This is a genomic window from Bradyrhizobium arachidis (assembly GCF_015291705.1).
Classification (GTDB): Bacteria; Pseudomonadota; Alphaproteobacteria; order Rhizobiales; family Xanthobacteraceae; genus Bradyrhizobium; species Bradyrhizobium arachidis.
The window spans coordinates 2,330,032-2,387,702 of the sequence record NZ_CP030050.1 but is presented as its reverse complement, the minus strand read 5'-3'; the positions used below and the strand labels follow the sequence as shown (position 1 = coordinate 2,387,702).

At 57.7% G+C, this 57,671-nt stretch carries 44 protein-coding genes, 1 tRNA gene and 5 pseudogenes (1 of these 50 running past the window's edge); 23 read left to right on the top strand and 27 right to left on the bottom strand.

Translation table 11 applies throughout. From position 1 onward, the window contains the following. Window positions 1–532 carry the 5' portion of a TAXI family TRAP transporter solute-binding subunit gene (locus tag WN72_RS10995; RefSeq protein ID WP_092217522.1) on the bottom strand. The gene continues 431 nt to the left of window position 1, outside the view, so only the first 532 of its 963 coding nucleotides appear in the window; it begins with the start codon at window positions 530–532; its stop codon lies off the left edge, out of view. 106 nt (window positions 533–638) lie between these two features. Here WN72_RS10995 and WN72_RS10990 point away from each other — a divergent pair, with 106 nt between their 5' ends. Both WN72_RS10990 and WN72_RS10985 read left to right on the top strand, forming a co-directional pair. Beyond that, entirely contained in the window at window positions 639–1,613 is a 975-nt protein-coding gene (locus WN72_RS10990) for a Bug family tripartite tricarboxylate transporter substrate binding protein (RefSeq protein ID WP_167380969.1), read from the top strand. A 329-nt stretch (window positions 1,614–1,942) separates the two neighbouring features. Beyond that, window positions 1,943–2,018: transfer RNA gene (locus WN72_RS10985), tRNA-Ile, on the top strand. Between the two features lie 1,171 nt (window positions 2,019–3,189). Here WN72_RS10985 and WN72_RS46870 read toward each other — a convergent pair. Then, window positions 3,190–3,648, bottom strand: a complete 459-nt coding sequence (locus WN72_RS46870; RefSeq protein ID WP_092217519.1) for a hypothetical protein — start codon at window positions 3,646–3,648, stop codon at window positions 3,190–3,192. Between the two features lie 7 nt (window positions 3,649–3,655). Continuing rightward, on the bottom strand, window positions 3,656–3,877 hold the full coding sequence (locus tag WN72_RS10980; protein WP_092217518.1) for a hypothetical protein: 222 nt from the start codon (window positions 3,875–3,877) through the stop codon (window positions 3,656–3,658). Window positions 3,878–5,367: 1,490 nt separating this feature from the next. Between WN72_RS10980 and WN72_RS10975 the strand changes: the two genes are divergently transcribed. From WN72_RS10975 to WN72_RS10960, 4 genes are all read left to right on the top strand, one after another. After that, the gene (locus WN72_RS10975; RefSeq protein WP_092217517.1) at window positions 5,368–5,580 is read left to right on the top strand and encodes a hypothetical protein; all 213 of its coding nucleotides are present in this window, start codon (window positions 5,368–5,370) and stop codon (window positions 5,578–5,580) included. 3,061 nt (window positions 5,581–8,641) lie between these two features. Beyond that, the gene (locus tag WN72_RS10970; RefSeq protein WP_194389417.1) at window positions 8,642–8,830 is read left to right on the top strand and encodes a hypothetical protein; all 189 of its coding nucleotides are present in this window, start codon (window positions 8,642–8,644) and stop codon (window positions 8,828–8,830) included. Between the two features lie 722 nt (window positions 8,831–9,552). After that, window positions 9,553–9,867: a recombinase family protein gene (locus WN72_RS10965; RefSeq protein ID WP_092217515.1), complete on the top strand. Its 315-nt coding sequence runs from the start codon at window positions 9,553–9,555 to the stop codon at window positions 9,865–9,867. Window positions 9,868–10,305: 438 nt separating this feature from the next. Then, window positions 10,306–10,548 carry a hypothetical protein gene (locus WN72_RS10960; RefSeq protein ID WP_092217514.1) on the top strand — a complete coding sequence of 81 codons (243 nt, stop codon included), beginning with the start codon at window positions 10,306–10,308 and terminating at the stop codon, window positions 10,546–10,548. Between the two features lie 705 nt (window positions 10,549–11,253). On the opposite strand, the gene WN72_RS10955 is transcribed toward WN72_RS10960, so the two are convergent. From WN72_RS10955 to WN72_RS10935, 5 genes are all read right to left on the bottom strand, one after another. Further along, on the bottom strand, window positions 11,254–12,492 hold the full coding sequence (locus tag WN72_RS10955) for a tyrosine-type recombinase/integrase (RefSeq protein WP_167380968.1): 1,239 nt from the start codon (window positions 12,490–12,492) through the stop codon (window positions 11,254–11,256). A 588-nt stretch (window positions 12,493–13,080) separates the two neighbouring features. Then, entirely contained in the window at window positions 13,081–13,719 is a 639-nt protein-coding gene (locus WN72_RS10950) for a hypothetical protein (protein ID WP_167380967.1), read from the bottom strand. Window positions 13,720–14,508: 789 nt separating this feature from the next. After that, window positions 14,509–14,754, bottom strand: a complete 246-nt coding sequence (locus WN72_RS10945) for a hypothetical protein (RefSeq protein WP_143130672.1) — start codon at window positions 14,752–14,754, stop codon at window positions 14,509–14,511. A 165-nt stretch (window positions 14,755–14,919) separates the two neighbouring features. Continuing rightward, complete coding sequence (locus tag WN72_RS10940; RefSeq protein WP_092217510.1) at window positions 14,920–16,200, bottom strand: type II toxin-antitoxin system HipA family toxin; 1,281 nt, start codon at window positions 16,198–16,200, stop codon at window positions 14,920–14,922. Next, window positions 16,190–16,528, bottom strand: coding sequence for a helix-turn-helix transcriptional regulator (locus WN72_RS10935; protein ID WP_027562245.1), 339 nt, complete (start codon window positions 16,526–16,528; stop codon window positions 16,190–16,192). The genes WN72_RS10940 and WN72_RS10935 overlap by 11 nt, the downstream gene beginning before the upstream one ends. Before the next feature lie 674 nt (window positions 16,529–17,202). Here WN72_RS10935 and WN72_RS10930 point away from each other — a divergent pair. Continuing rightward, entirely contained in the window at window positions 17,203–17,571 is a 369-nt protein-coding gene (locus tag WN72_RS10930; RefSeq protein WP_143130671.1) for a hypothetical protein, read from the top strand. A gap of 57 nt (window positions 17,572–17,628) precedes the next feature. On the opposite strand, the pseudogene WN72_RS47825 reads toward WN72_RS10930, so the two are convergent. Continuing rightward, a pseudogene (locus WN72_RS47825) lies at window positions 17,629–17,700 on the bottom strand (hypothetical protein); the annotation flags it as partial. A 340-nt stretch (window positions 17,701–18,040) separates the two neighbouring features. Between WN72_RS47825 and WN72_RS47820 the strand changes: the two are divergent. Together WN72_RS47820 and WN72_RS46865 are read left to right on the top strand one after the other, a co-directional pair. Next, window positions 18,041–18,349, top strand: a pseudogene (locus WN72_RS47820) (hypothetical protein); the annotation flags it as partial. A gap of 113 nt (window positions 18,350–18,462) precedes the next feature. Then, window positions 18,463–18,726: a hypothetical protein gene (locus WN72_RS46865; protein ID WP_244553831.1), complete on the top strand. Its 264-nt coding sequence runs from the start codon at window positions 18,463–18,465 to the stop codon at window positions 18,724–18,726. An 87-nt stretch (window positions 18,727–18,813) separates the two neighbouring features. Here WN72_RS46865 and WN72_RS10915 read toward each other — a convergent pair whose 3' ends face one another. Then, entirely contained in the window at window positions 18,814–19,851 is a 1,038-nt protein-coding gene (locus tag WN72_RS10915; RefSeq protein WP_143130669.1) for a hypothetical protein, read from the bottom strand. Window positions 19,852–20,309: 458 nt separating this feature from the next. On the opposite strand from WN72_RS10915, the gene WN72_RS10910 reads away from it, so the two are divergent. Further along, window positions 20,310–20,807: a molybdopterin-dependent oxidoreductase gene (locus WN72_RS10910; protein ID WP_167380966.1), complete on the top strand. Its 498-nt coding sequence runs from the start codon at window positions 20,310–20,312 to the stop codon at window positions 20,805–20,807. 46 nt (window positions 20,808–20,853) lie between these two features. Here WN72_RS10910 and WN72_RS10905 read toward each other — a convergent pair whose 3' ends face one another. Genes WN72_RS10905 through WN72_RS10880 form a run of 6 tightly spaced genes read right to left on the bottom strand, consistent with a single transcriptional unit; the run spans window position 20,854 to window position 26,637 of the window. Beyond that, window positions 20,854–21,618 carry a class I SAM-dependent methyltransferase gene (locus WN72_RS10905; protein ID WP_143130668.1) on the bottom strand — a complete coding sequence of 255 codons (765 nt, stop codon included), beginning with the start codon at window positions 21,616–21,618 and terminating at the stop codon, window positions 20,854–20,856. 32 nt (window positions 21,619–21,650) lie between these two features. Continuing rightward, window positions 21,651–22,502: a class I SAM-dependent methyltransferase gene (locus WN72_RS10900; protein ID WP_167380965.1), complete on the bottom strand. Its 852-nt coding sequence runs from the start codon at window positions 22,500–22,502 to the stop codon at window positions 21,651–21,653. After that, complete coding sequence (locus WN72_RS10895; RefSeq protein ID WP_167380964.1) at window positions 22,492–24,054, bottom strand: radical SAM protein; 1,563 nt, start codon at window positions 24,052–24,054, stop codon at window positions 22,492–22,494. The genes WN72_RS10900 and WN72_RS10895 overlap by 11 nt, the downstream gene beginning before the upstream one ends. A 17-nt stretch (window positions 24,055–24,071) precedes the next feature. Beyond that, on the bottom strand, window positions 24,072–25,178 hold the full coding sequence (locus WN72_RS10890; RefSeq protein WP_092217504.1) for an NAD(P)-dependent oxidoreductase: 1,107 nt from the start codon (window positions 25,176–25,178) through the stop codon (window positions 24,072–24,074). Then, window positions 25,171–26,409 (bottom strand): radical SAM/SPASM domain-containing protein, encoded by a 1,239-nt coding sequence (locus WN72_RS10885; protein ID WP_092217503.1) that lies wholly within the window; start codon window positions 26,407–26,409, stop codon window positions 25,171–25,173. Before WN72_RS10885 ends, WN72_RS10890 begins: the two co-directional genes overlap by 8 nt. A 45-nt stretch (window positions 26,410–26,454) precedes the next feature. Next, window positions 26,455–26,637: a hypothetical protein gene (locus WN72_RS10880; protein WP_092217502.1), complete on the bottom strand. Its 183-nt coding sequence runs from the start codon at window positions 26,635–26,637 to the stop codon at window positions 26,455–26,457. A 187-nt stretch (window positions 26,638–26,824) separates the two neighbouring features. Between WN72_RS10880 and speD the strand changes: the two genes are divergently transcribed. After that, a complete protein-coding gene (speD, locus tag WN72_RS10875; RefSeq protein ID WP_092217501.1) occupies window positions 26,825–27,265 on the top strand; it encodes an adenosylmethionine decarboxylase in 441 nt (146 codons plus the stop codon). 298 nt (window positions 27,266–27,563) lie between these two features. Here the strand turns inward: speD and WN72_RS10870 are convergent, their stop codons facing one another. Next, window positions 27,564–27,782, bottom strand: coding sequence for a hypothetical protein (locus tag WN72_RS10870; protein ID WP_092217500.1), 219 nt, complete (start codon window positions 27,780–27,782; stop codon window positions 27,564–27,566). A 751-nt stretch (window positions 27,783–28,533) separates the two neighbouring features. Here WN72_RS10870 and WN72_RS10865 point away from each other — a divergent pair. Next, on the top strand, window positions 28,534–29,364 hold the full coding sequence (locus tag WN72_RS10865; RefSeq protein WP_092217499.1) for a polysaccharide deacetylase family protein: 831 nt from the start codon (window positions 28,534–28,536) through the stop codon (window positions 29,362–29,364). A gap of 124 nt (window positions 29,365–29,488) precedes the next feature. Here the strand turns inward: WN72_RS10865 and WN72_RS10860 are convergent, their stop codons facing one another. After that, window positions 29,489–31,960 (bottom strand): putative bifunctional diguanylate cyclase/phosphodiesterase, encoded by a 2,472-nt coding sequence (locus tag WN72_RS10860; protein WP_092217498.1) that lies wholly within the window; start codon window positions 31,958–31,960, stop codon window positions 29,489–29,491. A 453-nt stretch (window positions 31,961–32,413) separates the two neighbouring features. Between WN72_RS10860 and WN72_RS10855 the strand changes: the two genes are divergently transcribed. Then, a complete protein-coding gene (locus WN72_RS10855) occupies window positions 32,414–32,608 on the top strand; it encodes a hypothetical protein (RefSeq protein WP_092217497.1) in 195 nt (64 codons plus the stop codon). Window positions 32,609–32,689: 81 nt separating this feature from the next. Here WN72_RS10855 and WN72_RS10850 read toward each other — a convergent pair whose 3' ends face one another. After that, window positions 32,690–33,070 carry a hypothetical protein gene (locus WN72_RS10850; RefSeq protein WP_143130667.1) on the bottom strand — a complete coding sequence of 127 codons (381 nt, stop codon included), beginning with the start codon at window positions 33,068–33,070 and terminating at the stop codon, window positions 32,690–32,692. Window positions 33,071–33,453: 383 nt separating this feature from the next. Here WN72_RS10850 and WN72_RS10845 point away from each other — a divergent pair. After that, window positions 33,454–33,837, top strand: a pseudogene (locus tag WN72_RS10845) (DDE-type integrase/transposase/recombinase); the annotation flags it as partial. Between the two features lie 103 nt (window positions 33,838–33,940). On the opposite strand, the gene WN72_RS10840 reads toward WN72_RS10845, so the two are convergent. Beyond that, window positions 33,941–35,019 (bottom strand): IS3 family transposase gene (locus WN72_RS10840; RefSeq protein ID WP_430644632.1). Its coding sequence is split into 2 segments (ribosomal slippage): window positions 33,941–34,782 and window positions 34,782–35,019, totalling 1,080 coding nucleotides; the frame shifts between segments, so codons are not numbered across the junction. A gap of 1,216 nt (window positions 35,020–36,235) precedes the next feature. Here WN72_RS10840 and WN72_RS10835 point away from each other — a divergent pair. The 5 genes from WN72_RS10835 to WN72_RS10815 all read left to right on the top strand — a co-directional run bounded on the left by WN72_RS10835 (window position 36,236) and on the right by WN72_RS10815 (window position 43,393). Beyond that, on the top strand, window positions 36,236–36,409 hold the full coding sequence (locus WN72_RS10835; protein ID WP_167381167.1) for a hypothetical protein: 174 nt from the start codon (window positions 36,236–36,238) through the stop codon (window positions 36,407–36,409). Between the two features lie 450 nt (window positions 36,410–36,859). Further along, a complete protein-coding gene (locus WN72_RS10830) occupies window positions 36,860–39,319 on the top strand; it encodes a hypothetical protein (RefSeq protein ID WP_092220222.1) in 2,460 nt (819 codons plus the stop codon). After that, entirely contained in the window at window positions 39,303–40,361 is a 1,059-nt protein-coding gene (locus WN72_RS10825; RefSeq protein WP_051378082.1) for an NAD(P)/FAD-dependent oxidoreductase, read from the top strand. Before WN72_RS10830 ends, WN72_RS10825 begins: the two co-directional genes overlap by 17 nt. A 2-nt stretch (window positions 40,362–40,363) precedes the next feature. Continuing rightward, a complete protein-coding gene (locus tag WN72_RS10820; RefSeq protein WP_143130837.1) occupies window positions 40,364–41,506 on the top strand; it encodes a cupredoxin domain-containing protein in 1,143 nt (380 codons plus the stop codon). Window positions 41,507–41,638: 132 nt separating this feature from the next. Then, window positions 41,639–43,393 carry a tyrosinase family protein gene (locus tag WN72_RS10815; RefSeq protein ID WP_167381166.1) on the top strand — a complete coding sequence of 585 codons (1,755 nt, stop codon included), beginning with the start codon at window positions 41,639–41,641 and terminating at the stop codon, window positions 43,391–43,393. Here WN72_RS10815 and WN72_RS10810 read toward each other — a convergent pair. Beyond that, window positions 43,349–44,074 carry a hypothetical protein gene (locus WN72_RS10810; RefSeq protein ID WP_092220215.1) on the bottom strand — a complete coding sequence of 242 codons (726 nt, stop codon included), beginning with the start codon at window positions 44,072–44,074 and terminating at the stop codon, window positions 43,349–43,351. The two genes, WN72_RS10815 and WN72_RS10810, sit on opposite strands and share 45 nt — an antisense overlap. Window positions 44,075–44,661: 587 nt before the next feature. Here WN72_RS10810 and WN72_RS10805 point away from each other — a divergent pair. Beyond that, the gene (locus WN72_RS10805; protein ID WP_092220213.1) at window positions 44,662–46,119 is read left to right on the top strand and encodes a nucleotidyltransferase family protein; all 1,458 of its coding nucleotides are present in this window, start codon (window positions 44,662–44,664) and stop codon (window positions 46,117–46,119) included. 565 nt (window positions 46,120–46,684) lie between these two features. On the opposite strand, the gene WN72_RS10800 is transcribed toward WN72_RS10805, so the two are convergent. From WN72_RS10800 to WN72_RS10790, 3 genes and pseudogenes are all read right to left on the bottom strand, one after another. Continuing rightward, entirely contained in the window at window positions 46,685–48,130 is a 1,446-nt protein-coding gene (locus tag WN72_RS10800; protein ID WP_244553997.1) for an NEL-type E3 ubiquitin ligase domain-containing protein, read from the bottom strand. Window positions 48,131–49,442: 1,312 nt separating this feature from the next. After that, window positions 49,443–51,335: a methyl-accepting chemotaxis protein gene (locus WN72_RS10795; protein ID WP_167381165.1), complete on the bottom strand. Its 1,893-nt coding sequence runs from the start codon at window positions 51,333–51,335 to the stop codon at window positions 49,443–49,445. Between the two features lie 584 nt (window positions 51,336–51,919). Continuing rightward, window positions 51,920–52,107, bottom strand: a pseudogene (locus WN72_RS10790) (IS481 family transposase); the annotation flags it as partial. 1,208 nt (window positions 52,108–53,315) lie between these two features. Between WN72_RS10790 and WN72_RS10785 the strand changes: the two are divergent. The 3 genes and pseudogenes from WN72_RS10785 to WN72_RS10775 form a co-directional block, all read left to right on the top strand. After that, on the top strand, window positions 53,316–53,702 hold the full coding sequence (locus WN72_RS10785) for a hypothetical protein (protein ID WP_092220207.1): 387 nt from the start codon (window positions 53,316–53,318) through the stop codon (window positions 53,700–53,702). Window positions 53,703–53,717: 15 nt separating this feature from the next. Further along, window positions 53,718–53,978, top strand: coding sequence for a hypothetical protein (locus WN72_RS10780; RefSeq protein ID WP_143130836.1), 261 nt, complete (start codon window positions 53,718–53,720; stop codon window positions 53,976–53,978). Window positions 53,979–54,560: 582 nt separating this feature from the next. After that, a pseudogene (locus WN72_RS10775) lies at window positions 54,561–54,715 on the top strand (transposase); the annotation flags it as partial. 140 nt (window positions 54,716–54,855) lie between these two features. On the opposite strand, the gene WN72_RS10770 reads toward WN72_RS10775, so the two are convergent. The 3 genes from WN72_RS10770 to WN72_RS10760 all read right to left on the bottom strand — a co-directional run bounded on the left by WN72_RS10770 (window position 54,856) and on the right by WN72_RS10760 (window position 56,695). Next, window positions 54,856–55,278 (bottom strand): tyrosine-type recombinase/integrase, encoded by a 423-nt coding sequence (locus WN72_RS10770; RefSeq protein WP_143130835.1) that lies wholly within the window; start codon window positions 55,276–55,278, stop codon window positions 54,856–54,858. Next, the gene (locus tag WN72_RS10765) at window positions 55,268–55,906 is read right to left on the bottom strand and encodes a hypothetical protein (RefSeq protein WP_143130834.1); all 639 of its coding nucleotides are present in this window, start codon (window positions 55,904–55,906) and stop codon (window positions 55,268–55,270) included. The genes WN72_RS10770 and WN72_RS10765 overlap by 11 nt, the downstream gene beginning before the upstream one ends. Before the next feature lie 87 nt (window positions 55,907–55,993). After that, on the bottom strand, window positions 55,994–56,695 hold the full coding sequence (locus tag WN72_RS10760) for a hypothetical protein (RefSeq protein ID WP_092220201.1): 702 nt from the start codon (window positions 56,693–56,695) through the stop codon (window positions 55,994–55,996). Window positions 56,696–57,671: the final 976 nt, after the last annotated feature.

Genomic DNA, 57,671 nt, shown 5'->3' with positions numbered 1-57,671 from the left:
GGCCGTCACCGGCGCGGTCGAGATAGATGGCCTTGAAGTCCTCGTCCTGCTTGAGGCCAAGGCCATCGAGCACATAGCGCGCCAGGATCGGCAGGCCCGAGCCCTTGGCGCCGAACGCGACCGGCTGTCCGACGAGATCGGCAATCGTCTTGTAGGGACTGTCCGCCCGCACCACGAACATGCCGGGGTTGGAATAGATCGCCGTCAAGATCTTCAGCCGCACGGGCGCGCGGCCGATGCCGGCAAAGGCCTCATAGGCCGGCTCGCCCGCGACCAAGGCGAGATCGAGCTCGCCCTTCTCCAGCAGCGGAATGTTCTCGTTGCTGCCCTTGGTGTTGCGCGGCGCGATGGTGATTTGCGGATCAGCCGCGTTCATCACCTCGGCAAAGGCATTGCCATAAAGCGGGAAGCCGCCGCCCGGCGTCGCGGTGCCGAGGCTGAGTGTCGTGCTCGAAATGGCCTTGCCTCCGGTTTGAGCAACGGCGGGGCCGAGGGGCAGCACCGCTGCGAGAAGGAGAATTGCGAATCTCATGGTCAGTCCCGGCGGCCTGCGTCAACACCGACTTGCGGCGATGTAGGCAGCGGCCCGTTTTTGTGAAAGCATGCCCCACAACGACAATAGAACAATGGGAGACGTCATGTTGCGAATTTTGCGTAACGGTTTTTTCGGGCTCACACTTCTCTTAGGTCTTTTCAGCGTCTCCCCTCCCGCCTCCGCCGCCTACCCCGACCGCCCCGTGCACTGGATGATCGGCTTTGCCGCCGGCGGCCCGGTCGACATCGTGGCGCGAATTATGGCGCAGGCGCTGTCTGATCGCCTCGGCCAGCAGTTCATCGTCGAGAACCGCGCCGGCTCCGGCGGCAATATCGCGGCCGCGGCTGCGATCAACGCAGCCCCCGATGGCTACACGCTGCTGTTCGTCGCGCCCAACAACGCGATCTCGACCTCGCTGTACAAGAAGCTGCCGTTCGACTTCCTGCGCGACACCGTGCCGGTGGCGAGCATCATGCAGCTCACCAACATGCTGGTCGTCTCCAACGCGTTTCCGGCCAAGACGGTCCAGGAGTTCATCGACTATTGCAAGGCCAATCCCGGCAAGATCTCCTATGCCTCATCCGGCAACGGCACCTCGGTGCACATGTCGGCCGAGCTGTTCAAGGCGATGACCAAGTGCGACATGATCCACGTGCCCTATCGCGGCTCGGCGATCGCCTTCCCCGACATCATCTCCAACAAGGTGCAGCTGATCTTCGACAATTTGCCCTCCGCGCTCGAGCAGTCGCGCGGCGGCAATGTCCGCGCCCTTGGTGTGACCTCGCCGCAGCGCTGGCCGACCGTGCCTGATGTGCCGGCGATCGCCGAGACCGTGCCCGGCTTCGAATCGGTCGGCTTCTACGGCATCTCCGCGCCCAAGGGCACGCCGAGCGAGGTGATCGAGATCCTCAACAAGGCTGTCGGCGAAGCGCTGAAGGACCCGAAGGTGATCGCGCGGCTGACCGAGAATGGCGGCATCCCCAAGCCCATGGCGCCCGCAGAGTTCGGCAAGCTGGTCGCCGACGAGACCGAGAAGTGGCGCAAAGTGGTGGAGTTCGCCGGGGTCTCGGTCGACTAGGCGGGCCTGGCGGCTCGCAAGCAAGCCATCGGAGGGGCCGCAAGGCCCCTTCACTCAAAAAACGAAAACAACCCCATGCACAGTAGAAAACCAACGCAATTGCAATGGGTTACAAAATCGAACGCGCCTGGCCGCGAAAACCCATTTGATCGTCGGGCAAAACAGGAGCATAAGGGCATCATCGCCGATTTCGGGAATTTAGAAATAACTGACCCAGCCATGCCGGCGTTCCCATCCACGGGTGCCAGCATTGCACCCCCGCCTCCATCCCTGTAAACGAACCGCGCACCGTTGCCGGCCGCGCATTCGCGAAGGGCCGTCCCGCGGCGGGGCCTGTAGCTCAATGGTTAGAGCCGGCCGCTCATAACGGTCTGGTTGCAGGTTCGAGTCCTGCCGGGCCCACCAATGAAATCAGTGACTTATCAAGGCCGGTTTCGTTTCATCGGAAGCACCGCACCAGATATCGCACCAGATACGTGCGCTTTTCGTTCGCTGACTGGGTAGCACTTAGCGATTCTGTCGACGGCATCGGACAAATCGTCGGGATTGTGATGGCCATACGTGTTGACAGCACCTCAAGCTACATCCCGAGATACCCCGCTGCCTGCCACGAATCCGCGCCTCGCTGCATGAGCCAAGTCGCTGCGATCTGTCGCAGCGTAGCACCGATGGATGCTCGTAACTGGACGCCGCGGTAATCGCTCCCTTCTCGAGGAGCGCTCGTCCAACGACAACGCAGGCATAAGGGAGGGACTGGGTCCCCCAACATGCCAACTCGAGCACGGATACCTCGGTCCGGTAGCTTTGGCCGACGCGACCCACGTTTCTGGTTTCAGCCTCCTCAAGGTTAGGAAGTCAATGCCATCGTTTGTCGTCCATGCGCGTTCTCAATCTTAGTCTCAACGTCGTGAGGTTGTGGTCGTTCAGCAGGTCGGTCTGACACAGGCCGAGAAGGCGGCCGCTGTCGACCCCGCGGAGCCGTCGTCATAGGCGCGGAAAAACTCGCCGCGGGCATCGCGTCGTTCGACATCGAAGGAGCGCCGAAGTCAGTTACAAGTGACGAACGTCGTTTTGATGGAAAGCAGACGCTGTCGTTTGATAAGTTAATGAGGAGACTTGTTGGGAAGGCAGAGGCTCGAGGGATTGGGATCTTTGGTATTGTGACGACGTTTGACTGCGATCAAACTTTCATCCTATTCGGGATCTAAAGCTGATCAATAGAGAGCAGGTTGTTGATTGGAAGATTGAACCACGCAAGAGCTTCAAAGGCGACTCATGGCTCGGTCCAAGCGGAAGAGTTTCGACTAACTTGGAGCAATGAAGAAAAGCCCGGCCTCGTGAGAGCCAGCGGCATCGGACAGCGCCAGTGAACCAAACTGGCCCCGCAGTAGGCACGCAGGCGGCCGGATCTCGTGCGGGAGCATCCGTGCTTAGGTGAGCCGACAACGAATGGCGCACGCGAACTTTTCATTGTGAAACACAATGCCGATTAAGCTCGATGCTGCGACGGCGTTGAGCCGCACTTCCCCAACCTGCGGGCGATGTCTGGAGGTTTATTGATTGTCCCGACCGGCTCTTAGCTGGAATAAAAACGTGCGCCCAAACTCCTCCCCTCTGATGGACGATATCTGGGTAGGCGCCATCGGATCGGTCCCGGGAAGCTGTTGGCAACGCTCAAAGCGCGCTCCTCGTCCGTCTCAAGAGCTATTTTTTGGGCGAGCATGACGTCGCCCTCGACCAAGCCACCCAGCGGGACGAAACACCAGCCCCTGTCGAGCCGCCCGTACTCGTCGATCTCGTTGACGTTCCCGGATGTTCCCCGCCGGATGCGATACCGCTTCCCACTGTCGCATCCTACCACATCGAAGTACCCCCTGGTATCGAACGCTGCCCTTTGCTCGGACGAAAGCCAAGAACGCAGCAGTCGTAGCGCACGCCCCTGAATCGTCTTCTCGGCCTTAGCTGCTTGATAAAGCCTGCTAACCGCGACGCTTCGATGGGGCCAAAAGCCGATGCGACGAAGCCTTCTCGTCACCTCGTGATCACCCGCCCACGAGCCGGGGGAAGAACAACGTTTCTTCCGCGATCGGATCGAACGCGGTGATCCTGCTCACCTCACCGGGCCCTTTCCGCACCGCCGCGGTATATCCTTTGAGAGCAAATTGCAGAAAACGCTTCTCCGCCTCTGCCAATGCTTCTGAATTTGAGTTGTCGAAGAAGTGTCGGCTATCGCCGCTATGATCCATCACGATTTGAATTGCCATGCTAAGGCTCCCGATTGCACTTCAGAAGGAATGTGAAAGCCGAGCTCTCGTTCCTAAGCTCGCAATTAACAGCTGTGGGACTTTCCACATTGCAGGTAATACGTTGCACTGGGTGCCGCTCGCTGGCCGGAAAAAAGGCCCCAGCACAACCCGCCGGAGCCGTTGGAGGCCTCGACAGTAATGGGGAGCCGCCGAGGCATGCTAATGTCTAGGAAGATTCGGCAATCGGGTATGTATAACCGGTGTCTCGATCGCTCTCTCTGAGTGAGCGACAGGCTTTGCTTTTCCACACCCACAAGAGGCTGTAGCTCGCGCGGGTTCGAGGCCACCATCGATCTATATTTTGCGAGGTACTTACGATGCCGCTTGAATGGGGGCATGCCTCGCCCAGTCCGACGCCCCAAGCCCACGCATGCTGACGGTCGACAGTTCAAGACCACCTTCGGCGGAGATGCGTGAGACGGGCTTGCGCGGCGTCCTAGTCTACTGCCATTGCGGACACCACGTTGAACTGAGCGCTGATCGCTAGGCTGATGACGTCCGGCTGTCAGATCTCGAGCCGCGGTTTGTCCGTCAGGGGTGCGGCTCTCGGGGAGCCGACGTTCGGCCCCGACTTCGAGCGCGGCGATGCACGACTTGCAATCGTAGACCATCCGGGCAGTGATCAATTCAGATCGAAGTCACAGGTGCAAACCGATAATAAACCGGATGACGAAGAATGAGCCAACGGCGACAACAGCCGTCGCACTGATCGCAAACAGGACTCTCCAAGTCTCGTCCAATCGACGCCTCGTACAGAAACGGTGCCCGTGGTGGCCCCAGCATCGGGCCGGGGGGCATGATGATGCTGGGGCCCCCGGACAGGCTCTTGCCTCCTGGGACAGAGGCCGTCACCCGCGAGACACAAGCACATTTCCGATCAGCTGTTTGTGCGCTTGCCGATTATTCCCGGATGTGTATCCAAATTCCCACAGCTATGCTGACAAAAGGGAAGGGCCGCAGGCGCCGCTCCTGGTAGACTCCTGCGGCCGGCGCCGCGACGTTCCGCAGGATCGGCGCGGGACTCTTGAGGGCTCTAAGATGTCGCTCGGATCGGATCAAGCCGCCTGGCGGTCCTGCGGGCGAACATACCGTTGCCAAATCAATGTCATTCGAAGGATTGCACCTTAGGACCGAACATGGCACGGCTTATTTTCTAGCCCCAGTGCTCCCGGCTGCCGATCCAATTGCGGGTCGGAGCGTAGCGGGCGAATGGCCCGAAAAGTTCCAAATTCGGAATTGGCGAAATGATTCGCGACTGGCGGCATACATGTGTTAGGGAGCTTGCGCATATTCGACTTGTTCTACTTAGATCCTCTTTTACCCCGCAATGTTTTGACAAGTGGCCGCAGCAGGACGACTGCTGCGGCCTTTTGCTGACAGTCGCTCCGGCCGAGCGTTTTCCGTTCAATTGACAACTTTGTGGTTCGTTGCCATTGGAGACAATACCTATGCCTGAAGACAATTGCCTGATTGTCCGTGCTGCCGGGAGGCAACTGGACCTTTTGCGCGACGAAGCCTTCCGTATCGCGAAAGATGCAAATGTTGGCTGGTGGACAGACCGCGCGCAGGTCGGCACTAAGTTCTGCTTTGAAGACGCCAAGGCAAAAGCGTCATTTGCGGCGGCCTGCAACAATCTCGGTATTCCATACAGAGAAAACTAGTCAACGAAAAACCCGCCGGCCTCGACAGCCAGCGGGTTCTCAATGCCCATGCGTACCGCGGTACTCGTCACCAATCCGCGATGATCTATCGTAAGCCGGTATCGGTTCATGCCTGGTTACCGCTCGACGTCGGTGGGCCATGAGGCGCTGCCAGTCTCGTTTTTTGGGTCCTCCGCCGCGGCAACGCGACACTTTGCCGGTCGACCCCGCGGTGAGGGTCTCTGCCACAGTGATTCTGGAGAGACATGCATGTGCGGCGCGTGATGGCCTGAGGATTGAAGCGGTAGCTGGCGAAAGAGCAATGCGAAGCGGTAAGGTTCAAACAATGGGCAACTGCGGGAAGAATTTCCCGCTTGTTCTGCTCGCTTGCCACCGCTGCCTCTGAAAGCGCTGGAGGCGAGCGTAAACCGACTGACGCGTCCGACCTAGCCGTACTCCAATTTCGTCGGCAATGGCTCCGTCGCCAAGAAGGGAGATTAATTGCCCCTCCTCTTCCGGTGACCAAGATCGGCGCAAGTTGCGGCTTTTCGTCAACGTGGCCTCGTCCGAGCTTATGGGCGCGGAGGCGCGGGCTGACGCGATTTGTCGAGAACTCGATTGGGTTGTTCAACCCGCGTCGGGTGCGGCGATCGACTCGGCTCAGATGCGCGGTTGAACCGCACCATCCAAGCGGCTAGACGGGCATAGCTCTGTCGAAGAGCGGTGCCAAACCCTGCAGGTACATCATCGTCGTCCATGCCACAAGAATAGCTCAGGACAGTTTAGAAGTCGTTGCCGAAGGTCCGACGGTAGAGACATCATGAACATGCCACATCGCTGCATTCCGGCCGACAATTTGTGCTGACCGTTCAATCCTTTTGAGATCTGAATCCTATGATCTGCGTGTTTATGCACCTCGCTTTCGAGCATGTTGCTCAAGCTGCTGTTTCAGCAATTGCTGCAGTGGGCTCCAACAGATTTCGCATAGATCGCAGACTTCGTCCGGCATGACCTGCTGATCCCGATCGGCCCAATTGACATTGATATGAGCCCAACCAACATGATTATCCGCTTTCCGTAGGCAACAATCGCAGACGAACGTCGTCTCGGTGCTCATCACCCAACCTCCGGTTCGCTTAGCCGAACAACACAGGCCGGTAGCCTAGGTTCCCGCAGAGGCAAATGGGTTAATGCTCGCATCAGCGGTGCCGCAGACCGCCATGCACATTTGGAGCGCGGGGCTTCGTGCTTCCCGACCGCCGCTTCGACCTCCCCGCCATGGCAGACGGCTATGTCGTGGAAACCAAGCGCTGGACCTAAAGCGCGATGAGATCAGGATGAATCGTCATCGCGCTTTAGGTTATTGTTTGAGCATGATCTTTTCGAAAAACCGCTGCGCACTTTTCCGGATCATCCTCTAAAACGGCGGTCAAGTGGCCGATTAGCGGATCCGGAGTGTCTCGCAGCAACTCCGATCGAAACCATCTCATGGGATCCGGCAATTCTTAAAGTCCGGGACTTCGAGATGCGCCAGTGGCCGCCAGGCCTCAGACGAGCAACATTGTTCAGCATTAAACCGCCAGACAGCCCCGGCCGGGGAGGCGTTTGCGGGTGTAGGCCGGGCCGCTGTGGGGTCCGGGTTGCGCCAAGCAGACGCGAGCCTACCCACATGGCGAAAAGCACCCCTGTTCACTTTCGCACAGTTCCGTCGCCTATTTTTGCCGCTCGTACATTCGCCGGTGTTACACTCATAATGGCGTCGCGGTAGCCGGCGACTAAGAGCGTGTTTTGAGCAGGTCAACGTAGCGCGCGTGCAATGTTACAAAGCGCTTGGCTCCGTCGAGGAGCACTTTGACCTGAGTCGCCGTTGCCCCTTGGCCAACGATAATACCGATCCGACCACTCAGGCGCGGCCCGGCCGAAGCAGCAACAACAATCCTGCGCCCAGTCATCAGCTCTTCTTTGATAACAAATAGGTCTGCGGACTTCGGCAAGTTACGGTTTGTGCTCCGGGGCATGGCTTGTTCACCACCATCTATCGACGTTGAACCCGCGATTGACGGTGCACGCCTCGGTCGCGACCGCAAAGAGGCCGACAGGAGCGATCCCCAACATTAGGCGGTCCGCTACAGTTGTCCACCGCCCTAGTCGCGGGTAATCGGCGCGTATTGAATATGGGTGTCTTGACGACCCCGGTGCTACCAAGCCGCCCTCGGCATAATCCATGTTATTGATGCCGAACTCGCGATCTGATCCCACTTAAAAGAGAGGCGAATCACATGGGCGAGCAACAAGCCCCCTTTGAGATGAGTTATTGGCTGACGTCCCAGCTGCGAAGATTCGCACCAAGAGCTGCTAGCCGTCGTGCTTGATTTCGTAGACCCAATCCGGCTCTACCGGTGCGGTCTTGGCGACCGTGGCGATGCAGGGTTCAATGAAACTGGGAGCGGGGCGTACGCTGAAACTGGATCGCCATCGGTTGAGGCAAGTTCTATTTTTCCAGTCGCGGGAGCCGACCTTCCGGGGCTCCCGCTTCCGTTGTGTCCGGGTTGGCGACGATCCGGACGGCGTTGCCTTCCGAGACAGATGCATTCTATAGTCATTCTCATTCATGGAACTAAGCCGAAGGTTGAACGTTTTGATCGTTTTTATGGCCCTCGGAGGCAAGATGATTTCCGCCGCGCATTGCTTAGAGTTTGCACGTCAGTACAGAGCCCTCTCCCAGAACCCCAACACTTCCCCAGACCGCGCCTTCCTGACGAAGAACATAGCTCGGAGCCTTACCGGGTTGGCGGGTCAATTGGATCGGCTTGATGCGCTTACAAGGGAGGAGCAGCAAAGATGCCCCGCGCCGGGGGCTCCTTAGAAGTTAAAGCTGGAACTAAGGTCTTTGTGCGCTACCTACCGCACCATCACCGGCCAAGGCTCTGCCCGTAGGCGTCAGTGGCTGGATTCGGACAACATCGGCGCAGATTCGCAAGGCGCTTGATAGTTCAAAGGTCTAAGTCCGAAATAACTTATGTTCCTGCGATGATCTGCACGCGGACGTACAATCAATACCCATCAGCAGAAGGAACATGCGATGGGATTGAAGCGACGGCGATTCAAGCAGACGGATTCTCTGGAAATGCGACTCGAGCAATTTGCACAGGATATGCGTGAGCGGGCAGATGGAAAGCCTCCCGGCAACGAGCGCAATGCCTTGCTCAAGCGAGCACGCAATGCAGATCAAGCAATCGACATTGAGCGGCAACTTCGTCAGGACCACTAGGAACGCCCAAGAGAGAAGCGGTTTAGCCTGGCTCCTCCTTCGGAAAACTCTTGCCCTCCCTGCTCCCTGGCAAATCGCCGCTTGATTGCCGATCCGGCCATGTTGAGAATCCAGCCCTCCAAGCGCGCCGATGGCCGCACATCGTCACTGGTGGCCGGAAGCCGCGTTGTTTTTGCTAAGCTCAAAAAACGGGAAGTAGGCGACGATCAGGAAGAAAGCGAACGTTCGAAGCTCCTTAGCGCGCAGCTCGGGGTGCCTACAACTGCCTTTCGTCGACGCTTAACTGAGATGCTGCGCAACGCGCGTAGGCCACCGCTTATATCCATTGCCTTTATGCACCATCGCGCTCGCGGGTGAGTCCTTCCAGGCGAGTCGGCATTGGTAACCAGAGACCTGGCGCCCATCTCGAGCGTCGCAAATGATCGATCTCAGGGCCATGACGATGTGGCAAAGCACGATGACCGCGCGCGGATGGGCCTGCAATGACTTCCTCCTTTCAGAAGCAAGCGTCGGAAAGCGCACCGCTTCGGCAACCGGCGCCGCAACAGACCATGTCATTCGGAGTCGCCCAACCCCAGGCCGTCAATCAGCGCTGACGAAGGGCGCGTGCAGATTCTTCTTTAGCTAGAAATTGTGTCCCGAAGTCTGTTCAAGCTGGACGCCTGCTGAGCCCTTTTCTCACTTGCAGCGGCTGATTCGCCTACGCTCATGGAGCCTGGGGGATGCTGCGAGCCGCCCAATACTTGCGCATGTCCTCCGATAACCAGCGCTACTCAACTGCAAATCAGCGGAATGCAATTGCCGAGTACGCGAGCCAGCACGGACACAAAATTGTGGCGTCATACATCGACGCCGGAAAAAGTGGACTGTCGCTAAGAGGCCGCGACGCACTCAAGAATCTGGTTAGCGATGCACTGGCGGTTCAGCGCAAATTCGAAGCGATCCTGGTTGTTGACGTCAAAGATGGGCCCGCTTTCAGAATCCCGACCAGGCCGCCCACTATGAGTTCCTTTGCAGGCAAGCTGGGGTACGCGTGATGCTACTGCGGCGAACCGTTCGGTGACGATGTGACTTCCATCACCACCATCATCAAACATCTGAAACGGGTGATGGCTGGAGAATATAGCCGCGAACTTTCCGAGAAAATGCCCCGTAAGCGCCAGCAGGCCCAATTAGATATCGACGGGCGGCACGTTGATCTACGGCTTCCGTCGTCTGTTGGTCGATGCTGAGCAGAGTGCTCGGCAGGTCCTGCAACGTGGAGAAAGGAAGGCGCTCACCACCGACAAGGTCATGGTCATCCCAGGACCACCGGAATAACTTGAGGTGATTAGGCGACTTTTTTTCGGATGTACGTGCGCCAGAAGCTCTCGATTGCCGTCCCGGCGCCGGAAACCATCCTCAGCTACTTCGGTTCGCTCCGAAGGGCGTATGAGGCCATTGGATAGACTCCGCCGCCGATACCTCCGTTCGGTATGAATGCGCTGCATTGGAGCAAGAAGGAGATATTGGCCGGCTTGCGGAAGCTCTATGCTGAGCACGGGCAGATCACCACCGGTCTCATTGATGGCGCGCCCGACCTGCCGTCCAATAATCTCATTCGCCGTTACTTCGGCTCAAGGACAGCAGCAATGAAACAGGCCGGCTTTCCTGTTTTATCCCGCAGCAAAATTCAGCAGCGTCTGTGGAAGGGCAGGAAAAGACGCCAAGTGCGATGAATTCTATCATGGCGTTCGTTGGACGGAGGTGAGCCTACTACAGGCCTTGCGCCAGCTTGAGGAGCAGAACGGCTACATATCGGCGACGCTGCTCGACCAGAACGGTGTTACTCCGAGCGCCTACCATTTTACGAAGCCCTTCGGTACGAATGCAAGGACCTTGGCGGACTTGCCACCCCGGACGGCCTCCGACGTCATGAAGGCCGTCTTGAAGCGGAAGGAGGAAGGCAGGGCGATCATTGGACGTCAGCCCCGACTTCAAGGGCAGCGCGCCCGTCTATGGTATCGCTCAGAAGACATCCTCGTTGGACTGAAGCGGCTAGCGGAACAAAAGGGCCGGGTTTCAGCCCGACTTATCGATGAGGACTCTGACCTGCCTTCGTGTGGCACAGTGGTTCGTCACTCCGGCTCACTCACGGCCGCCTACGAATTGATCAGCCTGGTGCGTCTTGCGGGAAAGCCAGTGCGGTTTGGCTTGCCGCCGAAGGCGAAGCAGTCGTGGCTGTGCCCTAGGCTTACACGACGAGCTGCGAAGCAGCCCTTTGCTGCGGTTAACCCGGACCTGTGGCTCAAAAAGTTGGTAACAGTGTCGCGAAAACCCCTGAACTCGCTTGAAGCGCGCAAGTTGCCCACTTCGTCGCACACCAAGGATAAATTGAGAGTCTGAGGGCCCTGCCGGGCTCACCAAAAAAGTCCGTAACTCATTCAGGCGCCATTTCGCCGGATCGGAATCACCGCACCAGATACGTGGGCTTTTCGTTCCCCAGCCGGATTTCGACTGGTGATTTTTTCCACGGCATCGGACAAAAAATCGGGGTGGTGATGACCATAGGTGTTGAGCAAGACCTCTAGCGACATGCCAAGATAGCCAGCTGCCTGCCAAGGGTCCGTACCTCTCTGCATGAGCCAAGTCGCAGCTGTGTGCCGCAAAGTGTGAGGGGAGATTCGCGGGCCGAGGCCTGCGAGCCTGACTGCACTCTTGAATGCAGTCTTGACTGACGTCACAGCCTTCCCATTGTACTCCACGAAATGCTTCGCCTCTGGACTAGCTCGGTGCCAGCGCCGCAGGTGCGCGAGCAAGCGCAAGGGGATCGGCACGGTGGGTTGCCGTTTGTTGGTTTTCGCGCTGCCCTGCTTCAGGCGGTAGTAGCGGCCGCGCTCTAAGTCGACGTAAGAGCGACCAATCGCGGGAATGGGAGATGCAGCTGCGATAGCTCCAGCACGAGTTCCGCTGTAGATCCCCAACAAAATGAACCGTGCAAGATGGCGTAGCGGACGCTTGCTTGTCGGGACCTTCAGGTCGTCGGTCGGCCGACGCGAGCCCTTCTGCATTTCACGATAGCGCCAGCACGTCCAAATCAGTTTGGCCGCATCGCTGCGCGTCAGCCACTGGTCTCGAGGCTGGCCTCTCTCTGGTAGTGAGATCTTCACGATTTCCCGGTGAAATCCTTCGGCTGCATGGTGGCCAATCGCAGCTCGTAGGTCTTCAAGGTCTCGCCGAGCGCCTCCCTTTTTGCCGCGCCACTTGGTGTAGGAGCGACATGCCTCCCCATTGACCTCGCCAAGCATTTTTGCTCCCCACCATTCGTTTAATCGTTCTATTCGTTTCTTGAACTTGCGGATATCGGGGATGGTGTCCTCATTTTCGCAATCAGCGTTGAAACGACAGCGAAGCTTGTCCAGTTGTGCATCCAAATAAATTGAGAGGACATCCGCGATTGCGATATCGTCTATGTGGCGGACGCGTCGCTTGGGGGTATGTTTGGAGCTTATGTAATCCCTTAGTTTTTCCTCCGCGGCCGCAATCTCATCTGCAGCGCAGCCTGTGCCGACATCCCGGCCGTTGTCTCTGATGATCCAGGTTGCTTGGTGGGTGATCTTTCCCCTCTTGTTTCGGCGGGCGGCCTTAAGCTGAAGTCTGGCGCCCTTGCTTCTTCGCGGCATAGCTCTCGCATCCGTCCGATATGAGCCAGCGTTGTAAATTCCTTGCCGGCAATCTTCTCAATAACCAATCGGTTACGATCGCGCTCGCGACGTAAGCCCGCGACCGTCATTCCTCCCAAAGGAAACGCGATCTTCACGGCATCAGCAAGGCGAAGAGGGGTATCGGGTGTAATTTCAGGTTGCGTTCGATTTGTCATCGACGCCTTATCGAATATTGTAGAGCGGAAGCTTACTCGTGCTGCAACATTCGTCGCGGAGACCTACTCCGTGGGCAAGCTCAGCCCCACCTCTATCGCGCACTCGAGCGTAAAATCGTACAAATAAGTAAAGACGACAACAGCGGTAGGGAATCAGTAAAGCTCACACTCGGGTCTCGGCACGATTCAAGAACGGGCCGTTCCGGATGAAGCGTAGGGTGCTATGGTCGAGGCAATTAGTTATGGATCCAAAGTTACTGTCGAGCCGATTCCCACGCAGACCTACCATCGCAGTTTAGGGACGTTTGGACCAAGGAACTCGTTGACGATATGGACGATCAAATGATCCCACCTCGCGGGATGTCAAAAGAGCAGCCGCGGCCTACGCCGGTTATGAAACGCTATCAGCTTTCAACGACTGGATTGGGCGGGGATTATGCCGGGACCCATTCCCGGAACACATCGGTGGGACAGGAAAGCTATAGATGCAGCATTTGACCGGCTCTCCGGGCTCAAGCCCACGGTTGAATCGCAGCGGTCGCCTTATGACGAATGGAAGGCCTTGCAAAATACGGATGCGCCTCGAGCGCATCAACACGTTAAACGAAAAGCTCGCCGATGAAACGGAAAGACGCACTGCTTCGCGCGGTTGGGAGGTCCATGGATCGGATGGCGCAGCACCCGTCCAACTGAAAGTTCTCTTCCAAGGAGCAGGTCGTAAGTGGTTGATTTGTAGGCTTGGCACATGGCGCCTCGAACCTGGGACCCGCTGATGCAGCTCCAGAAGATCGAGCGGCTTGCGCCATCGCTTAAAAATTCTCTTCTCGAAACCTGCGTCCGATTTTCTGGCGCGCGCAAGAAGCTGAGGCATCCTTCGCTTCAGATCCTTGCACATATCGCGCGCGACAGCTGGAATAAACTGCGACAGCAAGTTGGCCGAAGCCCCGGCGATATCCTGCTCAGTTAGATCAGGATGCGCTTCCAAGGCCCTTTCGATCAATTCTTCAAATATCTGTTCAAAAGTCTTCATGATTCAGGCCCCCGCAGGCCGGCATCCTAACCGATTTGCAGCTGATAGTGGGATTATCGGGACCGACGACAACGGTCCTCAATTTCGGCAATTCCCCGAACAGCCGACGACAGGATCACAGAACGACTCGGCTATAAGACGTGTCGCTGATGGCGCTCAAGAGAGTGATATTGTCATGTCCGAAATCCCGTCTCTGCCCCTGCCGACCTCCCTTCCGCGGGACGAGGCTATGCGATCGTGGGGACAAGCAGCCTCATCCTATGAGCCGGATGTTTGGGAGTTCGAATTACCGCGTCCATCCTATCTCGGTCGCATGCCGGAAGCCGAATTGCGAGCCCGTTACGACGGGATTGCCCGGAATCTCCAAACCATTGTCAGTGATGATCGCAACGTCATCCCAATCAATTCATTCCTGAGTTCTTGGTACTGGTATCGCAAGGAACATCAGACTCGCTAATGCACGTGCCGAGGCACAGCACCGCCGGCCCCGCGTCACGATGTCGGAGACTGGAAAAGCCATCACGCGCGCTGGGAATCATAGGCATTCAGCAAATCGAGCCCGAACTCATATTCAATGACGAGCTACAAGGCATGGTCCTCGTCCCCCCTCGACCTCCATTAACCTGCGGCGTAACCGTTCGCCGTCCGGTTTTTTGCGCGCTGCAATGCGCCAGGATCAAAAAGCGGAGCCAGCGCTGTTGGTCGAGCGGATGCGATGAGCCGGTGGATTTGTTCGCCAAATCCGAGAAAGCTTCGAGCGCCTTAGCCGCCTCAGGCGGGACCCACTCTTCAAGGGACTGCCGGGGAGAAGAGAGTTCTACGACGAAGCCGGTCGAAGGCTGCTGGTTTGGCGATCAGGCGTTCGAATTCTTGCAAGAGGCCATTGTATTGCGCGTAAGTAAGCCGGTCGAGCTCTCTTGGAACGATATTTGTAATCGTATACCCGCCTTCGCGGGACCAGAGCGTGAGCCTGGCCGCAGGCAGGCTCTTGTCGCTCTGCCGTTGAAAGACGAGGACATCGTCGCCGCGTGCCATGCGACTAAGGTCCTTCTCGGCGTCTATCCCACGCTCCCATGGCGTTGCTGTAGCGGCAATAAGCGCCTCCCGCAGCTCTGCACGCCTGGTTTCGGGACCAAGGATCGAGAGATCCTGGAAGACTTCGATCGTGTTTGTCGCTCATGTGTTTGGTCTCCGATCGAACTAGCTGATCAGGCTCGTTATGGCCTGCGGCGCGCCAATGAAGGCGTAAGGATTCAGGAACTGGCGGCGCCAAAACAAGTTTCGATCCACTTGTCCAAGCGCGGCTTCGTCACAAACAGCCGACCAGCGATCCTTGATGGTCTTGATTTGATGCACGACAATCGCGACGGCATCGGCCTCGTTGAGAAGAAACGATGGCGCGCCTTTCAGGCAGAGCGCAATCTGACTGTGTCGATCCTGGCCCAATATAAGCATCGCTTGCGTCGCCTCGCCGCCCGTGCGGCTTTGCGGGCAAATATCATAGGCAGGTGTGAGCGTCAGATTCGTGCCGTCCCAGAAGGCTGCGTGATTTCGGGCATGGTCATCCGTGTTGCCGCAGAGCACGTTGAAGACAATGCGCGAAAACAACTCCCGTAGCGTCTCCTTGGGTTCCGTAAAACGGTGGCGGATGGTCGTGGCCAGCTGTTCGTAGCTGGCGTAACGGGCCATCATTTCGTCCAGTTCAAGCAATGTTAGGGCGGATACCATGGCCTTGCGGTACCATCCGTCGGTAGCCTTCGCACGATCGAAGCGCTCGATGAGGAGGATGTCCTTGCCCGCCACGCGTTGAAGGTTCACAGGCGCGACGCGAAGCCCGGCCGCCGCGGCCAAGCGCATTGCGATGAATTCCGCCTTCACCACGCTATAGAGGTCGGTTTGCGAAGAAAACTTCGCGATGAATTTCTTATCGTTGGAGGTAATCGTCGCTTTCGGGCGCGCCCCGCCAATGGAGCTACCGTGGAAGAGAGCCCGGTTGAGCTCGGGCGTCAGCGGCGTTCCTTGTTCGACGAGCGCCGCCGCATTCAAGAGCTCATCGAGAGAGGCGCCCTCGCCTTCACGCGCGACATAGGCGGAGGGCGAGGCTTGAAAATCGAGCGCGCCGATGCGATCCGACCCTGACTCGAGGAGAAAGGTCAGCTCGGCAAGACTGCCCGCGTCAATCTCCTTCTCACGGGCACCGAACTTGCGATTGAGGATCACGCGCCGGCCCCAGGCGTCGGGAGCGGCGTCGCGAATACAATTCGGCATGTTCAGACCCGCAAGAAGCGGAAGGATTCCGCTCCGCAGCGGCAATTCGGGCTGGTAAAGCGCAATGGCGTCCTTGCGCTCGATATAGCTCCGTCCATAGTTGAACAGGAGCTGTTCGCCACGCGCCGACAGAAGTCCTGCAACAACCGGTTTCGTCTGGCCCGGTAGCCAAGTCCAGACATAGGCCTCAGTGAATTTGGGATCAGAAGTCATCCTTGACCTCTTCACCCCGCCGGGCACGAATGGATTTAGGCAAAAGCGTCATGACTTCGCGATTGCTTTCGATCGCCTGAGACATTGTCGCCTGCTCGACGTCGAACAGCCTGACGCCGACAATCGCGGCGACCTCAAAGACAGCGCCAATTGTGGATCGCGGGTCGCCTGCCTCTATGCGCCGCAGCAGCCCGCGCGAGATCCCTGCCCGCTCCGCGACATTGAGCGTGCTCATCTTCCGTTCGATGCGGGCCTTGCGCAGGAGCTGCCCAAGCAGCACCGCAGCATCGGCGGCATAGGCAGAAATGGGATGATGGATCTTAGCCATGGTTCATAAATAGATCGTCTCGCCGCTCGTGGATCATATATAGACCAAAACTGCAAAAGCCAACTGGGTGGTTCATAAAAAGCCCAAATGAGCCCCTTATGGTCCATTAATGGATCATCTAGGTTCCACAGAAAACGGGAAATTATCAAGGAGCTGCCGAGGACCGCCATTCAAGCACAGAGCTTGCCTCGTCCAAGCTTCCCACAGGAGATTTTTCGCATCTAAAGGCGCGACAGATTGCGGCATCGACCTCGCGAACATAGCATGAACGCAAACGATTGAAAAACGGCAGACAAATCCGGCGACTTTGAAATTGAGCCTGAGTTCGAATGGGGACCGAGCCGCATGTAGCTTGTCGAACTCGCCTTCTGGCGCCCTTCAACACTGCCCGACGATGAAATGGAATCCTGCTTTCCAGACCGAAATGGAAGATGGAGCAGCAGCCAAACCAAGGCTGCCGTTCTCAGACTCGGTGCGAAGGGTCTCGACCTCAATCAGAATTGGGCTCTTGTCGAACAGAATTGGTTCTGTCCCGTTTGCCGGCGCAGCAAAGTCGATACTCTTCCGCCTTTCCGGTCGCGGTATTCTGCTCGCCAATTTGGAAGAGCATCACGATCACCTGCGGGACTATTATGGGGCGTCGAGGTCGCACGTTGTTCGGGGACCGCTGGACCGTGGATCTTCCGTCAGGATGTGGAGAAATAGCCGATACCGTCGAACACTTGGTATCCAGCTTCCCTCGCGAGCTCGTCTGTTCGGAATGTAATGCCGCGGACGGCAAGGCAAAGCTCATGATGAAAGGCGCCATTCCGGCGTATTTCAGCTTTTCGCCGGCTGAAATTCGCACGTTTATCGAGCCGGTTGCAAACGCGGACCACCGGATCCTCGAGGGCCGCGTTGAGAAGGCCTGGCACGCCTGCGCGCCCTCGCTAAATGCTCGTATCGCTTTGATCGATCAAACGTTGAACATGATTCATTCTGGCGCGCTCTACGGGGAAAGAGGCACATCGTCCTTTCAAGCTCGCCATCAACGGTCACGATGAACTGCCGCTCCTCGTACTCCGTTCCGTTGCTGGACCAAGGCTTGACGGTGAGCTCTTCTATGATCGTCCTAGTTTCCAACCAGTCTCTTCTTCGATTTCTCGGTTCAGCGCAGCGAACACGTCTCCGCCTTCATCAACCTGACCGCCGACGAGCTCCCAGCAACCGGGAAGAGGCGACGGCTCATTGTGCGCTTCTACACGAAAATCCGTCCCAACGAGTCCGGGATTAGCGCGCGTGCGACAATTTGCTTTTTGGACGCCATGTTTCTAATCTAACGTGTAGTAGAAAAAATGCCGGTATGACGAGTCTCAACGATATTTTAGACCGATTTCGGCCAGGCCCGCCGAGCGGGACAATTAAGCTCGGCGTACTGGGGGCACCGGGCACGGGAAAGTCGACTCGCACGGCGCGTCTGTCCGAGGCTCTTGTCGGACGGTGGCTGCCCGTTTCCTTGTAGCCGCCGACGGCATGATGTCGAGCGTGGCATCGCGGCTCCAGGTCCAATACTCAATGTTTCATCACTCGATCACTTCACGCTCTACAAGTATGTACCAAATAAGGTCCAGAGTGATTGCTACATGCTTGTGGACGAGTGGGGTACCCCGTGTTCCCACCACAGACGGAGACATGATCTACGTCATTCAGCGACCGGCGGCTCTCTTCGACAGTTTCAAGGCTGGTCCCCAACGTTTTCTGCGCGAAGCGGCAACTCGAATAGCAAACTTCGTCACGCTCCCGCTCCAGGCCACGCTCTGTGAGGGCTTCCGAAGGGCGTTGAATCAACAATCGTTCATCCGCGCCGTGTCAGACACCGGAGCGTGTCTCATTGGCGATGCTTGGTCTCACAAGGACCTCACCGCCCAGGGAATTAAGCCTTTCTTGATGCCAATTTGCTGGCAGAGCTCATTATTGCACGTCCGTACATGGACGCCCGCTTCGAGCAGGAGCTCAAGCTCCAGTGGTCTCAGCGCACCGCATTATATGCGGGAGAAGTCGAGCGAGCACATAGGCTTGCTGGATTCCTGCCTGCAACCCCACCGCAGATCGAAGAGTTGCAGACGATCGCCAGAAATCCCGAACCGAGTTCGAAATTTCTCGGGCTCGAAGCCAAGAGCTATTACGAGAAGGACTTCGTCAAAGACCTGACAGCTTGATGCCAACCGCCGCGACGAAGATGTCGCAGCACGTCGTTGAGAAGAAGCATCTTGGCGGAAGGGCCTCTTCCATCCCTGTAATTGGCGCTAGCGCGCAATACGCGGGTGCTCTCCGGGATGGTCGTCGACCCGAAGGTTCATGATAGAGGCCGATGGCGAACACGGATTGGCATCACCAAACTGCACCACGTTCTGGACTGCGACCGATAATTGGAGTGAAAAGTCGAGAGGCTTCGGCGGAGGTGCGCTGGTGATGGGATTGCAGCTTGCATCCACACCTCCAAACGGCTGATTACCCTTCAGATCTCTGAACCAAAGCATCTTCTGAGCGTCCGTCGTACAGGCGCTCGAAAATGTAATGGGGGCCGACGGCAATTGGGCGGTGCTGTGACAACTCAAGCACCCCGAAATCGGATTGTCGACCGGCCCGTTCGCGCGCCCCGCCCATCCCAAATGGGAGGCTGCGTAAGCAGGCGCCTGGTCCGAGATCGTGGTTTCGGTCAGCTTCTTGCCTGCTTGCTGGTCAGCGGGTGTGAAGCCGAAGTCATTTCCCCATGAAAGGCCTACCGGCCGGAGCCTCCGCCACGGGGAGGTATCAGTTGCATTGCTGTCAAAAGCAAAAGTCCCGAAGACCCACCCGGTTGGCGAACGACTATCCACCGCGGCGACGTCCATCTGCATGAGGCGCACGGTTTGGGGGCCGGCAGCTGTCCGGATCGTCCACTGCGGAGCACCCGACAAGACGTCAGAATCCTGAAAGTCATTCGCAGTAACGTCGCTGAACAAGATCTTGAAGGTCATTGCTCCTTGGGGGAATTGAGCTTTTGCTAGATCGGGCGAAGCGCCGCCCAAGACCTGTCCGATCGTGACGGCACCCGCTGCATTGTAGAAGCCGACCGCATAATTGTGAATGGTCACTCCTGGCTTGAGACCGAGCTCCGGTCCGGTCACAGAACGTTCTGAGGTCAAGCCGCGCATCGGCTCTCGTGCACGCGGTCCAAAATTCATCAGCGGCATGTGAAACCAGGGCCGAACGTTGTTAGCTTCCGGCTTGAAGTCGGCATCGATCATGCCATCAAATGCATAGTCTCGCAGGGCATAGAGGTAAGCATCGGCGCCCGTCACTCCGTCCTTGAAGTCGATATTCGACCACGGTGCGTCGTTCGCCGGGACAGCCGTAGGGTACGATTGGGACAGTTTGAACCACGGACCAGCGCTCGGTACCATCGCTGATGGCGTGACGAAGTCTGGAAAGGCCCCGGTGCATTGCGCAATGAAAGGTGCCGGCTCAGGAGCCGGAACGCCCTTCCCTGTCACCGAGAGGCAAGTCGATCCGGGAGCACAACCGCTAGCGGCATGTCCATGTGTTGGAGCAAGGCATGTGATCGTGGTCGCAAAAAGGACGTTGCGAAATATACGACTTCCTAAATGTTGAATAACGCGCATGAGCCTCTTTCCTCTATGACGCACCACTTCATTCCGATACAATTACAGCGCGAATTCGCCATTGCAAGCCCGAATTGATTCCCAGTAAGTTTTCGCTCAGAGCTTGGAAGTAGGCCCTGACCTTTAAAGAGAGGATGATGATCGTGTTCTGTACGAAACGTACGGCGCTTCTCCTTTTTCTCTTTGCAGCAAGCGCGCAGGCGCAGACTGCAACGTCATCTGCTTATTTGACGGTAGATGGACAAGTGACGACTCCACTGTCCTTCTCTGAACCCGACTTTCAGGCACTTCCTCACACATCGATCACCGTCACAGATTCGGCCGGGAAAAGTACGACCTATTCAGGAGTTGACCTGGCTGTCCTTTTGAACAAAGCGGGGGTGCCGCTCAAGCAAGACCTGAAAGGTGCCGACGTCGCAAAATATCTCCACGTTCAAGGCGCTGATGGTTTCGTCGCGATTATTTCTCTGCCCGAGTTTGATAACGGCACGTTCCTGGTGGCAGATGCGCAAGATGGCTCCCCATTGCCGAGCGGGACCGGTCCTCTCCAGGTCATTTCACCTCAAGAAGGTCGTCGTAGCCGCTGGGTCAAACAACTGAACTTGCTGCAGATCATCAAATCTTCACCGCAATAGCCGCACCAGAGCGAGGACTAGTCACTGGCGTCCAATCCGAGCGGCCTCACTCTCTGCGCATGAGCCAGACGAACACGGTCGAATAAAGCGGGTCGCCCCGAATACAAACCTTGCTAAGAGACAGTACGTCTAGCCGGTGTTCGTCGGCGGCGCGCCTGATAGATACTTCGTTGATATATGAGTTATCATGCCCTTCCGCGTCGATAAAACGCGCGCTCCTGACCCAGTCGGCACCGATCATGTAGCCGTCCTCAGCGAGTTGAGCCGCGGCGTTTCCAAGAGCCCATGCGTAGCGTTCTGGGCTTTTGCAAAGCCCAAACAGACCAATTGCCGTAATCAAGTCGTGCTGCGGGCCGGGTACGTCACGAAAGGGCGTGCTGAGCACATCATGGATGATGAACTTGTCGATCTTCTCCCGCACGCACGCCAAGTGATGGTGGTCACGCCCGAACCTTGCTAGCACTTGCTGGTAGCAGGGAGGGATGTCGTCCGATAGAATGAAATCGTGAAGCACCTTGAGTGCTTCGGCGCTTTTGTCGCAGCAATCGATGCTCGTTCGGACATTTGCGGGAATAGACCAGAACAAGGTCGTTGGACCGCAACCAAGATCAAGCCAGCACTCGACCTCTTCTACGCCCGCGATGAGCTCGAGAATTTCGTCGGTCCCCTGCCCGTCCCGGAAGGATTCATTGAAATACAGGGATCGGTACTGCGAGAAGTAATCAACATGCTCTTGATCAAGCCTGGTGTGTGACAGCGCGTCCCTCCAGGGAGCGCTGGAGGACTTCACCCGGCTTTCGTCCTCACCCAACCACCCGCCAACATATTGAGTTCGGCTTCGCATCACGTAGCTTCCGCCACGATGAGCAGGCGGGCAGAGTTTTCGCTGACGGGCACCCGCCTGTAATTGCCATATGCTTCAACCATCCGAAACCCAGCGGCTTGCAGCAGGGCGGATATCTGGCAAAGCGAGTAGATCCTTAACTCGACCGTCGAGACAAACTCTTCGGTCAACGCGCCATTTACGAGAGTGTAGAAGAACGTTAGCTCAAGCAGCTGATTTGAACGGAGGCGTTGGGATCGCGATCGCCTGAGGAGGCTACCATCGTCCAGGCCTCTTTCCCACTCTGCGATGAGTTCGTTGTCACCGAGTCCGGCCGCGAAGTATTCAGGCCCATCCTCAGTAGGTTCGCTCGACCGGGCGAACGTCGCGAGATCTAGAACCAGGCACCCTCGCTTCGACATGTGACGCTTGAATGATGATAAGGCGTCCAGTGCCTCGGTCTCGCTGCCGAGAAGCTGAAAACACTCGCGCGGACACACGATGAGGTCGAACATGGCGGAAAGCTTGAGAAACCGCATGTCCTCAAGAACAGTCTTTACGTTCTCGATTCCGCCGCGTGCCGCCAAACGCCTTTGCAGCTGCAGAAGCATTTTCGGGTCACGGTCGACCGCAGTGATGCGCTCGACGCGGCGCGAAAGTGGGAGCGTCAATCTGCCGCAAGCGCACGGCACCTCGAGGACATTTCCCCCCCGCATTTGCCCCACAGAGGCGATGAACTCGACTTCATCCGGGAACGAGCCAAATTCACAATCATAGAATGCACTTCTCTCCCTATAGCCGATTGGAAGGGGGTGATTTCCGCCTATTGGACCCGAGCCAGCTTTACCCAAAGCACCAATGTTAGAGCTCATTGCTCGTCTCACCCAAGCGACTGACGAGATCGGCGGCCGTGATATCGGCTGAAGATAGGTTAGCGAGGTTCTGCCATTCAGCGGCGAGGTTGGCTCTATCGAACAACAGACGCTCTGAGAAGTGATTGCATTTGCAACCAGACGTGTAATTGTAGTTGGCATTGACTATCAAAGGCGAATGGATGGCACCAAACAGATTGTCACCTACACTCAATCCTTCTAGCACGCCCAGGCTTGCCAGATCGTCCAAGTCGACACCGGTGCCTGGGCTGGCAAAGAATCCGTCACCAGCTCTGAACTTCGCGATCGGCTGATGGAGGAAACGAAACGAGCACTCCTTTCTTGCAAGCAGCTTGTCCACATCGTGCGAAGCTACGGCCTCACTTTCGCAGGACCACGACTTTTGTCCGCCTATTCTTCCCCGTCTAGCCCGTCCCGTCCTTATGACAGGCTCGAAGTAGCTCCGAAGGCCTTCGTGAGCGACAAACGTGGCTAACGCAGGAACATCTCGAGCGGAAGCATCGCTGACGGGAAACTCTATACCGAAACGGCTGCGATGGTTCCCTTTGAACACCGCCATCAGGTCCAGCAGGCTCGTTGGCAGCTCCAGCGCGTGATCAGTAAGCACGACCTCACGATAGTCGTATTCTCCGGTTCTCGGATTGCGCCAGCTTGAATTATTGGGGCTCGATGTGCTCCAAATGGAATGATAGATCTGCAAGACATCCTTGTATTCCTCGATCTGCGCGATGAACGCGCGCACAGTCGGCTTGCTGTCGCCGGCAGCAGAGAAGCGCTCAATATTGCGAGCAATCTGTTCACGGATGTGAGAGCTCGAAAAACGGCCGTATGTTCGCCAATGACCGGCAGCCGCTTCCTCGCTTGAAAATATCAATCCTGCAGTGAAGATGAGCCATTGCATGCCGGATGCTGCGACGAGCTCCAGCAGATCGAAGAACCGTGGGAACACAGTTACTTCACCGTCCCCCGATGTCTGTATCACCTTGGCTCCCAGTGCGCGAGCTTGGGAGATGGTGCCGGCTGCTCCATCGAAATAGGAGGTTATCTGCTCTTCCATATACGGGTGCTTGTCGATCGGAACGGCGGACGCATAGCAGCCCGAACACGCCAAATTGCACTGCTTCGGACAAAAAAGATGCAGAGAATCTATGCAGTTCGTCAACGCGCTTCGCACGCGGCTCATCAGTTCCTCTCTGGTCGCGCGCCGGATGCTATCGAGGTGGGACGAGTAGGCCGAATCCGCCGTAAACCAGCCGGGCATATCCAGATTCACGGACCCGCACTGACCGTCTGGCAATCGCCGCTCGCCGGCAAACCTTTCAATTGAGGTCGCATAGAACGGTATCCGATAGGCCTTGGATATCGCAAAGTCGAGCGTCATCGCGTTCTTAGCCATCTCGATTGAATGCGAGGTCTTCGGAAGGTGCCCAGGCAAGACGTTCGTGCACCCGAATTCGCTCTGTTTGGAGAGGAAGTAGCGCAGGACCTCCGGATGGATCCTTGAAGGGCTCGTCTCAAATTGCGAGAACATACCGAACTCCACATCGTTTAGGCGATTGGCATTCGCGTTTCTAAGGCATCATGCCGAATGAGCTCTGGATGAACGAGCTCGCCGGCCTTGGCTATCATGCATCGTTCGATCATTCTTGACCGACCGCCGCGCAAGCAGACATCGGCCAACTTGCGGACATATCTGATCACACGCTCGGATGTCGCTTTAGATGCTGTTACCGGTACCGATGCAGGCAGATGATCGATCTTGATGTGCAAGACGCTGTTTATGAGCCGCGCTGGCGCGCGATGGCTTGTTGTGCTCTTAAAGGACGGCAAGTATCCCTTCCCGTAGCCGCAAGTGACGTCCACGATCACCGACCCAGGTTTCATGGTGGACACCATGCGTTCGTCCACCATCGCGGGCGTATCGAAGGTGGAAATCAGGATTGCGCCGATCAGTACGTCAGCCTTCTTGACTTCCTCACGCAGGACACCTCGGCGATTGAGCAGACATCTCACGCGCCTACCGAACTCCTGCTCAATTTGCGCTATCTTGGTGGCGTTGCGCACGAAGATTGTCACCTGAGCGCCCAATGCGATCGCCGTTTGCGCCGCTGCGCGCCCGACATTTCCAGCGCCTATAATGACCACCCGAGGAAAAGGCCCGTTCGGCGCTGCGCCCATCAGCAATCCTCGGCCGCCGAGATGAGACTGTAAATGGTACGCGGCATAGATCACGGCCATCCGACCGGCAATATCGGAATCCGACACCGAAGCCGGATAGGCGCCCGCGCGCGAAATAAATTCGAAAGCGTACGCGGTGAGCTGCGAGGTCTTTAGTGCCTTCATCAGCGCAGGGTTTCCCTCTGCGTGCATGAATGCGGCCAGATGGGACCCTTTGCGGAAGAATCTATATTCTTCGAGTAGAGGGGCCTTATACTTGAGGACGAGATTAGCTTGCCATGCCTCGAGCGATGTTACGATGCGCGCCCCAGCCTCCGCGTAGGCTTCGTCGGATATTCCAAGCGATGCCGCAGCCTTGGCCTCGACCATAACATCGTATCTATCCTGGACCAAAGTTTTGATTTCGTGTGGCAGCAGGAGCACCCGCCTCTCGCTCGTTCCTCGCTCCTTCAGGAGCCCAATTGACTGCCTAGCCATCGCCGGTCTCAGCCGACGGGAGATGGGCTGCAATCCGCGCGCCGTTTGACCTATTGGCCTGCTTCAGGAAATCTGACGCACCGCACAACAATGGATCACCGGTGTAGATCTCGGACATAACCGGGCATCTGCCAGCGCAAGCGTGTTTGGCGCTCCCAATGTCGCAGCTGGCGCAACCCTTGAAGTCGTTGAAGGATACAGCCCTGATGTCCTTGAAGGATGTGTCCCAGAGTTCGGCAAAGCTCGCTTCTCGCAAGGTCCCTGCAGAGTATTTCTTGGCGGACATGCAGACCGAGCACGGGTAAACCTCGCCGTCCGATGCAATATACGCGAGCGAGATGCCACAAAACTCCCGCTGTATGGCGTGCGAAAGCCTATACGAGAAGGACAGAAACTTTTGAACGCAAAGGCCAATCCTCTGCATCTTTTCGATCCGATCGAGGTAGTTTCTAAAGTAGAGAGGCGAGGCACTTTGTGCGACATTGCCATCTGGTGTCAGATGGGGAAACCGCTTTCCTCGCCCGACAGGGCTAAAAGGCGTCACTCCGAAAAACAGATCCTGCTGCGAAGTGAACTCGAAAATCTCCTCCAGTTCAGCGAGATTGGAATTCGTCAAAGTCGTCATTACGGCTGAGCGGATCCCGTTCTTCTTGAGTAGTTTCAGCTTTTCGATCGTTTCCTCATAAGTTGACAGATGCCGCATCTTCTTGTGCGATTCGGTCCCGTCCAGGCTCACGCTGACAACGCACTCCTCACGTGGAATTTCATCAATGACCGATTGAGAGAGGTAGGTGCCGTTGGTAGCAATCGAAATGACGAAGCCGAGATCGTGAGCATATTTGACGATGGACATGAAATCGGGATGAGCAAAAGGCTCACCTCCGCAGAACACGATCGAGAAGACGCCCTTCGCCTTCAGCTGATTAAGTATCGCATAGATTTCGGAAGTGCTCAGCTCGTTTGTTCTTTTCGGACCGGCTTCCACGTAGCAGTGCAGACACGGAAGATTGCAGTACCGCGTGATTTCGAACCACACGATCAGCGGAGCTGACAGACGGAAGCTGTCGCCAATCGGGACCGTATCTAATCTAAAGGGTTCGAACTCTTGCTGCTCCGCCTCTGCGTTGATCAGAGGGGCAGCCTCTTTTGAATAGAAACCAATATCGCCAGTGTCCGCAAACGCGAGTGTGTAGCCGAATTCCTCGATGCGCGACCGCGTTCGTTTGCGCATGAATTTCACTCGCGCTTGCGGAGCTGACAGGGCTGTAAAGCCGTTTTAAATGGCGTTTCCAACGAGGAACGTCGCCGGGGAGATCTTCCCGGTGTCCACGTGCGCCTCGAACTCTGCGCTAGCTGTCAGCTTCCTGCTGCCGGTCGCTTTCGCGAATTCCTCCAATTGCTTCTTTTGCTCAGGTGTGAGTTCAAGAGCCAATGTTTGCGGGGCTGGGCTTTTGGACATCGAAGCTCTCCTTTTGCGCTGCGGGAATTACGTTTCACAAAACCGTCACTACTCTTGATTGTACCTTGTCCACATGATGACTTTACGAAGATCAATGCGATAGTTGTCTTTTAGGAAATTCACAGGATAAAGTTGCGACGCTGGTTATGGCTTGCAACCCCGCCACCGTTTCAGCGAGTCTGCCCTGATGATCCAAGCCCGCCGGTCCCACGGCACTCACCTGCTGATCGATCTGTGGGGAGCACGTCATTTGGAAGACGCCGATCGCATCAGAGAAACGATGATCAACGCTGCGTTGCGGGCTGGAGCAAAACTGCTGCATGTGCATCTGCACAAATTCGAGCCCCACGGGGGTGTCACTGGTGTCGCGCTGCTAGCCGAAAGCCACATCAGTATTCATACCTGGCCAGAAAGCAGTTACGCAGCGCTAGATGTGTTTATGTGCGGCAGCGCCGAGCCCGAGCGAACAATACCGATCATCAAAGCCACGTTCACTCCGCGACAAACGATTGTTCTACAGGCAATCCGAGGCACTGACGGTGGCGGCTCATCGATGATTGAGACTGCAAGCTTTGCACATTGCGACGGTCTGAGAACCGGGCCAACGACCGCGCAGGCCCGAGGTTGAGCACCGCGCGGCCTCCGGGCCGGGCTGGTGGCAGTAGCGGCTTGCGCCCTTGTCGATCGACCGGATCGCCTCCCAAGGGCCAAGCAACACTTCGATCTGACCTGCCTAGAGCGCCATTTTTTCTAGCCTGCCAGGCGTGACAAACGCCGAATGGCCCGTTCGATTTCGGTGCGATCGTGTCGCCGGCGCCTGAACTCATGCCTCGCCCAGCGCTGCTCAGTCTGATAAGCGGTCATAGTTCGGCACGGATAGCGACCGCAGCACCCGCATGGCGCAGCACCTCCCAGACGGATCACGCTCACGGGGCAGCATCCAGGCGTAAGATGGCTTCGCATCTTGCTCGGACGCTTTGATGCTTGGTGTGCATGTGCATCGAGTAGATTTCCTCAAGCCCCAGGAAGACATCATCAACCGCTCCGGAGCCGCGTGCATTTTCAAGATCCTTTTCGACCCCCGCCAAAATCTTCAACTCTTTGGCGCAAGCTCTGTCTGCCTTCTGTTTTGTTACCGCTTTCACCGTCGTTTTCTCCGTCGATCTTTCTGGGATCGAGATAGTCGTCCGGAGCCAGAAATAAGCAACGACAGGCGCTCCCTCGCACCTTTAGGCTTGCGCCACTGGACATACGCGCGAGGACTCCGGACTTTGGGGAAAAACGATTACGCCTGCCGTACGAGGTTTTCTGGACCTCATCCGACAATAGGAAATGCGATTCGGCCATGTCAACGTTTAAGTTGTATTGTTTTGTATAACACGTATTGAGTCAGTAATTATATCGACACACAAAGGTGCACCGTGTTTGAATCGCGCAATGAAGCGCAGAATCAAACCGAACTCGCAGATGTTGACGGAAAGCGAAGCTGCTCAACTGCTGCGTTGCTCGACGAGCCACGTGAGACATCTGCGGCTCACTCGTCAGCTCGGGTGTTATCCAGGCCTCGGCCTCTCACAAGCCGATCTGGAAATATACGTCGCGGCAGAAGATCATCAGAGTTCGAATGCCCGGAACAGCCAACGGGTGCGCCGTCGTACCCGCTGACACGCGGCCGCGCGTGCTGCAGACGCGTGGCGCACTGCAGCCATTGTCCGAGCCAAGCCGCCTACCCCTAGCTCAAAAGGCAGGCAGCAGGAGCGGTTCGAGCGGATAACGGCCGTTCGACGACCTTTTTGCGCACGACACAGCCTCGATGTGCCGAAATCCCGCGATGCCTATCAGATAGTCTGCTGAACAACACGGGGCTCACCACCAATCAAGGTCGCGCCAAGCGCAATGACAAAGTTGCGCCTGCCTAGATTAGCATTTCGCATCGGCTGCGCTGGGCTGGCGTTGCTCGCCGGTACTGCCGTGACAGACGCCTCTAGCTGCAATCGGCGGGATGCGCTCGGCACGGCGCGGGTGCTCGCTGTCGATGCCGCACTCTTCCCGCGGGTGGGGCTGAAGAACTTTCCCGAGACGCTTCCTCTGGCGGACCATGAAGTCGTCCTCACCTTCGATGACGGACCGCGGACGCCCAACACGGACAAGGTGCTGGCTGCGCTCGCACAGGAATGCGCGCGAGCCACGTTCTTTCTGGTCGGCCGATCCTCGGCGGAATTTCCCGAGCTCGTGCGGCGTATGGCCGCCCAGGGCCACACCGTAGCGCACCACAGCTGGTCGCATCCGATGATGTCGAAAATCTCGTTCGAGCAGGCGAAAGAGGACATCGAGCGCGGTATCACCGCCGTCGAAATGGCGCTCGACGGTGTGTCCACCAAAATGCCCTCGACACCGTTCTTCCGGTTCCCCTACTTCGACGCGACACCTGCGACGCTCGATCTCTTGCTGGCGCGCGGAATTGTCGTGTTCGGCGCTGACCTTTGGGCGAGCGATTGGGAGAACATAACTCCAGAGCAGGAGCTCACAATCCTGATCGAGCGGCTCGAGGCCGCTCGTAAGGGCATCATTCTGCTGCATGATGCGCAGACGCGGACGGCGGCCATGCTGCCTGGGTTCCTGCGCTACCTGCATCAGAACGGGTATCGGATCGTGCATCTGGTGCCGGCTGCCGCCAAGAGCGCTGAAGCCCCATTGACGTCTTGGCACCACGCCTTCCCGCAGTGAAGGCGCGCGAGAAGTGTCGGAGATCACCTCCTGGGTTCAGAGACGGCTACGGGCGACCTCGTGGCCTGATCTCGTTCGATTTGCGAAGCCTCAACGTGACGAAGCTGTTCCTGCGGCATGGCGATCACGCCGCCCTGGACGCCATTGCGCCAAAGCGAAACAAGAGCTGCTCCACTTCGGCGGCCGGCCTGGCACCGCTGAACAAGAATCCTTGCACCTCGTTGCAACCTTCGGCCCGAAGCCAATCGAGCTGCTCCGTGGTCTCCACCCCTTCCGCTGTCGTCGTGATGTTGAGGCTCCGGCCGAGGCCCGAGATCGCCCGCACGATGGCCCCGCAATCGGAGCGTTTCGCCAGATCCTTGACAAAAGAGCGATCAATCTTGATCTTGTCGAAGGGAAAGCTGCGCAAGTAGCTGAGGCTCGAATAGCCCGTTCCAAAGTCATCCAGCGATATTGAGACGCCGAGCTCGCGGAGCTGGTGCAGGATCGCAAGGTTTGCCTCCGTCTCCGCCAAAAATACCGATTCGGTGATTTCAAGCTCGAGCCGCTTCGGGGCCAAGCCGGAATTCGCCAGCGCTGAAATCACCACCTGAACCAGATTGCGGCTACGGAATTGCACCGGCGACAGGTTGACCGCGACCTTGATCTCTAAAGGCCACTTTACCGCCTCTTTACAGGCTTCGCGCAGCACCCATTCTCCGAGGGGCCCGATCAGCCCCATTTCTTCCGCAAGGGGAATGAATTCGGCCGGCGAGATCATGCCCTTCCCTGGGTGCGGCCAGCGCAGAAGCGCTTCAAAACCTGAGATCTTGTCGCTCGCGATCTCGACCAGGGGCTGATAGTATAGCTCGAACTCGCTGCTGGCAAAGGCGCGGCGCAAATCAAGCTCCATCTCGCGCCGTCGCTGCACCTGCTGATCCATCTCCCGCTCGAAAAAGCGATGCGTTCCGCGGCCATCCTCTTTGGCGCGATAGAGCGCGATATCGGCGTTACGCATCAACTCGGCGCTGCTCGCGCCGTCGCCTGGTGACAGCGCGATTCCGACCGAGGCACCGATAATGACCTCGTTATCGTCAATCTCGTATGGCGCACTCAATGTTCTGATCAGGTCGCCCGCGAATTGGCTCACATGCGTCGGCGAGGTATCATCCGTGAGAATGATCGAAAATTCGTCGCCGCCGAGCCGTGCCGCCAGATTGTTGCCGGCCACCCTGGACCGCAACCGGTCGGCCACTTGCTCGAGCAGGCGATCGCCGATGAGGTGGCCGAACGAATCGTTGACGTTCTTGAAGAGGTCGAGGTCGATACACAGCGCCGCGACGCGGTTGCCGACTGCATTAGCGCTTTCGAGTGCCTCTGCGAGCCACCTCTGGTGGAGTGCGCGGTTGGCCAGGTTGGTCAACCCGTCGTGAAGTGCCATATGGGCGATGCGGGCCTCGGCCTTGCGCCGTTCGGTGATGTCGACCACCACAACCAGATAGCCCTCGCGTCCCTCGATCATAAGGCGCCGCCCAAAGGTCAGCGCAGAAATCTCAGTGCCATCAGCCCTGACATGGCGCCAGGGATGTTCAGACTGAGAGATGTCGCCCGCTTCTCGCAGCGCTCGCGTATAGCTGACCCGCTCGTCGTCTGGCCAGATCTCCTGAACTTTCATTCGCAGGAAGGTCTCGCGAGCATAGCCATAGTGCAGCACTGCCGCGTCATTGACCCTCACGAAGTCCATTGTCTCGGCATCTAACGCCCACATCGGCATCGGATTACTGTCGAACAGCAACCTGAACGAGGCATCCCGGCGCTTGAACGACGTAACGTCGGAAATGACCACGGACACGATGTCTCCGGAGGCACTGAGGCGCAAGCGCAGGCTCTGATCACCGTATTCGAGCTCGAACTCGTCACCGAATTCATTCGCGACCGCGGCGCCCAACCGCTCCATCACCTCTTCCGAACAAAGCAGATGGTCTGAATTGCCGAGGCGCTGCCACAACAGGTTGCCCTCTTCCACATCGAGGAGCCTTGCGGCTGCCTGATTGTGGTGCACAACTTGAAAATCAAATGGCCTGCCTGCGGGATCGCGAACGGTTGAGAGCGAGATAACGCCATCGTCGGTCTTGCAAAAGATTGCATCGATCAAATTGTATTCTGTAGCGCGCTCGTTGACATAGACGCCGACCAGCGTACCGGCCCAACGCGATAAGGTCGGCAGCGCCAGCACGTCGTAGGTCCGTACCATGCCGGCTTGCACGCAATGAGCGGTTGCGAGATAGGGATGGTTGTTTGCAATCGAATTCGAGGCCGCCCCGGTGAGGGCTGTCGCGCAGTCTGGACGCAACGCATCAAGCGGAATGTCCCAGCGGGCATCGCCCAACCAGTTCTGCACATAACGGCCAGTGCGCGAAACAGTAAACGCGCCATTGTCACACCTGAGCAGCACAAGATGATCGGCAAGCCGCCCGAGGCTCCCCAGCAGCACATTTTCATAGCGGGGAAGCGTTTCACCGGGCTCGAGCGCAGCTTGCCACTTGCGCCGCAGGATTGGCATGTCATTGAGCAGCCTGGTATCTGATTCCACGGATTGCCTGTTAGCAGCACTCATCACACGCCCCACTGACTTAAGCTTCCTGCCCGGGGTTCATAAAATCCAGCTTGGCTTAATTCGCTCTTAAAAGACGAGACGGTCGCGCTCTAGCCCTGCTGATCGATGGCGTTGCCTAGAACATCAGGCCCGATCGCTTTCGCGCCTCACAGCGCAGAAACTCTGCGGCGATAAGGCAGAATTCGACGAAAAAGCGTTTGCCAGCGCCACGGTGACGACGAGAACCTTCGTAGCTAACGATTTGAGCGTCACGCATTCTACGAAGGAGCGCCGTCAGTTTCGCCCGAAATTTTTTGTCGGATTGTCCGATTTGTGCGACCACTAATTATGGACGGTCGCAGGCTCAGCAGGTCCACAATGTTGATTGTGCTTGAAAGGCCGTCCTAGGGAGATGCACGATAACTAAGCGCATGTTAAAGAAATGTGACGGTTGCCAGCGCGAGGAGGCCACGGATGAAAAAGAGCGATGTGACGTGCTCGGAATGCGGTGCTGGCTTTCGCCGTCTTGAGCTTACGTCTGAACGCGGCATCCAAGGAAACTACCACTGCCCTGCTTGCGGCACACTGATCGAGGAGCTCGGAGCGGCTCACCTCGTGCTTTATCGCTTGACTGTACAGCCTTCCACCAAAGCGATCCGCAATCAATAACGCGTCTGAGTTGCCCTGGCCTGGTTAAGGAGCCTGAGTTGGTTTCGCTCACTGTTGGTGTCTGACAGTGCGCATCAAATATCAAGCCGCTGCTGGCGACGGATGCGACGGCTGGTTCGGAGCCCGCGCGGGCCGAGGCGAAGAGTTCGGCCTTTTTCTGATTGAACGCGTCTTCGGTCCCTCGGATGCCCTGGAGGCTCGTGATGACGGTACCGAAGACGGCGAGGCAAGCGTCTGCAAGACAGCGGAGCGGACCTTCGAACGCATCTCGATGATCTTGCCCAGGTCCTCCGGCGGAATGGGAATAAGCCTGCCGTCTTCACCTACCGCGCGATGGATGGGTACCGCATAGACCGGAACGAGAATAATCAGAGTGATCGAGACGACCACATAGATCGCAATCGAGGTGAGGAGGACATCCACCGGGATGTACAGGCCCCATAACGTCAGCCCTGCGTCCATCGCTCACCATGCCTGTGTTGCGAGCTCATCCGCCGGCATCAATCTGCAAGAACACTATCGAGCAGATGTGCAAGGCGTATGCCCGCCTTTTGCAAGCGCTCCCGGATGATGACGTCGCTCTTCGCCAGATACGCCCCATCGATCGTCACGCTGCCCCCGTCTGGTGGATCGCAGGATTTCCCATGGAAGGTGCAACAGCCGGTTTCGGCTGCCTCGCTGATGGCGAATCATTCATTCGCCCAGGCGTGAGGATCGGACGCATTCCACTCGGCGATTTGCTCGTCCGTGATGGCGTCGAGCAGCTTGTCGGCCGCAAGCTTCACATCCGACCAAACCGCGTGCACTACGAGGCAATTATCCCAGGTGGAATGAAGATTTCGGCGCGTGGCCGATTGCGCGATCTTGCCAACGAGCGGCGCGGTTTCGGCTATCGCCGCCTGTTCGTGCTGCTGCGGCGGGAGGGCGAGCCATTGGGGATCAACCGGATCTACCGGCTTTATTGCGAGGAAGGGCTCACCGTCCGCAAGCGGCGGGCTCGCCGCAAGGCCGTCGGGACCCGAGCCCCGATCCTAGTCGAGGCCAAGCCCAATGCCCGCTGGTCGCTGGACTTCGTCCACGACCAGTTCGCCAATGGTCGACGCTTCCGCATCCTCAACATCGTCGACGACGTCACCAAGGAATGCCTGGGCGCCATTCCGGATACGTCGATCTCGGGGCGGCGCGTGGCCCGCGAACTCGCGGCAATCGGCGAGCGACGCCGCAAGCCAGTGACCTGCCACTGAATTTTCATCCAGCGGCAGTTAGAGTCTCGGGCCCTTTTGCAGCGAGGCCGAACTTTGGACCATTCAGAACTAGAGTTTTTCGCCGTGATCACGTTGGCGAGCTGGATGCGCCGACGTGGTTTTGCAGCAAAATCGGCGGTCGATTGCCGATCGCGCCATGGGGCCGCTCTTCATTGTAGTATCTGCGCCAAGTCTCCACCTTTTGCTGGGCGTCCGCAAGGGACAGGAACCAGTGGGCGTTGAGGCATTCGGCCCTGAAGCGGCCGTTGAAGGCCTCAATGAACGCGTTGTCGGTTGGCTTACCGGGCCGCGAGAAGTCCAGGGTGACACCGCGCTGGTAGGCCCAGAGGTCAAGATCGCGGGACACGAACTCGCTGCCTTGATCGACGCGGATCGTTGCCGGGAATCCCACTTCCTTGCAGGCCCTTTCCAGCACCTCCACAACATCGGTGCCGCGGAAGGTGAACCGTGGCGCCAGCGCCGGCGAGAAGCGGGAGAAGGTATCGACAATCGTGAGCACGCGCAGCTTGTGTCCGGTCGCCAACTGGTCATGGACGAAGTCCATCGCCCAGGTCTCGTTCGATCGCGTCGCCGGCCTGCGATCATCGCGCAGCTTGGCCTTGACCCGGCGCTTGGGCGTTTTGCTGCGTAATTGCAGGCCCAATTCGCGATAGATGCGCCGCGTCTTGTTCTGGCCATGGCGCCAGCCTTCACGACGCAGCAGGACGTGAACACGACGATAACCGTAGCGAATACGAACATGGCAGATCTCCTTGATCTTCTGTTCGAGGGCAGCCTGGCCAGGGCGACGGGACTTGTAGTGGTAGGTCGAGCGGTCAAATTCGAGAGCGTCACAGGCCCGGCGGATCGAGACCTGCCATTCGCTGCGGACCGCGTCGACCAGCATGCGCTTCCGACCAGGCTTCATAGCTTTCGGCGGATCACGTCCTGCAGCATCTCCTTGTCGAGCGACAGGTCCGCGACCAGCTTCTTCAGCTTGCCGTTCTCCTCCTCGAGCTGCTTCAGCCGACGCATCTCGGTCGGCAACAGCCCGTCATACTTCTTCTTCCAATTGAAGTAGGTCGCCTGGCTGATCCCGGCCTTACGGCAGATCTCCGCCACCGCGACGACGCGCTCCGCGATTGCTGTGGGCTGAACCGTGCGCATCGGCAACGGTTCTGCCGGGACGCACTGCAGCTGAAAACCTGAGCCTACCTCGTATTGCTACTCGATTTGCTACGCGCTCTCAGCGCGCGCGATGATTCGCTGCGTTTGTATTCCCACATCCGCCGATTACTCGCATAGTGCGTGTGGTACGCTCATTCTGAGCGCGTCACGTGAGCTATGGAAATCAGTAATGGCTGTGTACTTGGTCACTTGGAATCTAAACAAACATAGGGCGAACTATGCGCAGGCGCGACAGAACCTGATCGATCACATTTCACGCTAGGGTCACACTAAGGACGATGGGCCTCGATTCCGCGTGGTTCATCCAAGCACCATCGACAGCTGAGGCGCTATATGCCGACATCCGAAAATACATGGACAACGCAGACAGGCATATGGTCACGACCTGGTGAGTGGTCAGTATCGTGGTCGATTGTCCCAATCGGTCTGAGACTGGATCTACGCGCACATCTAACTGAAAGCCTTTACGCCTCAGGCCCAAATCCAAGTTTAGAACGCAAAGCATGAAAATGAGTTCATGGGACGGACTAAGCCCCGGCCAGTTTTTGGCGCGAGTAGGGTTTTCAATCGCTATCACAGCTGCAGTTGCCGTCGGCACATTCGTCGCAATCCGCTACATTGTCGGCTTCTATCGATGATCGCAGCTCGCAGTGCTCAAGCACTACGGCCCGCGAGTGCCATGCTCGCTTGGCTCTGCAATCGTCGGTGGCTAGGGCTTTGCTCTCATTTCAGGCGGGGAGCTCAGTCGAGGACCAAAATCAGTGGCGATCAACCCATTGCGGTCACCGAGACCGCGGACGGCACGCAGATCGAATCCGAAGGCACGGTTACGGTCGCAGTGGATCGCATCCAGAAGATAACCCTCGCCAATATTTTGCGCGTACAATCTTTCGACGGCGGGTGAGTTCGTCACCATAGGATCGAGTTCATCCACGGCGGCAACGCCATTATTGGCTATTCAAAGACCGGGAAGCTGATGGTGGCTCGAAACAAATAGTCTGACAAACAGCGTGGACGGTAACCACATCATTCTCGATGACGTCGACTGAATGGCGCGCGCGGCCATCAGGCAATCATTGCTCAATCAAGATCGCGAATCAGAAAAATTCGAACAAATCCCGCGCAAACGCCAAAGATCTGCAGCTATTCATCCTGACTCGTCATTAAGACTGCGGTTTTCACAGGACGCGCGACTATGCAATATCTCGATTTGCTATTTCTGGTCCTGGGTGGTCTCACACTCGGAGGCCTCATCGGCGCGCTGATCAAACCTCTCTTCGGCCGTCGCGAGCGCGGCGTGGCCCGCACCGGCGAACCTCGAAAAAAGCGCGGCCCCTACAAAAAGCGGACACCTGCAACGGCTATCTAACGCCATGAAAGGCACGCCGTATCTAAGTTATTCTAGCACGCAGAATCGATATGTTGATCATGTGGCGCACGTACCCGCCCACGTTGCGTACTCATTTTTGTGTCGCACGAGCCACGAGAGTATTCGCGATATCGATCCCTCGTGTACCGCCTGCACGGGTGGTCCCTTGCTACGCGCGGCGCTCCGGCTGTGGGGCGAGCATTCCCTGCATGGCCATATGGGCCCGTGCTTGGTCGCTGTATCGCGAATTCAAGGCGAACCGATCCGAGTGCAGTCCGAATGGGCTCGCTCAAAAGTTATCCATCAATAATTTAGTTGTGTATCCAGCTCAACACAACTATGATCTCCAACATAAATTTTTTCCTGCGCCACCTTTCGAGCTGCTCGCACGAGCTGCTTTCACAATGCATTTCATAGTTTCTGCGGTTGTTTGTGGATTGGGGGAAATCAATGGAGAATGGCCCAACGCGGCGCTTCGTCGTAACGGCGAGTAAACCCAAGGGTAAGCTGCTTTCTGGGGTCAAGGCAGCTCTTGAGCGTCTCGGACCGCTCGGATGGGAGGCGCTGCTAGAGCACCACGGGCTCGATCTCTCCGCGGATGATCTCGCACACGAGCTATCGCGACCATTGACCCGCATAGACCGGTCCTTCCCAGGCTTCGAAGATTTCGCCCAAGAAGGCAATCGCGGCGTCGAGCCGGGCGCGCCCGCCAGAAGTCTCCTATTTCACGCCTTTGCATCCCCTCGGATCACGAGCTTTCGACATCGCGGACGCCTCACGAAGCTGAAGGGATTCCCCACCCTCACGGAGATCGAAGCGATCGAGAATTACGTATTCGGCCATCAGCCGCCTTCGATCGACGATCTGCGCGCTCGAGCCCAAGGGGCCCGCCTGGCCATCGTAGTCTTCGCAACCGAATACAGGGCGGCGCTGGGGACGGTCCATGGTCGGCATGCCGACATGGTCTTTGCGCGAACCGGAATCGCTCGGATTGGTACGGAGCCGCCGCTGTACGACGGAGCAGCACGCGGGTTTCTCCCCTTCGTAAAAGACAAGGACACCGGTATCCGCGTACTTCCTTGTCGATACGCCGCATACGTCGCCTGTCTGGTGCCAGGAAAGAAGGGCGCTCACGGCCCTCTCCGCTTTATCGACGGAGACGTTCAGGAGAGCGGAACGTCGGGAAGAAGCGCGCTGCGGGCCGGCTTACAAGATGCACCCGAAGCGCTACGCGTGGATGAGCCCGGCGACCACAATCGACGTTTCTGGGTGCCGCTTCACAAGCTATTCTCGGGAGGTGAATGCCTTCTCGACCGTGACATCGAAGTGCGGCTGTCCGCTTCCCATGTGAACGAGAAGATCAGGCGAGCTCACCTGAAGTTTCTCTCCAATGGACACTTCGGCGGCTGGTCTGAGCCCGCTTTGAGCGATGCCCCGTTCATTTTCCATGATGGGATCGCGGACTTTTCGGCCGAACCCGACGACGGCGGTTGGCTGCTACGACCCTTCTCTCACCCGCGACTGACCGAGCCCGCCTCCTACAAGGGCGAGCCACTGACCTTTTGCGTACCGAAGACTCCCGATAGCAGCGGATCTTGGCGTGCTTATCAGTCCAGCTTGAACCTACTTCCGCAACCGAGCGGAGCCCGCTCGGCACCGGAATATCTCCACGCACGACACGCGATAGCCGATGATGGATCGGAGCGAGACCTCAACGACGAGCCCGACATCATTAAGCTCGTCGAGGGTGGAGGGTACCGGGCCCGCCACTACGTCGACTTTACCGGCGACGGTTGGATCGACGTCGAGTGCCCCGAAATCGCGCTAGATCTTCCTTGCAGAATCCCGGCCTATTCGATAGTCGCATCGCCCGACTTCTTCCCCCTGGTCGATCAGACATCGCTTATGCAGTGGGCTGATCAATCCGTATTGCCCTCGTTGATGCACTCGCTTTGGGACGCGCCTGGATCCAGCCTTCCCCAAGCTCTCTCCGACCAGCGATACGCCGCCAATCTGCAGATCAGTGGCGCGAACTTCGATCCGGACGACGATACGATGACCGCCATCGTTGGTCCCTTCGGCTCCGGCGCCGGCGCGCTCTGCCAGCTAAAGTCCGTAAACAACCACCGCGCTTCGATGCTTCCCGATGGAGCCGCTGGCGTTTTCGCACCGGGGTGGGATGTTTCTTACGACAGAACGTCTGAGACGGATCCCGAAGACACCGGCAAAAAGCTGGCTCCGGGGGTAACGTTCCTTACCAATTACGGGCTCGGCTCTCCCTTCATGGAGGATAGCAAACTGTGCGCGGCTCTCAGCTCGTTCTGGCCTGCGGCCGCACCGGACATCACTCGTACTTTTGCCCCAAGCAAGAACTATGCAACGGCGACGCCGCTGACCGACGAAGTCATCGGACTGGGATCGAAGCCGCCATGGGACGGGGTCCGGGGGCCGACCCTCAGGCAGAAGGAAGGAAAGGTCGAATACGCCTCCCTCGCCTACGCGGATTATGTCGAAAAGGCGCTCAGCGGAGGGTTCGATATAAGCGAGATAGGAAAGACGACCGTCGAGGAGTACGTCGCCAGAACCCTGACCATGGGACTTGTCTACCGAGCGCTCGGCGTAGAGACGCACGACGACAAACTCAAATGGTCCGTTCTCAGCTTCCGCATGGCCGATCCGTCGGACGCCGACTTGCTGGCTGCCCAAAAGGCAACGGGACGTCGTCTAAACAAGCATTTCACATACCGCTACCTCGTATTTGACCATGCCGATCGCGGAGCCGCCGACCCGACCGATTTCAAGAAGGTGTTGGTCAACTTTGGATCGCTCAAGCTTCTCTTCGCCGATCCGACGCTCGTATTGACCAAAGATTCAGCGGGCGATTGGAGCGCCAATGAAGTCCGACGCTGACATTATAGTGGTCGGCGGGGGGCCGGCCGGATCGGCGGCGGCGATACATGCGCGCCAATCGGGGCTGACCGTCATCGTCATTGAGGCCGACGGTCAGCCGCGGCGTAGACCCGGTGAAACGTTGCATAGCGGCGCCGCTTCAATACTGGAGCAGCTCGGCGTCAGAGAGGCGTTCGAACACGCTATCGGCGGTCGCTACGGATCCATTCAAGTCGAGTGGAGCACCGCCCGATCGAGCGATCGAGGGTCGATACCATTGGCAGCGGCCAGCGGGTTTCACATCTTCAGAGACAAATTGGATGCTGTCCTCATAGAGCGGGCGGAAACGTTGAGCGCGGATGTGCGGCGCCCCTGTCGTGCACTTCGTCCCATTGTGCGCGACCAGGAGGTGGTCGGAGTAGAGACCGACTCCGGCCCTCTCGAGGCGCCCTTTGTGATCGACGCCTCCGGGAACGGCAATTGGTTTCGAAAGAGCTACCCCTCGCGAGTAGACGTCCTATCGCCGCGCCTGTTAGCTCGTTACGGATATTGTCGAGTTGACGATCTAAGAGACTTCGGCTCCCCCTCGATCAAGGGCGACCAGAGCGGCTGGCAATGGATCGCCCGCGTATCGGACGATACCCTTGCCTGGGTCAGCTTGGCTCTCCCCGGTGCTTCCGCTCGCCCGGTTAAGCCGACTGCGCTCGCTGCGCTCGCGGACGTGAGCCCGACGCGCGGAGCCGACGTTACTTGGAAGCGAGCCGATGCATACTCGGGCCCCGGCTTCTTCCTTGTCGGGGACGCAGCTTTTCAATTGGATCCAGCCGCAGGCCACGGAATTTTGCGGGCCATGATGAGCGGCATCATGGCGACGTACCAGGCGGCTGCAGCGATCAAAGGCAGGGTCGGTCCAGATGAGGCTGCGCAGCTTTACCGCGGTTGGATGGCAGAATGGTGGAGGCGCGATACCTCCGCACTAACCGAGATGTACCTCAGATTGGACGCAACGTGGGATCGATCAAGCAGTACCCGTGAACATCACCAGTCGGAGGCAGGGGCATAGCTATGACAAAGACCAAAATCGTCGATATTCGGAATCATGTTTTCGCTCCGGCGGCGATCGAAGCGGACGATTTCGTCGTCTGGAGAAATCTCGACGCTGTACCACACACCGTCGAGACCGCTCCCGACGCCAGTTTCTACTTCAATGTCGGTCCTCTTGCGACAGGCGAGGTGTCCAGTCCGGTCTGGTTTGGAAAACCAGGGAAATTTCCCTACCTATGCCGATATCACGCGGACATGACCGGCGAAATCGAGGTTGTCGCTCGCGGAGCAAAATTGCCGCACCCCGCGCAAATGGATGGCGGACATCACGACATGCCCGGGCACGATATGCCCGGACATGGAGGGCACGATCTCTTCCATTTTCATGGCTTTGTGACCGGAGGCCGATCGGGGACAAAACTGTACATGTCCCATACGCCCGTGATCGCCGACGATCGTCACCGCTTTCAAGTCATTCTGCGCAGCAGCTTCGTCGAGCAGAAGCACCGCGACATCTACGACAAGCTCAGGGCCTCGTCATTCGGTGCCGGCAAAGTCCAAATATTTCACGATCATCTCTCACTAGTCGATATCGGCGACGGGACCATAAAGGATCTGCCGCAAGCATCGGTCGAATATTATCCTCCCGAAAGCCCTGACGGGATCGCCCTCCCTGGCCTGGAGGAGAACATTCCGGTCCGGATCGACCGGGTCCTGCATTTCCATCAGTTCGACCCGGACGCCAGCTATCCTCTCGGCCTGAGATATCTCGTCTATGGCGATGCCGACGACGTATTCATGGACCATCACATCATAGGTGCGCCAAGCTTCCATTCAGTCGCAAAATTGAAGGATGTGCCCGCGTTCTGGGAACCGACCAGGTTCGACGGCACGGCTGGAATTCTAATTCCAGAAAAGCGCATCGTAGACGTCTCTCCAAAGGTCCTGCGCAAAGTCGCTTTCGTCGACAATGCCTATCACCTCGCCTACCTGCCGCCATCGGGCGCATACAGGCAACCGCCACCAGACCCCTTGATCCGTCGTGACGGAACGCCTCCGATTTATGACGTGACCGTGGACGGCGCCGGCAGTGATCGCGTCACAATAGACAAATTCATTCATTTTGATGTCGCGCTGCTAAACAACCGGGTCGTCATCGCCTAGGAGTACATCGCTTTGAGCATATCGCGCAGAGACTTGATGAAGGTAGCGGGAGCGTTCGCGGCTGGGGGAGGCTCTGTACGATCCGTCGCTGCGGCTTGCACAGTAGGAATTACGCCGAATCCGAGCTCGGTCATGCCGCGCATGCCCCTCGAAGAATTCGTCGAGACCGCGAGCCTGCTCGACTCCTTGAGACGCGGCGTCAGGGAGATGAAGAAAAGGAAACCGTCCGATCCATTGAGTTGGTTCTTTCAAGCCGCGATCCACGGCGTCCAGCTGGATCCTACGGACCTAGGTTACAAATACTACAAGGCGGCCTTGGACCAGGATCCTGGAGTGGCGCAGGTCGATCAGAAGTACTGGAACCAATGTCCTCACTTCGGGCAGCATTCCGCCGACTTCCTACCGTGGCACCGGGCCTACACGTTCCACTTCGAACAAATTCTGCGGGAGCATACCGGCGACAGCAACTTTTCGCTTCCCTATTGGAATTATGGCCCGAGAACGAACCGGAAATTTCCGAAGGCGTTTGGAGTACAGCATCTGGACGGCAATCCCGGCAACGACGCCGATGAGAACATAAACCCGCTATTCATGAAGGAACGCGACTTCTACCTGACCTACTACGAACATCCCCTAATACCGAACATGCCGCTGCTGGAGCTGTCCGACGCTGTCGTCGACAACACTTCTGCTCTGGCCACGGACATCTTCTTCGGTACCACAGAGGATACCGGTATCGGAGGGGGAATAGCGGACAACAACCCTGGAACGCGGGGACTGCTCGAGAGCCGGCCTCACGACAACATTCATCGTGTTGTCGGGGGAATCATTCCCGGAGCTGCGGTTGGCCATGACCAGAATGGCCATGAGATAGAGGTCGATGCGCTTGGCGCCATGGCGCAACCGCCGACCGCGGGCTTCGATCCGATCTTTCCGGTGCATCATACCAATATCGATTGGATATGGACTCAATGGAGCGTCATGCCAGGCAAGAAGTGGGGTACCCTTCCAGACGCCTCTTGGTTCATGGAGAGGCCATGGTTCTTCTTCGATGCAAAGGGAAACTGCATCAACGAACCGCGGAAATCATACTTCGATCACCGAGCGCTCGGAGTGAAGTTCAAGTACGAAGACCTGTCCAGCATGCCCCTTCCCTTACCCTCCTTTCCCGCGGCGCTAGTGGTGGCAGACAGCGGAACGGCGTCGAGAATAAAGTCTACTCAGGCGGTCGCGACTCTCGATTCGAGAATCGAGGCGGGATCGGCTCAGAACACAACGATCGTATTTCCTTCTCGAACGCTTGATGCGTTACGATTGGCCTCCTTTGACCGTTCTCAGAAACGATTATTGCTCCGAATTTCGATAACGGGCTTGAATAGACTGCCGATCGTCGGCTTCGATGTTCACCTGACCCGCGCGGCTCCAAGCGGGGAGTTGAAACGCACTGATCCGAGTTTTCTTGGCTCCGTACATTTATTCGTCCATGCACACCATGACGACGAGGTCTTTCAAGATTTCACGATTCAGGACCCGACAGTTGTCGATTCCGCGTCTCCGGCCGTCACCTTCGTGCCCGTCGCGCTCACACAAAGCATAGGTACGGGCCGGCCGAATCTCCAAGGAAGCCCGTTAAGGATCACGAGCATCTCCGTTCTCACGCAGGACCAAAGTGACGATAAAGTCCGAAACATTCGTCCAAACATGTCGCGGATGGAGCAGGTGATCCTAATTGCCGGGGCGTTGCGAGAACCTAGCATCAAGATGGTGCTGAAGAAGTACGACGAACAAGCCGCTACCCGCGCAAACGCAAGCTTGGTCATATCGGGCCGAAAGGGGCGCCCCCTAAACGCTGATGACGCCGGTTCGATTGCGCGCATGGTGCAGTAGTTCATTTAACCGCTTCGGCTGAATCCGTTGTCCAAAATGCGTGGTGTCGTTCTCGTGGAATGCAATGAAATGCGCGGAGAAGATCTGCTCCCCAGCTCTCAAATCCTCTGATCCGGCGTCCAATATGTTCGTTATGATCCCTTTGACAGGGTTTTTTGCAGGCATTTCCTCGTAATGGAAAATCATAGAACGGAGGCCGCTTTCGACCGGCTCAACTACGTGAACCCGCTTCCTGATCAAAAAGGCGAAGCCCGAATGCCCGAACTGAATCTTGCTTTTTCCGATGGTACGATCCGACACGGTGTAAGTGTCGTCGGCGTATGAGATCTCCATCGGAAACTTGTCGAACTTGTCGTTGCTCGCGGGCCAATAAGCCTCGTATTTTCCGATCATGTTGTCGAGAAGCTTCTGCGACGTCGGCTCGGCCACGACCGCCTCGAGCAATGCCGAATGCAGCTTCGATTTCGTCGTGACGTAAAAGGCGTTACAGACGGCTTGCACGTAGGCTTGATTGAGTCTTCTGCCGGCAATTCGGTTCTCAAAATTCTCGAGATCGTCCTTGAGAGTCCTAGCGTTATTTTCATTCAGTATCGCCAGGACGCGATTGAGTTCTTCCGTCGATTTTCGCATTCGTTCGATCGCAGTATGCAAACGCTCACGTGTGTAGAGCTCGATATCCATGCCGAATTCCGGAAGAAAAAAATGCAGAAATGATGCGGGAGCGCAAAGTGGGTACAAATTTACGGGAATGTCAAATTACTTGAAATTTTCGTACGGCACAACTTTGGGTGCGAAACGAAGCAACCCAACTAATTGACCCCTCTAATCGAAATTGACCCGCGCGCGGACCACTTGGCATTCTTGCGACCAGCGGGAGGAGCCACGACCAATGCACGGGGAGCGCAGATGGGGACAAAGATCAAGTAGCTGCTGCAGGCGGATTGGAGAGCGGATCTGCTCTCCATGTGATCCGCAGGAGAGAGCCGACCTGAAGCGCCTGGGCGGCGGGGCCGGATTCGCACCAGGCTTCAATGTCGAACGTTCGGGAGGCATTTCGGTGAAGCAGTTAGCGAAATACGGCCGCTCGGCGGCCTTTTGAAAGGGCGCCTCTCTTCGTTTGAAGGTTTTGATCGTCCTTTCGGTCGAACCATTAGCCCGGCGCCCGTTCCGGCACTATCGGCCGCTTAAGTAAGTTGCGTAACAAGAGCTCGTGTAGCGCAGCTCGGCTCTCATTTTGGTCTCGCGGTTCGACGAAGGAGTGACTTGAGATGAAAAAGGCCAGGGAAAACGCCATCGGTAAGGTGACGCTTTCGATGACCTACGAGGAAGCGCGGGACGCCGTCGACAAATACTTGAAGACGAACTCGCGCCGGTACCTCGACATCCTCGAGAAAGCGAGCGACGTGGTGGAAACCATCCGCCGCGGCTCCAAAGGCATTCTCATCGCCGACGCGTACACGCGCGCAAAGAAGCAAGGCGGCGAGGAGTTTAAGGACCGCGCGAAGATCATCCACAAACTGATAGAAGGCCGGGCTGCGGACGCCAACTTTCGGATCGACAACATCGCCGACATGGTCGGAATGACGGTCGTAGTCTTCTATCCGGACCAGATCAACGCGTTCATCCAGGTCTTCTCGTCGGAAGCCAAGAAGGAAGGCTTGTTCCTGGACAAGTTCAGCGACGGGAAGATCAGCAAGATTCATAAGGATCGCGGATACCACGCCACCCATCTTCGCATCGGGTACAAATCGGTCGATACGGAAAGATTGAGGGTGGAGATACAGGTCAAGACCATGCTTCACGATGCGTGGGGCGCTAAGACTCACGATCTGACCTATAAGCCCATCGGCGACCTGGACCCGCGACTGAAAGCTCTGATGGAAAGCTTCGGCGAAAGCCTTCAGGCGATCGAGGTGCAAAGCCAGACGCTGCGCGACTCGATTCTATCGAGGGTACAACTGATGCATTCCAAGCGGCGCGATGCGAGGTTGGAGCTGATGTCCAAGCTCACCCGCCATCGCATCAGCTCGCCGGAGGGCAGTGCGGCTTATGATGGGTTGATCGCACGCATCAAGATGGACCATGTCCACCTTTCAACGTGCGCGGCGCGCGATGCGGACTTGGCGGACCTGCTCGCGGCAATCGAGCGCCTCGAAGAGGTCGGCGTCAATGCAAAGGACCGCTTGAAGCTGACGGTTGCGTTGGCATCCTACCGAGACGACGGCATCCTCGACCCGCGGATCGACGACGCGATCGATGCCTGGAAGAAGGAAGAGCGCGATGAGGGGGTCGCTGAGCCGATCATGCAGGTATGGATCGAAAGCTCGGCACTGTACCAGACCAATCGGGTCTCGGACGCGATCGCCATCCTGCGACGATTTTTGGCCGAGAATCCGATCGACGAGCGGACAGCGGTGTTGGCCAACAACCTGGCTAACTACGTCACCGAAGTTTGCCTGGATCGGCCGAAACTCGACAAGGACGCTGAACAGGAGGTTGCGGCGCTACTTACTGGAATTGAGCCTTTCATCGACAAATTCGAGCGCACTGCGTATTTGAATACGAAGGGCGCCTATCTGGTGGTGTTCGGGGACGAGAGCAAGCTCGATGACGGACTCGACCTCATTTGGGAGGCATCGAAGCTGCTGCTGTCATCCGGGGAGGCTGGGCATGGTTACTGCGAGCTCTATCAGGCTCACGGGTGGCGGCGCAAACTGCACCTATGAATACTACCAAGGGAAGATAGGACGACGAGCCATATAGCACCTTTTGTTCGAACCGGAGGGCAAGCCCCGTTTGGGCTTGTCTCGATTCACCTCGAATGTGGCGACCTCGACTCTACAAGTCAACGCGCTACCAAGGGGTTAACCCCTGTTTGTTAGAGGTTGTGTGCGGCTAAGCACACATCCTCGATCTGTCTAAACGATACTCTCACGCGCTGGCGAAACCGTGACGACAGTTTGTCCTGCGACAGCGTGACAATCACGTCGGCGCGATGTTGTTCGATCGAAGCTAGATCGCTGCGAAGGGATGTCGAGGCATTGCGACCCAGGCTTGCCCCAAGAATTTTCCTTAGGTTTCTCCGGGAAAGGATCACACCAAATAAGCCACTGACAATATTGGGATATTTGGTTTGGGGCACCGTGGCTCGAACCTGGGACCCGCTGATTAAGAGTCCTGAAGATCAGCAGTCTCAACAAGGTAACCGCAAACCAGAGCGATGAAGGCCCTTTGATAATTACCGGGAGAGCAAACCGGGATCATAGCGCCCATAGGCATGACGGCTTCCGGCTATCGCATCGATCTGGGCTCGAGGCCGTGCTCCCGGAGAACCTTGTGCATCAGCTCGCCCTTGATCTCACGTGCGATTTCGCTGAGGATCTGTGCTCCGACCATCCGCCGGGCATCAACATCATCCGTCAGGCCATGCTCCGCGAGCCGCTCGTTCAAGCGCGTCGGAAACTCATCTTCCAGCGCATCGGCAAGCCGGTCCTGCATAGCGGCATGATCATCGGGGGCGATTCGCCTCACCACCGTATCCCAAGGCTCCCAGCTCGTTGCTAGAAAATCCTCCAAACCCGTCGCTTCCTGTTCCCGCACCGACGTCTCTGCCCTGGCAACGTCCTCCGGAGTGACGTCAGAGAGATTCAAGAAGCGCATATCCGGGGCGATGTGACGCAGTTCCAGCCGATCCCGTAGCTGGGTCTGATAGGCAAGATAGACCTCGATCTCGTCGATATTGGCCTGCGGGTCGGCACGCCGAAGCGAGCTGACCGTCTCGCGTGCGATGTCGTCAAGCGCCCCCAAACGAAACATGACACGGCCATGTTGGAGCAGTTGGTCGAGCCGATTGTCATAGAGCCCATCTTTGACATCAGCGTTCAGGCGTGCGGTCTGCATGCCGTTCCAGGTCAAAGTGATGCGATCCTCGCAGGACGCAGTCGCTCCATTAGCCAGCTCGAAAAACTGCTTGCGCAGTCGCGGCCTCATCGCGGCCTGTAGCAGATTCTCGGCCACCTGGTCGCGGAACGCCTGATGACCATAGTTTACGGTGCCCGCAAGTCTTTCGAGAAACAGAGCAAAGTCCTGCGCACCCGGCTCTGCGGCGAAGCCCTGCCACGCGTCCACTGCGCGAGGCTGGTCCGCGAGCCAGTCCGCGACAACCTCGTGCAGGGGCCGCGACTGGTGTTCCATCGGTTGTAGCGACATCGACAGGAAGACCTGCGGGCCGGCATAGTCCGCGCCGCGCGTGGCTGTCGCCAAATCGGTCAGCACCGGGGCCGGTATCGGATTAGACCGCAGGTCGATGCTGGACGCGCTGCCGAGCTGCGTCAGCACGGTCGCGGGCAGGCCGGTCAGCTGGTTGTTACTGGCGCCGAGCATTTCAAGGCTGACGGGGAGTGTCTCGGGCAGATTGGTCAGCCGATTTTCGCTGACGTCCAGGTATCGAAGTCTGGCCGGAATGTCGGGCAGGCTTGTCAGCTGGTTGTCGCCTGCGTCCAGGTACCGCAGCCTTGCCGGAAGATCGGGCAGGCTCGTCAGCTGATTTTCGCTGACATCCAGGCGGCGGAGCCTGGCAGGAAGCTCGGGCAGACGGGTCAGCTGATTATTGCAGGCGGAGAACTCCTCGATCGTTGCCGGAAGGGCGGGCAGATCGGTCAGTTGGTTGCCATCGACAGTCAAGCTGCGGAGCCTGGACGGCAGCGCTGTCGGCAGGCTGGCCAACTCGTTGGCCATGAGGTGGAGGTGCCGGAGCCTGCTAGGGAGGGCGGGCAGACTAGTCAGCCGGTTGTCAGAAGCGTAGAGGTCCCGGAGTCCGCCCGGAAGCTGGGCCGGCAGACTGCTCAACTGGTTACCGATGACATTGAGGGTTCGGAGCCTGGGCAGGAGTGAGGCTGGCAAGGCAGTCAGGGACAATGACGACAAATTCAGCTCGTCTCTGACATCACCCTCGTCCCGCCATGCCCTCGTCCGGCGGACTCCCTCTTGCCTATTCTCGCCTTCGCCCTGCCCCTCTTCCGCTGCCCAGCTCGCCAGGGCGCTGTCCTGCGATGAGACGAGGTCGGCGGCGGCCGCTCCTGTGGCCCACCGCGTCAGGGCTGACGCCCACTGGGTTAGGCACGAGGGGGACTGCCCGGCGGCCCCCGACGTTGGCTCGGTGCTTTCGGATTCGGAGGGTATGCCAGCGCGAGTCTGGGCCTGTTCTGTATTCATTGAACTTCATGACATGTTTGGTCTCAGCCGATAAGGCGGCTCTTTCGGCTAGATCGAGACGTTCGCATGCTAGGAAGCTCAGCTGTCGATAAGCTGACGGGGTCAGGTTATCCGATCGCCTGCGGCCCTACTTTGGCGCCGAGCCCCAAAGGAAGCAGATCCGTATCATCCTCATCCCGATGACGCTCGCATCATCGATGGCATAGTCAATAAAACGCTGAGCAAGCTTAAAAAGAACGAGACTAACAAAAGGAAAGCTGCCTGGACGGCCAACATCAACGGAAGTTTAGTGCCGGCTGCAACTAAGAAGAAGGGGAGCATGCGCGAGCCGACAAAGATCGGCGGCACGAGCCTTTGCAAATTGGGTTATCGGCAACTCGGCGGCGAGGACGTCCGCTCCCCGCGATGAATTGCAAGCAAGCTCAGCCGAGGAACTGACGGCGAACCACATGCTGTAGGCTCAGCTGCTGTGGATGCGAAGCCTCAAGTATGATCTCGCCTCTGTGGAGCCCTATCGGAAGTCATAAGGAACTGTTCGTGGTATAGTGAGAGCTTGCGGATGACGACGGCGGCCCATTCGTGTCTAGCGGCACTCAAATATCGTCGGCGCGAGAGTCTCCCCGATAAGGATTTACCGCGATGCAGCTGTGCCCATAGCGGGGCCGTCGTGCTTCGCTCGGCGCAATACGGCAACATTGGGTGCGGTTAGCCGACTTTGCCCAGCAAAGGATGCGAGCACGGCGCTGTGGGGAGAATGCCTCTAACAGGAGCCCGGCGAGCGCCGGGCGGTGTTGGAGCGCCTTCGCCGAGCCTTGCATGGCATCTCGACGAGGGATCATGATCGGATCCCGGTGAGAAAATGATCGGCTTCGCTTTTAAGGTGATGGCTGGTTCGGGCAAGCACATTGGCAGACCTCAACACCTGCGACGATGATGCACCTGTGATAAACGCCTTCTGCGCGACCTGCCGGATGTTGCCCGCGACAGTCATCGACATCGCGGCCGCATGCTGAATATTTTGGGCAATATCTTTCGTGACTGCGCCCTGTTGGTCGGTCGCCGCGGCAATCGCTGATGCAATTTGTGAGATTCTGCTAATGCTGTTTCCGATGTTTGTGATGGCGCTGGCCGACTCCAGTGTCGCTGCCTGAATGTCAGCAATCTGCTGTCCGATTTCAACGGTCGCGTTCGCCGTCTGAGTTGCTAACGACTTCACCTCGAGCGCCACAACTGCAAAGCCGCGGCCGGCGCCGCCGGCACGCGCGGCCTCGATTGTTGCATTGAGCGCCAGAAGGTTGGTTTGCCTGGCAATCGCTGCAATTAGGTCAACCACCCCACCCACTTTTGTTGCAGCAGCCGATAGCTGCTTCATCCGGCGATCCGTTTCTTCAGCCTGCCGCACGGCTTCGTGGGCGATTTCCGTTGATCGCGCGACCTGCCGGCCGATCTCGGAAGCGGACGCCATCATCTCTTCCGTTGCCGCAGCAACCAGCTGAACATTGGCTGACGCCTCCTCCGATGCCGACGCAACGTTATCAGAGATCTCCCGAGTAAGCTGTGCCGTCTCTGTCAGCTCCCGAGCGGAAGCCTCCAGTTCGGTCGATGCGGAAGACATCGTATCAATGACGCTGCTAACGGCTCGTTCAAATGTGCCGGCCAGCTCGCCAAGCTCCGCCTTGCGCCGCTTCGCGGCTACACGATCCTGCTCTTGATTCGCCGCAAGTTCCTCTTGCAATTTTTCCTTCGATCTCACCTTAAACGCTTCCATGGCCTGAGCCATATCGCCGATCTCGTCTGAACGGCCAAGACCCGGCAGCGTGACATCGAACTGCCCGGCCGCAAGTTGACGCATCGCCTCGCTCATCCGAATAATAAGCCTTGCCAGCTTCTGACCGACAAGCACCGCAACGAAGCCGATCCCGAGAGTGGCAAGCCCGATTGCCCACCCCAAAGCCTCTCGAAGGCGCGACGCACGTTCTTCAGCAGAGCTAGCGCGAGCGTCCGCGCCTGCTATCGCTTTCAAAAGAAAGGGACGATTCCGACCGTAGATTTGGACGAGATCGTCAACTTGGTCGTCCAGCGCCTGCTGCGATACAAGAAACGCAAGAAAGCTCGATCGATAAGAAGCAACAAGCTTCTTCAGCTCACGCTTGGATTCCGGGGCAAGTTCTGAAGCAGCAAGTGCGGCCTCGAATTCGACGACGCGCTTTTCCAGCTCATCGCCATACCTCTCCTCATGACGTAGCATGAAATCCTTTTCATGCCGTCGCATCATCAAGATCAACATCGTCAGGTGCGGCTCATTGAAATGTGCAAGTCGCGCTTCTGCCTGATGCACGGCTTCGCGAAGCTTACCTTGGAGCCCATCATTTTCCGTGAGCCCGAGCACCCGCTGCGCGGAGACGACGTTATTAAAACGAGTCGCATAAAGGTTGATTCCGGCGCGAAGGAACTTCACGTCTCTCAGGGGATCGCCCTCGGACGAGGAAGCGGCCCGCTCCTCGATTTGGCCAAGGTCCGCCAGTGCATTATTGATGCCCTCGGCTTGCCGCGCGACCACGGCTTCGTCGCGCCTGCGCAAAAACTCCAACGCCAGCTGCTGCGATTCAAGAAAGGCCTGAGAAAGAGACGTCAGATGGGCGCGAAGATTGGCGCTCTCGCTTACTTCACTCTGCGCCTTCGCAAGATAATTAAGTCCGGCAACGCAAGTCGCGCCAGTGACAAGCACGCCCGCGATCCCCAAAAACACAATCTGAGTTCGGAGGCTCGGTCGAAACCGACGAAGGACCGTTGATCGGAGCCGTTTCGCGATTGTAGGGGCGGTCATCAGACTTCCAATTGAATATGAGATCATTTCGCGAAACCCCTAGTTTTGATTAGTTACATAAGATTGAACTCGGTTGTCATCCGAATCATACATGCGCGAATAGTTGAGAGATGGCCACGCACTCTGCAGCGTAACAGTAATAACGCGACGCATAAATTCTGCAGTCTGCTACTCACGCCCGCAGGATTCGCGCGCGGAATGGCCCATCACAGTTCCGCGGTGAGAATCGTGCCGCGAGGCCCAACCAAAAAGATATTTCGAAGACTCTGCCGTTTCGTCTTTCGAGTGTGCCCCCCGACGGATCGATCGAATATCAGCTTGAAGCCGGGTCGTCCGCTGCCGGAGGGCTCAATCCGCACTTGACTAGTGCGCTGGTCCTTACCTGAATGGAGCTCGCATTCGATCGTCCTGGAATTCCATTAAAGCAGCAGCGATGAAGAGCGTGGGACACTCCGGCGGTTTGAGTCGCCAATCGAGTACGCGATGGTCGACCTGGCTTCCTTAGGGCCAGTCGAACGATCGGCGACGGTCTCGCGCTGCTTCCACTTCGCAACAGTCTTTCTGGTTGATCCCGTAGCGCTTGACGAGACCTCTCAGGCTCTCTTGACTATTTTGTATTGCTCGGACGGACTGCCTCCGTCGTGGTGGCGCAGCCGTGTAAAACCTGTCCCATAGCGCATCCTTCGAATCGTGCGATAAGAATGCACCATCAAAGCTTGGGACTAAACACCTAGTGCGCTGATGCCGAGGATGTTCAATGCGCCAGGGAGCGTCGGTGGTCGCCTCCCACAATCTAGGCGGAAGCGTTCATCCGTACGCCATAGAGAGCGTTAGAAGGACGATCCATTCTTTGAATGGCGGCTGCAGAGGAATTTCGCAAGCGACCTTGTCTTCCTGTACTTGTCGTGCGCCTCTCGCCATCGCAAGTTCAATGTAGATTTGACAAACGACGCGCATGATCCTGAATGGACCACACGCGCATGCAGATCTCCTCCAATCTGGGCGCCTCAATTTAGGAGTTCGGTCGCACGAAAGCAGATCGCGTAGAATAGGCGCCCGTTCGAGGATCGTCCGATCTTCGCCCGACGGCGGACTGTCGAGGCTATGCACCACTGCATTGCTCTTAAGGCCTTGGCAGGGTCGCGCTTATTCTCCTCTTTTCCGAGTAGTAGCTTTTCCGATCGTCGCCTATGACATGCGTATAGAGTGGGCGTGTAGGAATTGGCCGGCCTGTAAACCGGATGGTATATCGGCAGGTAGCCGGCCAGCCTGGTTTTGCCCAAGGACACGATTGCCCGAAGACGAACCACTCTCGTGCCACGTTAGCAACTCGGCGAGGACGCCGGTACGACCTTCGTAGATTGTTCGGATGATCATCTGAAAATCTGGATTCCGCTCCGCCTCGAGGAGAGCAATCCGTTCCTGTAAGTTCCGGTTCGCGCTCAATCCGCAGTCTCGAACGCCATCACGAACGTCTCGACCAATTTGGCCACTTCTGCAGCTTCGCCAGGCGTGATCTGGCCCGACGCCACCCCGCTGAGAATTGCGCCCGTTGCTGAGGCGGCTTCGGCGGCATCTTTGATTGCCGGCAAGTCGAAGGTAGCCGGTCGGTCCTTGCGGGGCGTGGCACTACACGGAATTTCAGATCGAGCGTGAGGGCCGCCATGCCAATCCTTTGAACGGGAAAATTGAAGGCGTCCAAAATCGCCCAAGAATCAACAAAGGCCAAATCTCACCAAAGCCGTCCTTGCATTGCAGATACGGAGTCAACCGACGCAGTCGCTTGGCTGCGCAGAAAACCAGCGCATCCCAAGTAATGTGGGCCGACTTTAGTCATAACAGCGCTGCTAATATCGACCTCACATTTGCTCGGGGCCAACATTGTCATCGCAAGAAATTTGCCCGCCGCCGGTTGCTGCAGCCGATCGGGATCTGATCTTCCTAGTAATTGAGCTCCATCGTGAGCTGTCCGCGCACTACGATGCGGCGGCGTCGGTTTCGGCTAAGCTCGAGGATGGTGCCGAATTTGCTGCCGCCGACGAAGTCACCGGCCAAACGAACCTGGCTCTCACGGAGCATGCAAATGTGCTCATCCGTTCGAAGCCAGCCACGATCGCGGGCGTGATCGCTCTGACCAGATACGTCGCTGGCCTGCGGGAATGGGAGCTGCCCGATGATGATGCGTGGCACCGAGCGTTCTTAGAAGGGCTGGCGGATGCGATCGATGAGATCGGCATGGCGCAGCGGCGTCGGCACATTGGAAATTGAAAAAAGGACATAGAAATGCGATTTTTCATGTTTTTGTTGATCGGCATAATCGGCTTAGCTTCGGTCGAAACCGTCTCAGCTCGCTCCTGCACCGAGCAAGGGGCGCTGTGCGTGAGTTGGGCGAAAGCAAACGTTCCTGGCGCGGCAAGGCAAAGCGCCGCCATGGGGATATGCCGTGAAGAAATTCCTAAATGCAGAGCGCGTTGCAAGGCCGGCAACAAATACTTCGTCGGGATCGGCGGCTCTAATCAATATCCAATTGATATCTGCAATTAGATCGAACCCAGAGGCCGCCCTCAGTTGGCGGCCTCTTTCATTTCAAGCCGCTAGCAGCACCCACAAAGTCCGGGCACAAAAAAGCCCCCACCCGGGCCCTTTCGGCTCCAGATCACGGGGGCGGAGGTCCAGGGAGGTGTCGTGCCTGCGCATCGCCCCGGGGTCTGCCGGCACCGAAGGACAGGCAGTTATCCACGGCGCGGGCATGCGCTGCGCAGGAAAGCTGCCCGCTGACCGAGCGGTCTGCAGTAATCTCGCGTCAAAAAGCGCTTATCGCGTACAATGGCAGCCTGCCACGCGACATCCTTCCTGCTCGCCGGTCTATCCCGCCAGGTGATCGGCGGTCGCGAGGCCCGGTTAGGATTCGTCTCTGTTGCCGGGCCTCGCTTCTTCGATCCACCATCAGATGTAGAAGAATAGAACCGCCGTCGCGATCGCGAACAGCAGCGAGCCAATCCATACATTCCGGCCCCAGTCATCGGGGGCGAGCACCCCGGATGACGCAGATGATGCCGAGGACCGTAATGGAGGCGCCGAGAAGCAGGACGGGTTTGCCGACAAACGGTGTGATGCCACTACCACATCAAACGCGAACTCAGGCGCCGCTCCGCCATCGAGCCCGCGATCGGCATATGAAGACCGACGGACACCTCGGCCGCGGCCATCTCAGGGGCCGCGACCGCGATGCGTCTAATGTCGTCCTGACCGCCGTCGGCCACAATCTTCGCCTCGTCCTCCTGGCTGAAGCTTCTGGCTGCACCTAATCCTGAACGCTTTGATGCAGCTGCTCCCTCCACACCCGCGCTCAAACCAGATTCTTAACGGACGACTTTCTACTCCGCGGGTCGCAGGTTCGAGTCCTGCCGGGATCGCCATATCATTTTCTCACTCCAACGTTTTCAATCACTTGCTGGATATTTTGGCTCACCGGATTGATTGGTGAGCCAATTCCCGTTCCCGATACGAGCTGACCAGCCTGGGCTGCCATCCGCTTTCGGTTTGCTTCCTTGGTGTAGACCTGGGCTTGAGAGATCGAGGTCCACCCGAACCACGCCATGAGCTGGTGATCACTCGCGCCCTGCTCTGCCAAATACGTCGCCGCCGCCTTACGTAGACCATGGGATGTGCAGCGCTCGGGCAGCTTCGCGTCTCGGCACATCTCGCGAAACCAATTTCCGAATCCGGCAGCGGTGAACGGCTTGTTCTGATGCGTCACTAGAAAAGTCAGATTCTTCTTGTCACCAGGCATGGCGTCGATCGCGGATTGCAGCCGAGGCATGATGGTGACTTTAAATGGCACACCCGTCTTCTGTCGTCATGATGCCGTTTCGGATGTGCTGGCGCCCCATCATCACGACGTCGCGGCGCGATTGTCCCGCCTGCAGCAGTAACTCATAGGCAAGACGCGCGCGGCTTCCGAGTTGGTGATGCTCTTCGAACTGAGCGCACTCGCTACTCTCCCAAGTGTGCCAATCCTTCGTTTTCAGCTTCGTCAGCTTCACCTCGGACAAGGGATTCGCTTTCACGGGCTTGTGCGCGAGGCAATAATCGACGAAGCCGCGCATGGCTTTGCGCCAGTTGAGCTGCGCTGCTGGTGTCTTCCCTTTGATGATGTTCTGCAGCGCCACACCGTGCATTGAGGCGACGCGCTTGTCGCCGTGATCATTGCGGAATGACTCGAGGATGGCCCGGCGATTGCTCCGAGTGGTAGGCGCTAGCGCAGCGAAGGCGCCGCTCGCGTAATAGCCAATAAGCGCGGCGTTGACAGTGCCCTGTACTGTCCGCTTTGCGCCGATCTCGATCGGCTTGGCGTCCGCATTTCTTGCGACCTCATACGCCTCCATAAAGGTAGGCGACCAAGGAAGCACGTCCTCGGCCAGGTCTAGACGCCTCTTCTTCTGTCCGGGGTGGCGATAGTAGTAGACCAACTTGCCATGCTAGGTCTTATAGCCGTGACAGTGCGGAGGCAGCCCTCGCTTCATTGAACCCAGTCCCATTCGTTCACGTTGCCGAGTTCACCTTGCCCGATCGGCTGACCGGCACACACGACAATATTGCCCTGACGATCGATTTCGATTCGTTGGACTGCGATGCCTGCTTTCATTGCGCCCCTTGACGCAATCTTGTGCGCTGATGATGACGTTCAAAAGGTCGTCCCTGTCGAAACTATTGTCCCGCCGACCGCTGGCTGAATACTTTCCGTCGGAGACCTCCTCGACGTAGGTCAGCAAATGTAACAGTCCGGCCAAGGTTGTTGGAACGCTAGTGGCAAGCTCGCCCCGCGCTTCGGCCTCTCGGTCGCCGAACAATTCTTCCTTTATCGGATCAGGATCGAGTGTCCCGGGCACGACGTCGCAAATGGCGGCCGAGTAGTCTGCGCTCGCGATCTGATGAGTTTCGATCGCCGCAAGAATTGGATCGACGCTGACACGGTTGGCGGCCAAAACGCCTGCTCGCGGAGATACTTTTGCGAGCCCGCAAATCATCCCGACGGGATTGCCGTCATGGATCCAATCGAGGCTTTGACCATGCGAGCGGAAGAATTCTAGGGCTTGATGATACGCGGCCGCGTCCTCATCCTCATCTGCAAACGCGGGCCCGTGGACCTGCCGGCGGAAGTAATCCAGGGCAAGCGTCGCGCCCTGCTCATCCATTTTCCACACTTCGCGGATGTAGCATGTGCGTAGGAAACCCACGATTTGCTCGACGCGAGCCAAGATGGCTTCATTGTCGGTAGCAAGCGACCCATCGATGCGGGCGCTAGCGACGGTTGGTGCGGCAGTGGTGACTGCCGCGGACTAGACAAACATATTCATGAGGACCCTCCTGGTCATTGATAGCCGCCCAACCTCGTTCGAAGAATCCGCGGACCCGGAGCTGGGTTCGTCCCGCGTTCTGGAGGGCTGGGATGCATCTGTACCGCTGGTGGGAATCAGGGGAGGGCTAGACAATCTTGCGGCGCCTGGGGCGCTGGCAGGGCGTTCTGTCATGGTTTTAGGCTCGCGGTCTTAAACCGGCTTCTCAGGGCCGGGCGCCAGCGGCGGGCTGGCACCGGGAGGCTGAGAACACGTCGCGAGAACGTGCGCCACGGCCTTCACCCGAAGGCTGTTTTATCTCCGCAAGGGTATTGCGGTGCCGTGGCACTCCCGGCATAGTGAGCCCGTCGCAGCCCACGGCAAATGGCCGCGTCGTATAGTTCAGCGGGACATGATGGCCCGGCAAGGCCGATGGCCTGCCTATCGCGGATGAAGCGCAATCCCCGGCAAGGGACCGCTTCGGGAGTTCTCAGGCTCCGCGAATATCCCACCAGTGATTTGGTTAAAAATCCACCCCCAACCGGGGTCGCCCCCAGGAACAAGCCCGCTCGCCGGGCATTTCTGATTCGCTTCGACGAACGGTCCCCCGCCCTACGTCGAAGCATCCCCAAAGCGGCCTCCGCGTTGCCCCGCGCGGCGGCCGTTCAATTTCGGCAGAACGCCATGCGCTACATTGCCCATGCAGTCGATTTGAGGGGCGTCTCGCTCGCGATGTATGAGATCGAGGGCGCCGACGAGGATGAGCTCCGACGTCGTGTGAGGCCACTGTTAGAAGTACATCCCGCCATTGAGGTCTGGGATGGGCCAAGGCTGGTAATGCGGGTAGCTCGAGGTCAGGCGAGCGAGACCAAAGGCCGGGCGGAGGTCCCACCCCGCT

Excerpts from the sequence above, each read along its gene's own strand:
- WN72_RS10990 (WP_167380969.1), top strand. The coding sequence starts at position 639 with ATGTTGCGAATTTTGCGTAACGGTTTTTTCGGGCTCACACTTCTCTTA.
- WN72_RS10980 (WP_092217518.1), bottom strand. The coding sequence starts at position 3,877 with ATGGCAATTCAAATCGTGATGGATCATAGCGGCGATAGCCGACACTTC.
- WN72_RS10975 (WP_092217517.1), top strand. The coding sequence starts at position 5,368 with ATGCCTGAAGACAATTGCCTGATTGTCCGTGCTGCCGGGAGGCAACTG.
- WN72_RS10970 (WP_194389417.1), top strand. The coding sequence starts at position 8,642 with ATGGGATTGAAGCGACGGCGATTCAAGCAGACGGATTCTCTGGAAATG.
- WN72_RS10965 (WP_092217515.1), top strand. The coding sequence starts at position 9,553 with ATGCTGCGAGCCGCCCAATACTTGCGCATGTCCTCCGATAACCAGCGC.
- WN72_RS10960 (WP_092217514.1), top strand. The coding sequence starts at position 10,306 with ATGAATGCGCTGCATTGGAGCAAGAAGGAGATATTGGCCGGCTTGCGG.
- WN72_RS10955 (WP_167380968.1), bottom strand. The coding sequence starts at position 12,492 with ATGCCGCGAAGAAGCAAGGGCGCCAGACTTCAGCTTAAGGCCGCCCGC.
- WN72_RS10950 (WP_167380967.1), bottom strand. The coding sequence starts at position 13,719 with ATGAAGACTTTTGAACAGATATTTGAAGAATTGATCGAAAGGGCCTTG.
- WN72_RS10945 (WP_143130672.1), bottom strand. The coding sequence starts at position 14,754 with ATGGCACGCGGCGACGATGTCCTCGTCTTTCAACGGCAGAGCGACAAG.
- WN72_RS10940 (WP_092217510.1), bottom strand. The coding sequence starts at position 16,200 with ATGACTTCTGATCCCAAATTCACTGAGGCCTATGTCTGGACTTGGCTA.
- WN72_RS10935 (WP_027562245.1), bottom strand. The coding sequence starts at position 16,528 with ATGGCTAAGATCCATCATCCCATTTCTGCCTATGCCGCCGATGCTGCG.
- WN72_RS10910 (WP_167380966.1), top strand. The coding sequence starts at position 20,310 with ATGATCGTGTTCTGTACGAAACGTACGGCGCTTCTCCTTTTTCTCTTT.
- WN72_RS10900 (WP_167380965.1), bottom strand. The coding sequence starts at position 22,502 with ATGAGCTCTAACATTGGTGCTTTGGGTAAAGCTGGCTCGGGTCCAATA.
- WN72_RS10895 (WP_167380964.1), bottom strand. The coding sequence starts at position 24,054 with ATGTTCTCGCAATTTGAGACGAGCCCTTCAAGGATCCATCCGGAGGTC.
- WN72_RS10890 (WP_092217504.1), bottom strand. The coding sequence starts at position 25,178 with ATGGCTAGGCAGTCAATTGGGCTCCTGAAGGAGCGAGGAACGAGCGAG.
- WN72_RS10885 (WP_092217503.1), bottom strand. The coding sequence starts at position 26,409 with ATGCGCAAACGAACGCGGTCGCGCATCGAGGAATTCGGCTACACACTC.
- WN72_RS10880 (WP_092217502.1), bottom strand. The coding sequence starts at position 26,637 with ATGTCCAAAAGCCCAGCCCCGCAAACATTGGCTCTTGAACTCACACCT.
- speD (WP_092217501.1), top strand. The coding sequence starts at position 26,825 with ATGATCCAAGCCCGCCGGTCCCACGGCACTCACCTGCTGATCGATCTG.
- WN72_RS10865 (WP_092217499.1), top strand. The coding sequence starts at position 28,534 with ATGACAAAGTTGCGCCTGCCTAGATTAGCATTTCGCATCGGCTGCGCT.
- WN72_RS10860 (WP_092217498.1), bottom strand. The coding sequence starts at position 31,960 with ATGAGTGCTGCTAACAGGCAATCCGTGGAATCAGATACCAGGCTGCTC.
- WN72_RS10855 (WP_092217497.1), top strand. The coding sequence starts at position 32,414 with ATGAAAAAGAGCGATGTGACGTGCTCGGAATGCGGTGCTGGCTTTCGC.
- WN72_RS10850 (WP_143130667.1), bottom strand. The coding sequence starts at position 33,070 with ATGGACGCAGGGCTGACGTTATGGGGCCTGTACATCCCGGTGGATGTC.
- WN72_RS10835 (WP_167381167.1), top strand. The coding sequence starts at position 36,236 with ATGCAATATCTCGATTTGCTATTTCTGGTCCTGGGTGGTCTCACACTC.
- WN72_RS10830 (WP_092220222.1), top strand. The coding sequence starts at position 36,860 with ATGGAGAATGGCCCAACGCGGCGCTTCGTCGTAACGGCGAGTAAACCC.
- WN72_RS10825 (WP_051378082.1), top strand. The coding sequence starts at position 39,303 with ATGAAGTCCGACGCTGACATTATAGTGGTCGGCGGGGGGCCGGCCGGA.
- WN72_RS10820 (WP_143130837.1), top strand. The coding sequence starts at position 40,364 with ATGACAAAGACCAAAATCGTCGATATTCGGAATCATGTTTTCGCTCCG.
- WN72_RS10815 (WP_167381166.1), top strand. The coding sequence starts at position 41,639 with ATGCCGCGCATGCCCCTCGAAGAATTCGTCGAGACCGCGAGCCTGCTC.
- WN72_RS10810 (WP_092220215.1), bottom strand. The coding sequence starts at position 44,074 with ATGGATATCGAGCTCTACACACGTGAGCGTTTGCATACTGCGATCGAA.
- WN72_RS10805 (WP_092220213.1), top strand. The coding sequence starts at position 44,662 with ATGAAAAAGGCCAGGGAAAACGCCATCGGTAAGGTGACGCTTTCGATG.
- WN72_RS10800 (WP_244553997.1), bottom strand. The coding sequence starts at position 48,130 with ATGGCCAACGAGTTGGCCAGCCTGCCGACAGCGCTGCCGTCCAGGCTC.
- WN72_RS10780 (WP_143130836.1), top strand. The coding sequence starts at position 53,718 with ATGCGATTTTTCATGTTTTTGTTGATCGGCATAATCGGCTTAGCTTCG.